47 protein-coding genes and 1 pseudogene are annotated in these 54,919 nt (G+C 72.0%); 20 read left to right on the top strand and 28 right to left on the bottom strand.

Annotated features, from left to right (window positions below; genetic code table 11):
• Window positions 1-43 precede the first annotated feature (43 nt).
• The 9 genes from ACFWVV_RS31165 to ACFWVV_RS31125 all read right to left on the bottom strand — a co-directional run bounded on the left by ACFWVV_RS31165 (window position 44) and on the right by ACFWVV_RS31125 (window position 11,752).
• The gene (locus ACFWVV_RS31165; protein ID WP_384356236.1) at window positions 44-2,359 is read right to left on the bottom strand and encodes a lantibiotic dehydratase; all 2,316 of its coding nucleotides are present in this window, start codon (window positions 2,357-2,359) and stop codon (window positions 44-46) included.
• 34 nt (window positions 2,360-2,393) lie between these two features.
• Complete coding sequence (locus ACFWVV_RS31160) at window positions 2,394-2,765, bottom strand: phosphopantetheine-binding protein (protein WP_384356238.1); 372 nt, start codon at window positions 2,763-2,765, stop codon at window positions 2,394-2,396.
• Complete coding sequence (locus tag ACFWVV_RS31155; RefSeq protein ID WP_384356240.1) at window positions 2,762-3,778, bottom strand: threonine/serine dehydratase; 1,017 nt, start codon at window positions 3,776-3,778, stop codon at window positions 2,762-2,764. Before ACFWVV_RS31155 ends, ACFWVV_RS31160 begins: the two co-directional genes overlap by 4 nt.
• Complete coding sequence (locus ACFWVV_RS31150) at window positions 3,775-5,418, bottom strand: amino acid adenylation domain-containing protein (protein ID WP_384356242.1); 1,644 nt, start codon at window positions 5,416-5,418, stop codon at window positions 3,775-3,777. The genes ACFWVV_RS31155 and ACFWVV_RS31150 overlap by 4 nt, the downstream gene beginning before the upstream one ends.
• A gap of 2 nt (window positions 5,419-5,420) precedes the next feature.
• Window positions 5,421-7,754, bottom strand: a complete 2,334-nt coding sequence (locus ACFWVV_RS31145; RefSeq protein ID WP_384356244.1) for a lantibiotic dehydratase — start codon at window positions 7,752-7,754, stop codon at window positions 5,421-5,423.
• Entirely contained in the window at window positions 7,747-8,700 is a 954-nt protein-coding gene (locus ACFWVV_RS31140; protein WP_384356246.1) for an ornithine carbamoyltransferase, read from the bottom strand. The genes ACFWVV_RS31145 and ACFWVV_RS31140 overlap by 8 nt, the downstream gene beginning before the upstream one ends.
• A gap of 120 nt (window positions 8,701-8,820) precedes the next feature.
• Window positions 8,821-10,125: a diaminobutyrate--2-oxoglutarate transaminase gene (gene ectB / locus ACFWVV_RS31135; RefSeq protein WP_384356248.1), complete on the bottom strand. Its 1,305-nt coding sequence runs from the start codon at window positions 10,123-10,125 to the stop codon at window positions 8,821-8,823.
• 269 nt (window positions 10,126-10,394) lie between these two features.
• Complete coding sequence (locus ACFWVV_RS31130) at window positions 10,395-11,120, bottom strand: response regulator transcription factor (protein WP_384356250.1); 726 nt, start codon at window positions 11,118-11,120, stop codon at window positions 10,395-10,397.
• Entirely contained in the window at window positions 11,117-11,752 is a 636-nt protein-coding gene (locus ACFWVV_RS31125) for a response regulator transcription factor (RefSeq protein WP_384356252.1), read from the bottom strand. Before ACFWVV_RS31125 ends, ACFWVV_RS31130 begins: the two co-directional genes overlap by 4 nt.
• 525 nt (window positions 11,753-12,277) lie before the next feature.
• Between ACFWVV_RS31125 and ACFWVV_RS31120 the strand changes: the two genes are divergently transcribed.
• Window positions 12,278-12,850 (top strand): DM13 domain-containing protein, encoded by a 573-nt coding sequence (locus tag ACFWVV_RS31120; protein ID WP_384356254.1) that lies wholly within the window; start codon window positions 12,278-12,280, stop codon window positions 12,848-12,850.
• Between the two features lie 47 nt (window positions 12,851-12,897).
• Here the strand turns inward: ACFWVV_RS31120 and ACFWVV_RS31115 are convergent, their stop codons facing one another.
• The 3 genes from ACFWVV_RS31115 to ACFWVV_RS31105 all read right to left on the bottom strand — a co-directional run bounded on the left by ACFWVV_RS31115 (window position 12,898) and on the right by ACFWVV_RS31105 (window position 16,268).
• On the bottom strand, window positions 12,898-13,644 hold the full coding sequence (locus ACFWVV_RS31115; protein WP_384356256.1) for a hypothetical protein: 747 nt from the start codon (window positions 13,642-13,644) through the stop codon (window positions 12,898-12,900).
• A gap of 362 nt (window positions 13,645-14,006) precedes the next feature.
• The gene (gene dhbC / locus ACFWVV_RS31110; RefSeq protein WP_384356333.1) at window positions 14,007-15,230 is read right to left on the bottom strand and encodes an isochorismate synthase DhbC; all 1,224 of its coding nucleotides are present in this window, start codon (window positions 15,228-15,230) and stop codon (window positions 14,007-14,009) included.
• A 207-nt stretch (window positions 15,231-15,437) separates the two neighbouring features.
• Window positions 15,438-16,268: a 2,3-dihydro-2,3-dihydroxybenzoate dehydrogenase gene (locus tag ACFWVV_RS31105; protein WP_384356258.1), complete on the bottom strand. Its 831-nt coding sequence runs from the start codon at window positions 16,266-16,268 to the stop codon at window positions 15,438-15,440.
• A 250-nt stretch (window positions 16,269-16,518) separates the two neighbouring features.
• On the opposite strand from ACFWVV_RS31105, the gene ACFWVV_RS31100 reads away from it, so the two are divergent.
• A complete protein-coding gene (locus tag ACFWVV_RS31100) occupies window positions 16,519-17,181 on the top strand; it encodes a phosphotransferase family protein (RefSeq protein WP_384356260.1) in 663 nt (220 codons plus the stop codon).
• 19 nt (window positions 17,182-17,200) lie between these two features.
• On the opposite strand, the gene ACFWVV_RS31095 is transcribed toward ACFWVV_RS31100, so the two are convergent.
• Genes ACFWVV_RS31095 through ACFWVV_RS31085 form a run of 3 tightly spaced genes read right to left on the bottom strand, consistent with a single transcriptional unit; the run spans window position 17,201 to window position 20,192 of the window.
• Window positions 17,201-18,196 (bottom strand): NAD-dependent epimerase/dehydratase family protein, encoded by a 996-nt coding sequence (locus tag ACFWVV_RS31095; protein ID WP_384356262.1) that lies wholly within the window; start codon window positions 18,194-18,196, stop codon window positions 17,201-17,203.
• Window positions 18,197-18,204: 8 nt separating this feature from the next.
• On the bottom strand, window positions 18,205-19,335 hold the full coding sequence (locus ACFWVV_RS31090) for a sensor histidine kinase (protein ID WP_384356336.1): 1,131 nt from the start codon (window positions 19,333-19,335) through the stop codon (window positions 18,205-18,207).
• A 44-nt stretch (window positions 19,336-19,379) separates the two neighbouring features.
• Window positions 19,380-20,192, bottom strand: coding sequence for a response regulator transcription factor (locus tag ACFWVV_RS31085; protein ID WP_384356264.1), 813 nt, complete (start codon window positions 20,190-20,192; stop codon window positions 19,380-19,382).
• 150 nt (window positions 20,193-20,342) lie between these two features.
• Between ACFWVV_RS31085 and ACFWVV_RS31080 the strand changes: the two genes are divergently transcribed.
• On the top strand, window positions 20,343-20,738 hold the full coding sequence (locus ACFWVV_RS31080) for a VOC family protein (RefSeq protein ID WP_384356266.1): 396 nt from the start codon (window positions 20,343-20,345) through the stop codon (window positions 20,736-20,738).
• On the opposite strand, the gene ACFWVV_RS31075 is transcribed toward ACFWVV_RS31080, so the two are convergent.
• Window positions 20,675-21,442: a helix-turn-helix domain-containing protein gene (locus ACFWVV_RS31075; protein WP_384356268.1), complete on the bottom strand. Its 768-nt coding sequence runs from the start codon at window positions 21,440-21,442 to the stop codon at window positions 20,675-20,677. The genes ACFWVV_RS31080 and ACFWVV_RS31075 overlap by 64 nt on opposite strands.
• A gap of 40 nt (window positions 21,443-21,482) precedes the next feature.
• The gene (locus ACFWVV_RS31070) at window positions 21,483-22,685 is read right to left on the bottom strand and encodes a YihY/virulence factor BrkB family protein (protein WP_384356270.1); all 1,203 of its coding nucleotides are present in this window, start codon (window positions 22,683-22,685) and stop codon (window positions 21,483-21,485) included.
• A gap of 17 nt (window positions 22,686-22,702) precedes the next feature.
• Here ACFWVV_RS31070 and ACFWVV_RS31065 point away from each other — a divergent pair, with 17 nt between their 5' ends.
• The 13 genes from ACFWVV_RS31065 to ACFWVV_RS31005 all read left to right on the top strand — a co-directional run bounded on the left by ACFWVV_RS31065 (window position 22,703) and on the right by ACFWVV_RS31005 (window position 34,777).
• Window positions 22,703-24,343 carry an acyl-CoA dehydrogenase family protein gene (locus ACFWVV_RS31065; RefSeq protein WP_384356272.1) on the top strand — a complete coding sequence of 547 codons (1,641 nt, stop codon included), beginning with the start codon at window positions 22,703-22,705 and terminating at the stop codon, window positions 24,341-24,343.
• Between the two features lie 164 nt (window positions 24,344-24,507).
• The gene (locus ACFWVV_RS31060) at window positions 24,508-25,086 is read left to right on the top strand and encodes a GNAT family N-acetyltransferase (protein ID WP_384356274.1); all 579 of its coding nucleotides are present in this window, start codon (window positions 24,508-24,510) and stop codon (window positions 25,084-25,086) included.
• Between the two features lie 143 nt (window positions 25,087-25,229).
• Window positions 25,230-25,313 (top strand): putative leader peptide, encoded by an 84-nt coding sequence (locus ACFWVV_RS31055; RefSeq protein ID WP_373312475.1) that lies wholly within the window; start codon window positions 25,230-25,232, stop codon window positions 25,311-25,313.
• Window positions 25,314-25,469: 156 nt separating this feature from the next.
• On the top strand, window positions 25,470-27,176 hold the full coding sequence (locus ACFWVV_RS31050; RefSeq protein ID WP_384356276.1) for a nitrite/sulfite reductase: 1,707 nt from the start codon (window positions 25,470-25,472) through the stop codon (window positions 27,174-27,176).
• Window positions 27,173-27,370 carry a hypothetical protein gene (locus ACFWVV_RS31045; RefSeq protein ID WP_384356278.1) on the top strand — a complete coding sequence of 66 codons (198 nt, stop codon included), beginning with the start codon at window positions 27,173-27,175 and terminating at the stop codon, window positions 27,368-27,370. Before ACFWVV_RS31050 ends, ACFWVV_RS31045 begins: the two co-directional genes overlap by 4 nt.
• On the top strand, window positions 27,367-28,059 hold the full coding sequence (locus ACFWVV_RS31040) for a phosphoadenylyl-sulfate reductase (protein ID WP_384356280.1): 693 nt from the start codon (window positions 27,367-27,369) through the stop codon (window positions 28,057-28,059). The genes ACFWVV_RS31045 and ACFWVV_RS31040 overlap by 4 nt, the downstream gene beginning before the upstream one ends.
• Window positions 28,060-28,094: 35 nt before the next feature.
• Window positions 28,095-28,628: an adenylyl-sulfate kinase gene (gene cysC / locus ACFWVV_RS31035; RefSeq protein WP_384356282.1), complete on the top strand. Its 534-nt coding sequence runs from the start codon at window positions 28,095-28,097 to the stop codon at window positions 28,626-28,628.
• Complete coding sequence (gene cysD, locus ACFWVV_RS31030) at window positions 28,625-29,560, top strand: sulfate adenylyltransferase subunit CysD (RefSeq protein ID WP_384356284.1); 936 nt, start codon at window positions 28,625-28,627, stop codon at window positions 29,558-29,560. Before cysC ends, cysD begins: the two co-directional genes overlap by 4 nt.
• Window positions 29,561-29,562: 2 nt before the next feature.
• On the top strand, window positions 29,563-30,897 hold the full coding sequence (locus ACFWVV_RS31025; RefSeq protein WP_384356287.1) for a sulfate adenylyltransferase subunit 1: 1,335 nt from the start codon (window positions 29,563-29,565) through the stop codon (window positions 30,895-30,897).
• A 185-nt stretch (window positions 30,898-31,082) separates the two neighbouring features.
• A complete protein-coding gene (locus ACFWVV_RS31020; protein WP_384356289.1) occupies window positions 31,083-32,195 on the top strand; it encodes an aliphatic sulfonate ABC transporter substrate-binding protein in 1,113 nt (370 codons plus the stop codon).
• 55 nt (window positions 32,196-32,250) lie between these two features.
• Window positions 32,251-33,078, top strand: coding sequence for an ABC transporter ATP-binding protein (locus tag ACFWVV_RS31015; RefSeq protein ID WP_384356292.1), 828 nt, complete (start codon window positions 32,251-32,253; stop codon window positions 33,076-33,078).
• Window positions 33,065-34,003: an ABC transporter permease gene (locus ACFWVV_RS31010; protein ID WP_384356294.1), complete on the top strand. Its 939-nt coding sequence runs from the start codon at window positions 33,065-33,067 to the stop codon at window positions 34,001-34,003. The genes ACFWVV_RS31015 and ACFWVV_RS31010 overlap by 14 nt, the downstream gene beginning before the upstream one ends.
• Window positions 34,004-34,009: 6 nt before the next feature.
• The gene (locus ACFWVV_RS31005; RefSeq protein WP_384356297.1) at window positions 34,010-34,777 is read left to right on the top strand and encodes a sirohydrochlorin chelatase; all 768 of its coding nucleotides are present in this window, start codon (window positions 34,010-34,012) and stop codon (window positions 34,775-34,777) included.
• Window positions 34,778-34,788: 11 nt separating this feature from the next.
• Here ACFWVV_RS31005 and ACFWVV_RS31000 read toward each other — a convergent pair whose 3' ends face one another.
• From ACFWVV_RS31000 to ACFWVV_RS30970, 7 genes and pseudogenes are all read right to left on the bottom strand, one after another.
• Window positions 34,789-35,814, bottom strand: coding sequence for a ketopantoate reductase family protein (locus ACFWVV_RS31000; protein WP_384356300.1), 1,026 nt, complete (start codon window positions 35,812-35,814; stop codon window positions 34,789-34,791).
• A 59-nt stretch (window positions 35,815-35,873) separates the two neighbouring features.
• Window positions 35,874-36,425 (bottom strand): DUF1697 domain-containing protein, encoded by a 552-nt coding sequence (locus ACFWVV_RS30995; protein WP_384356303.1) that lies wholly within the window; start codon window positions 36,423-36,425, stop codon window positions 35,874-35,876.
• 112 nt (window positions 36,426-36,537) lie between these two features.
• Window positions 36,538-37,722 (bottom strand): S8 family peptidase, encoded by a 1,185-nt coding sequence (locus ACFWVV_RS30990; protein WP_384356306.1) that lies wholly within the window; start codon window positions 37,720-37,722, stop codon window positions 36,538-36,540.
• Window positions 37,723-38,041: 319 nt separating this feature from the next.
• A pseudogene (mgt, locus tag ACFWVV_RS30985) lies at window positions 38,042-39,285 on the bottom strand (macrolide-inactivating glycosyltransferase).
• 77 nt (window positions 39,286-39,362) lie between these two features.
• Window positions 39,363-40,667: an ABC transporter substrate-binding protein gene (locus ACFWVV_RS30980; RefSeq protein WP_384356309.1), complete on the bottom strand. Its 1,305-nt coding sequence runs from the start codon at window positions 40,665-40,667 to the stop codon at window positions 39,363-39,365.
• On the bottom strand, window positions 40,667-41,500 hold the full coding sequence (locus tag ACFWVV_RS30975) for a carbohydrate ABC transporter permease (RefSeq protein WP_384356340.1): 834 nt from the start codon (window positions 41,498-41,500) through the stop codon (window positions 40,667-40,669). The genes ACFWVV_RS30980 and ACFWVV_RS30975 overlap by 1 nt, the downstream gene beginning before the upstream one ends.
• Window positions 41,501-41,502: 2 nt before the next feature.
• Complete coding sequence (locus tag ACFWVV_RS30970) at window positions 41,503-42,489, bottom strand: carbohydrate ABC transporter permease (protein ID WP_384356343.1); 987 nt, start codon at window positions 42,487-42,489, stop codon at window positions 41,503-41,505.
• A gap of 462 nt (window positions 42,490-42,951) precedes the next feature.
• Here ACFWVV_RS30970 and ACFWVV_RS30965 point away from each other — a divergent pair, with 462 nt between their 5' ends.
• Complete coding sequence (locus tag ACFWVV_RS30965) at window positions 42,952-43,818, top strand: phosphotransferase enzyme family protein (RefSeq protein WP_384356312.1); 867 nt, start codon at window positions 42,952-42,954, stop codon at window positions 43,816-43,818.
• Window positions 43,819-43,946: 128 nt separating this feature from the next.
• Here ACFWVV_RS30965 and ACFWVV_RS30960 read toward each other — a convergent pair whose 3' ends face one another.
• Together ACFWVV_RS30960 and ACFWVV_RS30955 are read right to left on the bottom strand one after the other, a co-directional pair.
• The gene (locus tag ACFWVV_RS30960; RefSeq protein WP_384356315.1) at window positions 43,947-44,681 is read right to left on the bottom strand and encodes a 3'-5' exonuclease; all 735 of its coding nucleotides are present in this window, start codon (window positions 44,679-44,681) and stop codon (window positions 43,947-43,949) included.
• Window positions 44,682-44,783: 102 nt separating this feature from the next.
• Complete coding sequence (locus ACFWVV_RS30955) at window positions 44,784-46,028, bottom strand: SAV2148 family HEPN domain-containing protein (protein WP_384356318.1); 1,245 nt, start codon at window positions 46,026-46,028, stop codon at window positions 44,784-44,786.
• 207 nt (window positions 46,029-46,235) lie between these two features.
• Here ACFWVV_RS30955 and glgX point away from each other — a divergent pair, with 207 nt between their 5' ends.
• A complete protein-coding gene (glgX, locus tag ACFWVV_RS30950; RefSeq protein WP_384356321.1) occupies window positions 46,236-48,362 on the top strand; it encodes a glycogen debranching protein GlgX in 2,127 nt (708 codons plus the stop codon).
• On the opposite strand, the gene ACFWVV_RS30945 is transcribed toward glgX, so the two are convergent.
• On the bottom strand, window positions 48,316-49,611 hold the full coding sequence (locus ACFWVV_RS30945; RefSeq protein WP_384356324.1) for an MFS transporter: 1,296 nt from the start codon (window positions 49,609-49,611) through the stop codon (window positions 48,316-48,318). The two genes, glgX and ACFWVV_RS30945, sit on opposite strands and share 47 nt — an antisense overlap.
• A 105-nt stretch (window positions 49,612-49,716) precedes the next feature.
• Between ACFWVV_RS30945 and treY the strand changes: the two genes are divergently transcribed.
• On the top strand, window positions 49,717-52,161 hold the full coding sequence (gene treY, locus ACFWVV_RS30940) for a malto-oligosyltrehalose synthase (RefSeq protein ID WP_384356327.1): 2,445 nt from the start codon (window positions 49,717-49,719) through the stop codon (window positions 52,159-52,161).
• A 48-nt stretch (window positions 52,162-52,209) separates the two neighbouring features.
• Here the strand turns inward: treY and ACFWVV_RS30935 are convergent, their stop codons facing one another.
• Window positions 52,210-53,190, bottom strand: a complete 981-nt coding sequence (locus ACFWVV_RS30935; protein WP_384356330.1) for a LysR substrate-binding domain-containing protein — start codon at window positions 53,188-53,190, stop codon at window positions 52,210-52,212.
• A 166-nt stretch (window positions 53,191-53,356) separates the two neighbouring features.
• Here ACFWVV_RS30935 and lpdA point away from each other — a divergent pair, with 166 nt between their 5' ends.
• On the top strand, window positions 53,357-54,766 hold the full coding sequence (lpdA, locus tag ACFWVV_RS30930) for a dihydrolipoyl dehydrogenase (RefSeq protein WP_384356346.1): 1,410 nt from the start codon (window positions 53,357-53,359) through the stop codon (window positions 54,764-54,766).
• The last annotated feature ends 153 nt before the right edge of the window (window positions 54,767-54,919 follow it).

Genomic DNA, 54,919 nt, shown 5'->3' with positions numbered 1-54,919 from the left:
CCCCTGTCCTGCAGGGGGCGGCCCGCCTTCTGTCGCAGGTCCGTCAGTCCCCGACCACCACGAAGCGCAGCTCCGAGGTGTAGCGCCGGCCCTGCTCGTCGGTGAGCCAGGACTGCTCGGGGGCCGGGAGCATCTCGGTCAGGGTCAGCCGGCCCTCCGGGTCCTTGGCGACCAGCCGACGGACGGCCTTGGCGAAGAGGTTCACGTACGCGGGGCTCTCGAAGTCCACGAAGAACGGCCGGGGTTCGGAAGGCGACACCACGAAGACGAACCTGGGCAGCTCCTCCCCCGCCCACCAGCGGCGGGCCCGGACGAAGCGGCGGGCCTCGCTCTTGTCCTTGGCGAACTCCAGGCCGGCGCCCGCGAAGCGCCAGGTCTCGCGGGCCAGCACCATCCGGTCCACCGTGACACGCGGCGAGTGGTCGGCGTCCGGGAGCAGTCGGCAGAGGTCCATCACCAGGGTGGTCAGCGCGTGGCTGAACACGTCCAGCACGTCGAAGACCGCGCCGTCGGGCAGCACCACCACCAGCCGGCCCTCCCGCCTCTCCACCGCGACGTCGGCGCTCAGTACCGTCCGCGGGCGGTGCGGGTCGGCGGTGTGGTCCAGCAGCGCGACGTAGTAGTCCTCGGGGCGCACCAGGAAGTGCCGGACGCGGGCGGAGAGCCGCGACTTGTGCTCCTTGGGCAGCAGCGGCATCAGCCGGGGTGCGGGGTGGTCCCGGCCGGTCTGCGCGAACAGCTCCTCCGGCGCGGGGTGCTGGTTGACGAAGAGCGAGTTGCCGAGGGTGTTGGTGGCGACGTGCAGCTCGCCGAGCACCAGCTCGAACTCACCGCGTTCCGCTGCCGCCTCGTCCTCCGCCGCGATCATCACGTCCGGGCTGAGGTAGCGCGCCGCCGTCCAGCTCGCGCCCCGCTCGCCGAAGGCCTCCCGGACGCGGTCGGCGATGTCCGCCGAGGCAAGACGGAGCCTTCCTCCGGCTGCGGGCAGACCCAGAATCCCTTCCCAGCGCCGCCAGAACTCGCGCTGGATCTCCGCCGCCCCGGTGACCGCGTCACCGTGCAGGATCGGCATGCAGGCGAACCAGAAGGCGGCCAGATCGACCCGGCCGCCCTCACCCGCCGCCCCGGCGAGCCGGTCGTAGACCTGTTCGGCCAGGCCCAGCACCTGATCCGCCAGCCGGGAGGTCAGCCACACCGCGCTGGTCATCAGCAGATCGAGCGGGGCCAGCGCCGCCAGTACCTCGGTGCCGATCCGGGCCGTCGCGGTGCGGACGCAGTCCGAGTAGACCAGGGCCCGGTTGGGTGCCGTGTGCTCGCTCTTCTCGCGCTGCGCTGCGGTGTCGGTCAGTTCGGCGAAGTCGCTCTCCAGCGCGGCGAGCGCCGCGCACAGCTCCTCGACGTCGTCCCCCACCGCCTGCACCCTGTCCCGGCCGCGCTCCAGCGCGCCGAGCAGATCGAGACCGCGCTGCCGGGGCACCGGATCGTCGATGCCCTCCAGCCAGGCCCGCAGGTACTGCTCGGGGTAGGTGGTGGCGGGGATCTCCAGGCGCCAGACGATCCACCGGCGCTCGACCAGCACCTCGAGTATGGCGGTGACTTGTGCCGGACCAAGGTCGTCGGCGAGCTCCTGCCGGATGGTCCGGGCGGTGCGGGTGCCGTCGCAGCGGACGAGTACCTGGTGCATGGGCGGGGTGATCGGCTGCGGGGGGCGGCCTGGCAGGGTGACGCTGTGGGCGCCGTCCTGTGCGTCGACACGGACGAACGGGACGCGGCGCGGGGCCGTCCAGTCGCGCAGCGCCGGGTCGTTGCCGATGGTCTTGGCGAGCGCGTCCATCGACCAGCTGGAGAAGTAGGTCCTGGAGCGCGCGATCAGCCGCTCGCCCGGGTCGACCAGGATGCCGCGCTCGGCGGTGTCGATCCGGCCCCAGCCGACCGGGCCGAAGAACCCGATGGTGTCGTTCTTCACGCAGAACCGCTGCCAGTAGTGCGCGATCAACTCCTCTCGCTGGCGCGGCCCGCTGGTGCGGCCCGCCGCGGTGGGCTCCCAGCGGACGAAGGGGGCGATCGCCCGGCCCAGCACGGCCCGGTTCTGCCAGGCCACCGCGGTCTGGAAGGCCGGCTGTGCCGCGATCTGCTGCAGCTCGCGGGCCGTGGCGACGGCGGCCTCGCCGAAGACCTCCTCGAAGGCCTTCCACCGTGGCCCCACGAGGGCCTCCCGGGTGCCGAACTTGTCCGCCGCCGCCGCCAGGCCCTCCGGCGCCAGCCGCAGCACCCCGGCCGCGGGGAAGCCCGCCCCTCGGAGCCCGAACTGCTCCCACACCTGCCACTTGTCACCGAACGGCACTGTTGTCCCGGTCATGGCCCGCTGCTCTCCCTGCCTCCGGACGGTGTCTTCAGAGCCGGTCGGCGTCTGCGGTGTCTTTGAGGTCAGCGGTGCCTTTGAGGTCTGTGTCGTCTGTGGTGTCTGCGGTGTCTGCGGTGTCTTTGGGGTCTGTGGTGTCTTCAAGGGCTTCGAGGTCCTCGGCGACGACCGTCGCGAGGTCTTCGGGCGACGGGTAGGTGAAGACCAGTGCCACCGCGACCTCGATGCCGATCGCCTCCTGCAGTCGGGCGGTGATCCGGAAGGCGCTGAGCGAGTCGCCGCCCGCCTCGAAGAAGTCGCTGCTGGTGTCGAGTCCCTCGTCGCCCAGTGTCTCGCGGTAGAAGGAGGCGATCAGCTCGGGGAGCGCCGCCGCGTCGACCTTGGTCGCGTTCATCGTGGTCATGGTGACTCCTGGTCAGTGTGGTGGTCGGCGTGCTTGTCGGCGTGGTGCTCGGAGTGGATCCGGGGACGGTTCGCCGGAAGGTTCCGGGCGGCCAGTGCGGCGGGCGTGTTGCCGCCGGAGACGATGACGGCGACCCGGCCGCCGCGCAGCGCCGGGCCGGCCGAGGCCAGCGCGCCCGCCAGCGCCACGCTGCCGGTCGGCTCGGCCTCGACGCCCGCGCGGTGCAGCAGCTCCCTCGCGTGCGTGATCGCCTCGTCGGTGACACCGATCATCTCGTCGACCCGCCGCTGGATGACCGGGTACGGGATCTCGCCCGGCCGCTGGCCGCGCAGCCCGTCGGCGACCGTCCGGCTCGGCGGCACCTCGACGGGGGCACCCGCTGCGAGAGAGAGGGCGTAGCGCCTGGCGTCCACCGGCTCGACGCCGATGATCCGCACCCGTCCGGTCAGGGCAGAGGCGGCCAGGCAGACGCCCGCGAGCAGGCCGCCGCCGCCGGTCGGTACGTAGATCGCGTCGAGGTCCGGCACGTCCTCGAAGACCTCCAGGCCCAAGGTGCCCTGCCCGGCCACCACCAGCTCGTGGTCGGAGGACGGTATGCAGAGGGCTCCGCGGCGGTCGGAGAGCTCCCGGGCGTGCCGGTCGCGCTCGGCCACGCCGCCGTCCACCCGGACGACGCGTGCGCCGAGCGCGCGGATCACCCGCTCCTTGGCCGCGCCGGCCCCGGCGGCCATCACGACGGTGACCCCGACGCCCAGCGCGCCGCCCAGCCGGGCGACCGCGATCCCGTGATTGCCGGACGAGCCGGTGACGACCTCCGTGGCGTCGTTCCCGACCATGGTGTTCGCGGCGCCCCGGAGCTTGAACGAGCCGCTGTGCTGCAGGTGTTCGGCCTTCAGCAGGAGGCCGGGCAGCGAACCTACCGTCAGCAGCGGGGTGCGGCGCACCTGGGCGGAGATCCGGTGGGCCGCCGTGAGCACGTCGTCGAGCCCGAGTCGCGTACCCAGGCTGCTCATCGGGCCCCGTCCTCAGCTGCCGTAGCCGTCACGCCCGTCACGCCCGTCACCGCTGTCACGTCTGTCACTTCTGCCACTTCTGTCACGGTGGTCTCGCCTGTCACGGCGGTCATGCCTGCCACGTCTGTCACGCCGGCCACGGCGCGCGGCCCGAGCGCAGCCCGGTCGGCCTTGCCGGTGCCGGTGGTCGGGACGCGCTCGATCCGGTCGAACCGACGCGGCATCATGTAGTACGGCAGGCTCTCGGCCAGGTGCGCGCGCAGCACGGTGTCGGCGACTTCGGCCAGCCTGCCCGCGACATGCGCGACCAGGAAGACCCGGCCCCTGCCGTCGGTGTCGGCGGTGACGACCGCGCCGGTGACGGCGGGGTGGGTGAGCAGGGCACCCTCGATCTCGGCCGGGTCCACCCGGTAGCCACGGATCTTGATCTGCCGGTCGCTCCGGCCCAGGTACTCCAGGGTGCCGTCCGGCCGCCGCCTGGCCAGGTCGCCGGTGCGGTACATCCGGGCTCCGGGCGGCCCGTCCGGGTCGGGCCGGAAGCGGTCGGCGGTGAGCCCGGGACGGCCGGCGTAGCCACGGGCCACGCCCACGCCACCGAGGTGGAGTTCACCGGTCTCCCCATCCGGCACCGGCCGCAGCCCCGTGTCGAGCAGCTGGGCGCTCACCCCGTCGATGGGCGTGCCGACCGGGTCGGCCGCCGTCTCGGGGATGTCCGGCACGTCGTACCGGGTCGAGGTCATGGTGCACTCGGTGGGGCCGTACTGGTTCACCAGCCTGCCGGTGAAAGCCCGTCGGCCGCCCGCCGTGAGAAAGGGCCGCAGCGACTCCCCGCTGGAGACCACCAGCTGCACGCCGCGCAGCTGATCGGCGCTGTCCTCGTGCTGGGTGAGGAAAGTGAGGAAGGACGGTGTCGCGCTCAGCACGGTGTTGACGCGGAAGGTCCGTATGGTGGCCAGGAACTCCTCGGCCCGCAGCAGCGCGGAGCGTTCCACCAGGACGAGGCGCCCGCCGGCCGCCAGCGGGGCGAAGGTGTCCCGGATCGAGGCGTCGTAGCCGAGCGGGGCCAGCTGCAGCGCGATGGTGTGCGGCCCCAACCCGTAGTCGCGGGCGACGAATCGCAGGTAAGAGGTGAGGCCCCGGTGCTCGATCAGGACGGCGTTCGGTGTGCCGGTCGACCCCGAGGTGTGGCTGACGTAGGCCAGTGTGCGCGGCCCGACGGTCGGCAGGGGCGTGTCCGGTTCGCCGGCTGCCTGGTCGAGGCGGTCGATCAGGACGGCCGGGCCCGCGACGGGGAGCGCGAGCCGCTCTTCGAGGGCGCTGTCGGTCACCAGGAACGTGGCCCCGGCGCTCTCGACCATGGCGGCCAGGCGCGGGCCCGGCAGGTCCACGTCGAGGGTGAGGAAGGCGCCGCCCGCGCGCGCCACGGCGGCCATCGCCACGACGGCCTGGGCGCCGCGCTCGACGGCGACGGCGCAGACCGCTTCCGGGCCCACCCCTCGCCGGGCCAGCGCCCTCGCCAACCGGTCGATCCGGTCCCACAGTTCAGCGTAGGAGACCACGCCCTCGGGGGTTACCAGGGCGGGGGCCAGCGGATGGCGTGCGGCGCGCACGCCGATGTCGTCGACGAATGTGCTGTCCACGGTCACACCCCGCCTTCCGGGGCCGCCGACCGGTCGACGGCCACGAAACGCAGTTCCGAGGTGTAGCGATTGCCCAAGTCGTCGGTGAGCCAGGCTTGTTCCGGAGTCGGCAGCATCTCCGAGACCGAGAGCCTGGCGTCCGGGTCCTTGGCGGCCAGCCGGCGGACGGCCTTGGCGAAGATGTTCACGTACACCGGGCTGTCGAAGTCCACGAAGAACGGGCGGGGTTCGGACGGCGACACCACGAAGACGTACCGGGGCAGCTCGTTCTCCTCGCGCCAGCGACGGGCCCGGACGAAGCGGCGGGACTCGCTCTTCTCCCTGGCGAACTCCAGAGCCGAGGAGGTGAATCGCCAGGTCTCCCGGGCCACCACCATCCGGTCCACGGTGACCCGCGGCGAGTGGTCGGCGTCGGCCCGCAGGGTGAAGCGGTCCATCACCCGGTTCGTCAGCGCGTGGCTGAACACGTCCAGCACGTCGAAGACCGCGCCGTCGGGCAGGACGGTGGCCAGTCGGCCGTCCCGCTCCTCCACCAGCACATCGGCCGAGCACAGCGTCCGGGGACGGAGCGGGTCGGCGGTGTGGTCGACCAGGGCGACGGAGTAGTCCTGGGGTCGCTCCAGGGCGGGCCGACTGCGTGGCGACCACTTGATCAGCGGGAGTTCCTTCGGCAGCATCGGCACCAGACGCGGGCCGGGGAAGTCCCTGCAGGTTTCCTCGATCAGCTCCTGGCGGTCCGGGTGCTGCATCACGAAGAGCGAGGCGCCGAGGGTGTTCATGGCGACGTGCAACTCACCGAGCACCAGCTCGAACTCGCCGCGCCCGACGGCCGCCAGGTCCTGGGCGACGACCATCACGTCGGGGCTGATGTAGCGCGCCAGCGACCAGCCCCTACCGGGCTCGTCGAAGGCCTCCCGGACCTGGTCCGCGATCTCGGCCGAGGAGCGCCGGACCTGCCGGGCGCCGGGCGGGGCGTCGATGATCCGCGACCAGCGGGCGCGCAACTCGGCCTGGATGCGGTCGATGTCGGCGATCGAGTCGCCGTGCGGCGCGGGCAGGCACGCGAACCAGAGCGAGCCGAGATCGACCACTTTCCGTTCGCTGCGCAGCCGGTGGAAGGCCTCGGTGATCCGGCCGCCGACGATCTCGGCGAAGCGGTTGGTCATCCACCGGGCGCTGGTCAGACACAGCTCCAGCGGGGTGAGTTCGCCCAGCACGGCAGCGCCGACCCGGGCCGTCGCGGAGCGGCGGCAGTCGGCGTAGACCAGGGCCCGGTTGGGCGCGGTGCGGGTGCTCTTCTCGCGCTGCGCTGCGGTGTCGGTCAGTTCGGCGAAGTCGCTCTCCAGCGCGGCGAGCGCCGCGCACAGTTCGTCGGCGTCGCGGCCCGCCGCGTGCACGCGGTCGCGGCCGCGTTCCAGCACCAGCAGCTTGGCCAGGGCCGGCTCGCGCACGGCGGGGTCGCCGACGCGCTCCAGCGCCGAGCGCAGGTACTGCTCGGGGTAGGTGGTGGCGGGGATCTCCAGGCGCCAGACGATCCACCGGCGCCTGACCAGCTCCGTCAGTATTTCGGTGACTTGTTCTGGTCCCAGGTGGTCGGCGAGCTCTTGCCGGATGGTCCGGGCGGTGCGGGTGCCGTCGCAGCGGGTGAGTACCTGGTGCATGGGCGGGGTGATCGGCTGCGGGGGGCGGCCGGGCAAGGTAACGCTGTGGGCGCCGTCCTGTGCGTCGACACGGACGAACGGGACGCGGCGCGGGGCCGTCCAGTCGCGCAGCGCCGGGTCGGCGCCGATGGTCTTCGCGAGCGCGTCCACCGACCAGCTGGAGAAGTACACCTCGGACTGTGCGACCAGGCCCTCGCCGGGGTCGACCAGGATGCCGTGCTCGGCGGTGTCGATCCGGCCCCAGCCGACCGGGCCGAAGAACCCGATGGTGTCGTTCTTCACGCAGAACCGCTGCCAGTAGTGGGCCACCAGCTCCTCACGCTGGCGCGGCATGCTGGTGCGGCCCGACGCACTGGGCGCCCAGGCCAGGAAGGGAGCGATGCCGGTGCGCAGCACGGTCCGGTTCTGCCAGGCCACCGCGGCGCGGAAGGCCGGCTGTGCCGCGATCTGCTGCAGCTCGCGGGCCGTCCCGACGGCGGCCTCGGCGAACGCCTCCTCGAATCCCTCCCACTGCGGTCCCGCGAGGGCCTCTTCGGCTCCGAACTTGTCCGCCGCCACCGCCAGGCCCTCCGGTGCCAGCCGCAGCACCCCGGCCGCCGGGAAGCCGGGCCCGCGGAGCGCGAAGTGGCTCCAGAGCCGCCACCCGCCACCGGGCAGAAGTACGGTCTCAGACATCGGCGGACCCCCGGCGTGAGCCGCCCGCGCACCACTCCAGGACGGCCCGCGCGCTGTGGTACTTGTTCTCGGCCTGCTCGTACGCGATGCTCGTGGGCCCGTCCAGCACCTCGGCGGTCACCTCGTCGCCGCGGTGCGCGGGCAGGTCGTGCATGAACACGGCGTCGGGGCTGCCCGCCATCACCGCCTCGTCCACCTGGAACGGTGCGAAGACGCCGCGCCAGCCGGGGTCGGCCTTGGCCGTTCCCGTGGTCTGCCATCGGGTGGTGTAGACCACATCGACGGCTGGCAGGCCGGTCATGTCGTGCCGCTGGTCGACCGTCGCCCCACTGCTCTTGGCGTTCACCGCCGCGCGGTCCAGGAAGCGCTGCTCCACGCCGTAGCCGGGCGGTGTCCGCAGGTGCAGCGTGGTGTTGCGGTACCGGGAGAGCGCGAGGGTGAGGGCGGACGCGGTGTTGTTGCCCTCGCCGACGTACAGCACCCGCAGGCCCTCGATCCGCCCGAACCGGCCCTGGAGCGTGGTGAGGTCGGCGAGCGCCTGGGTCGGGTGCTCCGCGGCGCTCATCGCGTTGACCACGGCCATCCGCTGCTGGGCGGCGAAGGCGCGCAGCTCGGCCTCGCTGCCGGCCGTCCTGGCCACCAGGACGTCGAGCATCCGGGAGAGCACCTCGGCGGTGTCCTCGACGGTCTCACCGGTGTTCTCCTGGAGGTCCCCCGGGCCGTAGCTGATCAGCTGTCCGCCGAGGCGCAGCGCGCCGGCCGAGAACGCCGTCCGGGTGCGGGTGGAGGTCTTGCGGAAGAGAACGCCGACGACGGTGTCCCGCAGCGGGCGGGCGTCCTCACACCGGCCGGAGGCGTAATCGACGCCCCGCTGCACGATCCCGTGCATGTCCTCGTAGCTGAGGTCGTCGATGGAGATCAGGTGGCGGCGTGGCGGGTGGGGCATCGGATCCTCCTCGGTTCTGTGACTCAAGTCCCTGGCCGCAGTACCCGACTGCAGGACCTGCCCGCAGTACCTGACTGCAGGACCCTGACTGCGGTGCGGCTGTCGGCGCCGTGCAGGCCCTCAGGGCGCCAGCAGCGCCTGCCGGAGCACATCGAGGCCGCGGTCGAACCGGGCGGTGTCGATGGTCAGCGGTGGCAGCAGCTTGATGACCTCGTCGTCGCGGCCGCAGAGCTCGACGATCAGTCCGTGCTCGAAGGCGTACCGCTGGACCCGGCCGGCGCGCTCCGCCCCGCCGGCTGCGGCGGTGTCGATCCCCAGCGCCATGCCCCTGCCACGCACCTTCAAAGACGGTTCGAGGGCGGCGAGTTCGGCACGGAACAGGTCGAGGCGGGCCGAGGCGGCGGCCAGACCGGAATGGAAGGCGCCCTGGCGCCACAACTCGCAGGCCGCGGTGGCGGCCACGAAGGCCAGCTGGTTGCCACGGAAGGTACCGGTGTGCTCACCGGGCTCCCAGACGTCCAACTCCCTGCGGAACAACGTGAGGGAGAGCGGCAGCCCGTACCCGCCGATGGACTTCGAGAGGGTCACGATGTCCGGGGTGATACCGGATTCCTCGAAGCAGAAGAAGGTGCCGGTGCGCCCGCAGCCCGACTGGATCTCGTCGAGGATCAACAGGATCCCGTGACGTTCCGTCAGATCACGTAGCCCGCGCAGCCATTCGGCCGACGCCGGGTAGACGCCGCCCTCCATCTGCATCGGCTCGACGATCACCGCGGCGGGCACCTCCACCCCCGAGGACGGGTCGGCGAGCAACCGCTCGATGTACCCGAGCGAGTCGAACCCGCCCTGCGGGCCGTCCTCGTACGGTACGAAGGTGACGTCCTGCCCGCTCACCCCGCCGGCCCGGCGGGCCCGCCGGCTGCCGGTCACCGCGAGCGAGCCGCGCGACATGCCGTGGTACGCGCCGGTGAACGCGATCACGCCGGAGCGGCCGGTCGCCTTGCGGGCGAGCTTGAGCGCGGCCTCCACGGAGTCGGTGCCGGTCGGGCCGACGAACTGCACCTTGTAGTCCAGCCCACGCGGTCGCAGGACCACTTCGGCGAAGGCGGCGAGGAACTGGCGCTTGGCCACGGTGTACATGTCAAGGCCGTGGGTGATGCCGTCGGCGGCCAGGTACTCGGCGAGCCTGCCCTTGATGAAGTCGTTGTTGTGTCCGTAGTTGAGGGTGCCTGCGCCGCAGAAGAAGTCCAGGAAGGTCCGTCCGTCCTCCGTGTACAGCTCGGCGCCCTTCGCCCGCTCGAAGACCACGGGGAACGTGCGGCAGTACATCCGCACCTCCGACTCCAGCTCTTCGAAGACCTTGAAGTCGGCGTTCTCGTCCGGCTCGTGAAGGGGGACCGTCGGTCCGTCCGCGGCGATGGTCATCCGGTGTCCTCTCGGCTTACGGTGATCCCGCGGCCGGCCGTTGCGCACCGGTTCGTCTCCACGGATCGAGAAGCGCCGCGCGGCCTGACGGACGCGGGCAGAAGTCAGGGTGCCGACCGGGAAGTGGCCGGCACCAGGGAAGGAGCGGCAGGCGTCGATCGCCTGGCCTGCTGCGCGTTTGTCTCTGCCCTCCACCCGGCCCGGCCGGGCAGGCTGGGGCCGTGCGGGGCAGCGCCGTGCGGGGCAGCGGGGCGGTGGGGTCGCGGAGTTCAGATCAGACCGGCCCGGACGGCGTGGGCCACCGCGTGGGCCCGGTTGCGGACCTGCAGCCGGGCCATCAGCTCGTAGATGACGTTCTTCACGGTGTGTTCCGAGCAGGCGAGGGAGCGGGCGATCGCCGCGTTGCCGTGCCCCTCGGCCATCAGCGTGAGCACCTCGGTCTGCCGGGAGGTCAACCGCGAGGTGGTCGGCCCCGGCCCCGGCTCCGCACCCGGGTGGGGCGGCCCGGTCACGGCCGAGCTGGTGAGCTCCGAGCGGCTGAGCTCCGAGCGGTTGCGCACCGGGTTGTTGAGCGCCAGGCCATCGACGGCCAAGCCGTTGAGCAGTCGCGCCAGCACGCTGTGCGGCAGCCGGCCTTCGTCCTGGTGGGCGGAGTGCACGGCGGCCGCCAGGCGCGCAGGTGTCGCCCCGGCGGAGTGCAGCATCGCCCGGGCACCGGCCTGCACCGCCCGCAGCACGCCGCGGTGCGACAGCACGTCGGCCACCACCAACAGCCGGCGGCCGTCGGACCACAGGCCCGGCAGGCAGGCGTCGATCGCTTCGTCCACCGTGCCCCCGGCAGCCACCAGCACCGCGCCGTGCGCCCGGCCGGGCTCGCCCACCGGTGCGATCCCGGCGTGCCGCAGCTTCGCCACCACGGCGTCCCGGACAATCGGGTCACTCGCGTTGACGTGCACCCGCAGCCGCTCCGCCATCAACGTCCCGGTGCCCGTCACAGCAGGCCCGCCCGGAGTGCGTACGCCACCGCGTGGGCCCGGTTGCGGAGCCGGAAGCGCTGGGTGATGTCGTGCACCACGGTCGTCACGGTGCGGGGTGAGTAGGACAGTTCGCGGGCGATCTCGCCTGTCTCCCGGCCCTCGGCGACCAGCCGCAGCACCGCACGCTCACGGTCGCTCAGGCCCGAGCCCGCCCAGCGGGCGGGGGCGGCGTCCGCGGGGGTGGCGCGGACGCCACGTCCGACACCCTGTTCGAGCAGGCCGTCCAGCAGGCCGGGTGGCACGGTGCAGTCGCCCCCAGCGGCGGCGAGCACCGTCCGCGCCAGCCGGTCGGGGCTGGCCTCGCTGCGGCGGAGCAGACCACGGGCGCCCGCCGCGATGGCATGCATCGCCTCGGCGGGGGTCAGATCGGTGGCCACCAGGACGATCTCGGGCCGGTGCGCCGCACTCCGCGTCGCCAGGACGATGTCGAGTACCTGGTCCGTCACCCGGTCGACGATCACCACGGCGACCTCGGCCTGTTCGCCCGGCAGGATCACCGTGACATCGCCGTTGCTGAGCAAGGTGCTCCTCGTGCCGGCTTCGAGCACCGGATCCAGAGCGGCGATGCTGACTCGCACGGGCTCACCCATCGGGATACCTCCTGGGACTGGGGTACGACGAACCTCTCGCCCCCGCAGCATGGCCGGGCTGCCGGCCCACCCACATCGGGTACCGGCCCCCACATTCCCGCCACACCGCCTCCGAAGGACCGTCACACGCAGGCGGGCGCCCCCCACCCGTCCCGCCCGGGACCCACCCGCCGGACCCCGGCCCCACGCCCCGGCCCGGCCACCCGGCTGCCGGCATGCCCCCTGTTCCCCCTGGTCACCCGGGCCGTGCCGCCGTCCTGGCCGCACCCTCAAGCCCGGCTGGAGCCGGACTCGACAGAGTCCGACCGAAAATATGGGGGCAACCTCCCCATACAGCACAGGCTCACCACCCGGCCCCGCCGGTGAGCCCGTGAACCCTGGTACGGGTGTCGCCTGGAGCGACGCTGGAGCTGACCTTGATGCTCGCGCGGGAGACGTTGCCGGCGGGAACATTGCCGCAGTCGTCAGAGTTTCGTCATCTGTTGATCACGGCCGCGGGGCCCCGCCGCGCAGTTCAATGGGGCCATGGAAAAGCGCGGATTTCTCAGCAGGCCCCTCGTTCTCGGGGTGCTCGTCGTCGCGGTGCTCGCGGCCGGATTCGGGGCGTACTGGTTCCAGCCCTGGAAGCTCGTCACGGACACCACGGTGCGGGACGAGATCCCGATGGCGGCCACGGCTCCCACACCGAGCAGCACGGACGGCGCGGACGGCGCGAAGGACAAGCCGAAGCCGGACACCCGCACCACCACCACCGTCTCCGGCGGCACCTTGATCAGCCACGAGCACGCGACCAGCGGCAGCGTCAAGGTGCTGCGGCTCCCCGACGGCAGCCGGACGCTGCGCGTGGAGAACCTCGACACCAGTGACGGGCCCGACCTGCGGGTGGTCCTGAGCGACGCCAAGGTGATGCCGGGCAAGGCCGGCTGGCACGTCTTCGACGACGGCAAGCACACCACCCTGGCGAAGCTCAAGGGCAACAAGGGCGACCAGAACTACCCGCTGCCCGCCGGCCTGGACCTGGACAAGTACCGCAGTGTCAGCATCTGGTGCGACCGCTTCGACGTGTCGTTCGGGGCGGCCGAACTGAAGGCGGCGTAGGGCGGCCCGGAAGGGGCCGTCCGACCGATGCGGCGGGACCGACGGTTCTACAGGTGCCGGGTCAGGACCTGGGCCACGGTGTCCAGGGCCGTGTGCAGCTCCAGATGGTCGTGGGCCTCCAGGGCGGTGTCGAGGAGCGGGCTGTCGGAGCTGAGGGTGGTCAGCCCGGTGCCTTCCTCGGTGCCCAGCTGGACGGTCAGCGTCTCGCCGGTGTGCAGGGTGAGGGTGACCGACGCCGCGGTGGGCAGGGGCTGGAGTACGGAGATCTCGGCGTCGGTCCGGGCCGTCTGCGCGCCGAGCCGGCGGGGGGTGCTGCGCGAGGCCCGGTAGATGTGCGAGTGGTGCAGGGCGATCTGGAGCCGGTCGGAGAGCTCCTCGGCTGTCTCCTCGCGTTCGGCGTCCGGGAGTTCGTCGAGGAGGAGGGCGGCGATCGACCGGTAGGCGATGGCCAGTTGCCAGGTCGCGGTGGTGAGCGGGCCCGGGTCGTGGGTGTCGTGGACGAGTGGCCCGAAGGCCTCCTCCGCCTGCCGCGCCACCGGCTGCACCACTTCGGCGCTGACCCGCTCCGGACGCGGCGCGGGAGCCGCGTCCGGGTCCCGCCAGTCGATGCCGAGGGCGGTGAGACCCGCGAAGACCGCGTCCCGGTCCGTACCGGCGGTCGAGGCGAGCTCGTTGGCGTTGCGGGAACCGGTGCGCCACGCGGCACCGAGGAGCTCGGTCCGGTTGTCGTCGGTGCTCCGGCTGAGCGCGGCGAGGGCGTTCAGCCGGGCTGAATCCATATCGGATGCGTTCATAACGGTCACCGTAGGACGGATCCCCGAAGCCCCCCTGCAAGAACGTCCCCACCGCGCCGGATCGCCCCCGTGTGGCGGGATGCACCCCAGCTGCCCCAGGAACGCGACCACCCCGCCAGGGCCACGAGGAACCAACCCACAGCCACCCCCTCCGGGGGCGCGAGGAACCGCGCGAGCAACCAACACCGCATCCGCACGCTCCCCCACGCACAGCCACCACCCCAGGGGCGCGGGGAACTGCGCGAGCAACCCCACCTCACCCGCACAGACCCCAGGGCACCCCCCTGGCAGCACCCCCACCCCCATGGAAGTACAGGCCCCCTACAGGCCCCCACGGGGGCAGACACACACCCCCCGGGCGCCTACTGCTCGGCGCCCACCGCGTGCAAGAACGTCCTGAACTTGGCCGCCGTCTCCGCCGTCTCCGCCTCCGGCTCGGACGCGGCGACCACTCCCGCCCCGGCGTACAGCCGCAGCGTGCGGTCCTCGGCCTCGGCGCAGCGGATCGTCACGACCCACTCGCCGTCCCCGTCGGCGTTCCCCCACCCGACCATGCCCGTGAAGAAGCCGCGGTCGAACGGCTCGGTCTCGGCGATCACCTGACGTGCCGTCAGGGTCGGGGTGCCGCACACCGCCGGTGTCGGGTGCAGCGCGGAGGCGAGTTCGAGCGCGGAGGCGGCGCTCTGCTCGGGCAGGGTGCCGGTGACGGTGGTGGAGAGGTGCCACATGGTGGCGGTGCGGATCAGCGTCGGGGTGGCCGGCACGTCGAGCGTGGTGCAGAACGGTGCGAGCGCCCCGTGCACGGCGTCGACCACGACCGCGTGCTCGTGCAGGTCCTTGGCCGAGGCGAGCAGGGCCGCCGCCCGCCGGACGTCCTCCGCCAGGTCATCGCTGCGCGGCGTGGAGCCCGCGAGCGGGTTGGCGACGACCTTGTTGCCTCGCCGGGAGAGCAGCAGCTCGGGGCTGGCGCCGATGAGGGTGCGGCCGGGCCCGGTGGGCAGGGCGAAGGTGTAGCCGGACGGGTCCCGCCGGGCCAGTCGCTGAAGCATCACCGGCAGGTCCAGCGGTGCGTCCGCGGTGAGTTCGAGGGTGCGCGCGAGGACGACCTTGCTGAACTCGCCCTGCCACATCCGGTCCACGACCGCCGCCACTCCGGCCCCGTACCGCTCGGGCGTCGGGACGGGACGCACCTGCCACTGCGTCGCGGCCGGCAGGTCGGCGGGCAGTGCGATCAGCGGGTCGGTGGCGAGCGGCGGTGCATCCTGCACGAACTCCGGTACGGCGAGGGCGGCGGGCGCCCCCTGGTCGAACCGCACCGCGCCGATGACCACCGGCTGCGCCTGCCCCTCACGGCGGGCGGTGGCGAGGGTCTCGGCGACACGCTGCGCCAACGGGGCGTCTCCGTGCGGCACTTCACGCGCGGGACCGTCGGCGAGCAGGGTGCGGGTCGGGGTGGCGAGGAAGCGGGCGCCGGAGGTGTAGGCGTCCAGCAGACCGGTGGCGGCACCTACGGCGGGGTGTGCGGCCACGCCCGCGGGGGCGGGGTCGCGGTGCGTGGTGGTGGCGACTACGGGGGCCGTCGACACGGTGTCCACGGGTTCTCCAATGCTCGTGAGGGTGTGGGGGCGGAGCGCGAGAGGTACGTGCGGGCTGGGAGAGGTGTGTGCGGGCGGGGCGCGAGAGGTGCGTACGGGCTGGTCAGCGGGCGGGCGCGAGAGGCGTGTGCGGGCGGGGCGCGCGAGGTGCGTGCGGGCCGGTCGGCGGAGGGGGCGCGAGACGTGCGTACGGGCCGGTCAGCGGAGGGTTGCGCCGCCGTCGACGTAGATGTCCTGCATCGTGATGTGCCGCGCACGGTCGGAGGCGAGGAAGAGGACGGCGTCGGCGATGTCGGAGGGCTGGGCGATCCGGCCGAGCGGTATGCCGGTGCGGTAGGAGGCCAGGTCGCCCTCGATGACGCCCTGTTCCGCGTCGGGCCTGCCCTCCCACATGCCGCGCTGCATCGGGGTGTCGGTGGATCCGGGGGCCACGACGTTGCAGCGGACGCCACTGCGGGCGACCTCCAGGCCGAGGCATTTGGTGAACATGGCGGCGGCGGCCTTGGAGGCGGCGTACGCGGCCATTCCGGTGCGCGGGATGCCCGCCGCGTTGGACGCCACGGTGACGATGCACCCCTTGCGGCGCCCGGTCATCCGGGCGGCGGCGGCCCGGGAGGTGTGGAAGACGCCGGTGGTGTTGACCGCGAAGGTGTCGGCCCAGTCCTGGTCGGTGAGCGCGGTGGCCGGGGCGGTTCGGAGGATTCCGGCGACGTTCACCAGGAGGTCCAGCGGTCCGAGTTCGGACTCGACGCGGGCCACGGTCTCGTTCACCGCTCCGCTGTCCGTGACGTCGAGGGGGTACGCGACGACCTTGCCGGGCACGTCCTCCTTTGTCAGGTTTTCGACGAGCGAGCCGAGGCCTTCGGGGGCCCGGTCGGTGGCCGCGACGGTTGCCCCCCGGGCCACCAGCGCACGCACGACCGCCTCTCCGATGCCCTGACCGGCGCCGGTGACGAGCGCGACCCGGCCGGCGAATTCGCCTGCCGCGGACGGCTGATGCGGCAGCTGTGCCGGTATGTGCTCGGGCATGAAAGGTCCTCCCTCGACTTGCTTAGGTGAGCCTAACCTAACGCACGCCGAAGATCGAGAGGACCCCCGCCCTGTTCGAGCCATCCACCCTGTTCGAGTCATCGGGCCCGCCGTCCTCGCCCGACCCCCCTCACGGGGCACGCGCGGTCCCACCTGTCTACGGTGACCGCACAGGTGTTCCCCCCTGGCCACCCCTGGGGCGTCAACCTCCCGTGAACCCCGCCAACGACGGCCCCACAGGAGGCCGTTCATGGGCAAAGCTGGACCCATGGAACCGTTGCCGCACGGATACACCAACCACACCACCCAGCACGCGGGGGTGGTCACCAAGACATACAAGGGCCGGGACGCGCAACGCAGGATGGAGCGGGAGGCCGCCGCCCTGGGCGGACTCGCGACACTGGGGCCCGTACTGCCCGTACCGCAGCTGATCGGCTGCACCGGCGAGAGTCTGAGCATGACGTTCCTGCCGGGGGTGCACGGCCAGGACCTGATCGAGGCGGGGCGCGCCGAGGACGTCCTGCACACCTGCGGCATCGCGCTGCGGGCCGTGCACTCGGTCGACGCCTCCTACGTCTTCCACCGGGCGAGACCCGGAAGCGTGCTGGTGCACGGGGACTTCGGCCCGAACAACGTCCTGCTCACCGGGGACGGCACCCAGCTGACCGCGTTGCTCGACTGGGAATGGGCGCACGCGGGCGACCCCGTGGAGGACCTGGCGTGGTGCGAGTGGATCGTCCGCACCCACCACCCCGAGGCCGTCGGAGCCCTGGACGAGTTCTTCCACGCCTACGGTCACCGGCCCGCCTGGGAGGTGCGGCACCGGACGATGATCGCCCGGTGCCGCGAACTGGTCGACTTCCAGCCGCACCGGATCGGTCTGCTGATCGCCACCGAGGGCTGGCTGGAGTGAGCGGCCTGCCCCTTGCGCCTCAACCGACCAGCGCAGCAAGCACCTTGGCCTCGGTCCGCGGGTCGAGCCCCACCACCGGACGGTCCGCCCGCTGCGGGGCCACCCCGCCGAGCGTGCGCAGCCACGCCCAGGTGTCCGCGACCGTCTCGTCGGCCGGCCGGCAACCGAGGCCCGCGGCCAGGGCTTTGTCCACCCCCGCACGGTGGACGGTGTCGTGGTCCGCGCCCGGCGGGATCCACACCGGCAGCTGCAGCCAGGGCTGGATACCGTACGAGACGATCAACTCGGGCTCCGCCCAGATCAGTTCGGCGGTGCGGGAGCCGGTCGCCCGTACGCAGGAGTCCAGCAGTGCGCCCATGGTGGTGTGCCCCGGCGGGGAGACCAGGTTGTACGGGCCCGCAAGACCGCTCTCCGCCGCGTCCAGCATCCAGCGGGCCAGGTCACGGGCGTCGATGTACTGCAGGGGCAGGTCGCGCGGACCCGGGGCGAGGACGGGGCCGCCGCGCGCGATGCGGTTCAGCCACCACGGGAGACGTCCGATGTTCTCGCCCGGGCCCAGGATCAGACCCGCCCTGGCGAGCACCGTGCGGTCCTCGCCGAACACCTCGGTGGCCGCGAGTTCGCCGCCCCGTTTCATGTGCGCGTAACCCTCGTCGCCCGGCTCGACCAAGGCGCAGTCCTCGTCGTGTCCGGCGGGCAGGGGGCCGGTGTAGACCGAGGCGGACGACACGTAGACGTACCGTCCGGCGTACGGCGCCAGCAGTGCGGCGCTCCGCAGCACGGCGGTGGGCGCGCCCGACCAGGTGTCGAGTACGGCGTCCCACCGCGCCCCGCCCGCCGTGGCACCCGCCAGCGCGGCCAGGTCGCCGTGGCGGTCGCCGTGCAGGGCGTGCACGCCGGGCGGCGGGGCGTGGTTGCCCCGGTGGAAGACGGTGACGTCCCAGCCGCGGGCCAGGGCGTCCTCGGTCACCGCCCGGCCGACGAACTCGGTTCCCCCGAGTATCAGTAGCTTCATGAGCGCCATCATGCCCGGGCGGACGGCGGAGCGAGCGGCAGAGTGACCTCGAACCGGCAGCCGCCGGGGACGTTGCGGACGGCCGCCCGCCCCTCGTGCGCCTCGACGATGCCCCGGACGATGGCCAGCCCGAGTCCCGCGCCACCCGGCGGGGTCCGGGCCTCGCTGCCGCGCCAGCCGGTGTCGAAGACTCTGGGCAGGTCGGCCTCGGGGATGCCGCCGCAGCCGTCGGTGACGGAGAGGACGACGGTGCCCGGGTCCGTGCCGGGTTCCGCAGCGAGGGCCACGGTGCCGTCGGCGGGGGTCCGGCGGATGGCGTTGACCAGGAGGTTGGCCAGCACCCGCGACATCTCGCGGCCGTCCACCTCCACGGGGAGGGGCTCCACCCGGGCGGGCACGAGCTGGACGCCGTACTCGCGGGCGAGTGGACCTGCCCCCGCAAGGGCGTCGCCCACCAGGTCATACAGGGAGAGCCGGGTGGGGGCGAGGGTGAGCGAACCGGCGTGGATCCGGGAGAGTTCGAAGAGGTCACCGACCATGGTGTTGAGCCGGTCGACCTCGGTACGGATCTGCCGGTGGTAACGGGCCGGGTCCTCGGCGACCCCGTCCTCCAGCGCTTCGGCCATGGCACGGAGCCCGGCGAGCGGGGTGCGCAGGTCGTGCGAGATCCAGGCGACGAGCTCCCGCCGTGAGGCCTCCAGGGCGCGTTCCCGTTCGCGCGAGGCGGAGAGCTTCGCACTGGTGGCCGCCAACTCTGCTGCCAGCTCGGTCAGTTCTGCCGTGGCGGACCCGCCGGGTACGGCGAAGTCGCCGCCGTCACCGAAGGAGCGGGCCGCCCGGGTGAGGGCTCTGCTGCGGGCGACGACCCACCGCCCGAGGAGCAGCGCGGTGACCAGCGAGACGACGGCGGCCATGGCGATGACGGTGGTGACCACCGCGAGGTCGTGCGCGTTGATGAGCATCGCCCAGCACACCGAGAGCGTGCCGGCGAGCATGGCCGCCACGGACACGGCCACCACGACGGTCAGCGAGACGGCCACCGAACGCCGCCGCAGCAACCGCAGCACGAGCGCACCGGCAAGCCCGGCGACCGCGGCGCCGAGGGCGGCGAACAGCGCGATGAGGGCGAGGTCGCCCATCCCGCCCATGTCGTCGACCATGCCGTCCATGGCGAGCACGGGGGTCACGGCGCGCACGGGGCCCCCTCGTCCGCGGCCGGGTCGAAGCGGTAGCCCGCACCCCAGACCGTCTGGATCAGGGCGGGGCGCGCCGGGTCCGTCTCGATCTTGCCGCGCAGGCGGCGGACATGGACGGTGACCGTCGACATGTCGCCGAAGTCCCAGCCCCACACGTCCTTGAGGAGCTGCTCCCTGGAGAACACCCGCCCGGGGTGGGCCAGGAAGTGCGCCAGGAGGTCGAACTCCCGCAAGGTGAGCGCGAGTTCCCGCCCTGCACGGGTGGCCCGGCGGGCAGCCGGGTCCAGTACGAGCCCGGCCGCCCGCAGCAGGGGGCCCGCGGTGTGGCGGGCCGCCGCCGCCCGCCGCAGCACGGACTCGACGCGCAGCACGAGTTCGCGCGGGCTGAAGGGCTTGGTCACGTAGTCGTCGGCGCCGACCTCGAGGCCGAGGATCCGGTCCTCCTCGTCCCCGCGTGCGGTGAGCATGATGACCGGCACGGCGCCGTGCTCGGCCCGCAGCCGGGCACACACCTCCAGACCGTCCATGCCGGGCAGCATCAGATCGAGCACCACGAGGTCCGGCCGCTCCGCCCCCGCCCGGCGCAGCGCCCCCGGACCGTCCCCGGCGCACCCCACGGCGAATCCGGCCTTGCGGAGGTAGGTGGTGACCACCTCCGAGACGGTGGGGTCGTCGTCCACGACGAGGACGCGGCGCGGGGCGGCAGGGCTCTGCGCGCCGCCGGGACGCGCCGGTCCGGTGTCCCGCGGTCCCGCCGCTGCTGCTGCCGGCCCGTGCACGCCGTCGCTCTCGTACTCCATGAGGGACAGTCTCACCCGCTCCGGGCGGCCGCGCGCAGCGCGGGGTGCTTACCGTTCCGTGACGCCTCCTCCGTGTCGTACCTTGCCCTCCGCCGGAACACGTCCGATTTCTTCAAGATCCGTACCGGCGCGCGCCCCTACTCTCGACCCATGACTCCCCGACTCGACGCCCTCGGCATCGTCACCTCCGACATGGCCGCCTCCCTCGACTTCTACCGCCGGCTGGGCATCCCGCTCGCCGCCGACGCCGCGTCCCAGCCGCATGTGGAGGCCGTGCTGCCCAGTGGCGTGCGGGTGCTGTGGGACACCGAGGAGGTGATGCGGTCCTTCGACCCGAAGTGGCAGAAGCCCGAGGGCGGGGACCGGGTCGGGCTCGCCTTCGCCTGCGACAGCCCCGCCGAGGTGGACGCGGTGTACGCGGACCTCACCGGCGCGGGGTACCGCGGGCACCTGGAGCCGTGGGACGCGGTGTGGGGCCAGCGCTACGCCGTCGTGCTCGACCCGGACGGCTGCGGCGTGTCCCTCTTCGCGACGAGCGAGGCGTAGGAACTCAGCGTCATCCCGGCCAACTCCCTTGTATCGCGCGCCAGATGCGCTTGGTCCGCGTACCCGGAGGCGTGGGCGGCGGCCGTGTAGGGCGTCCCTTCGCGTACGAGTGCGAGGGCGCGCTGGAGGCGCAGTACGCGGGCCAGCGTCTTGGGTCCGTACCCGAAGGCGTCGAGGGAGCGGCGGTGCAGCTGCCGGACGCCGAGGCCCGCCACCCCCGCGACGTCCGCGACGGTGTGTCCCGCCCCGAGGCCCGCCGCGACGGCCCGCATCAGCGGATCGGGGGGCCCGCACCCGGCGGCCCTGCGCAGGACCAGCCGCTCCAGGGCGGCCGCCGGGTCGGGAGCCTCGGACACCCGCTCCGCCAGCTCCCGGGCGCCGGGCCACAGCTCGGTGAGCGGCACCCGCAGGTCCCGCAGTTCGTGCGCGGGTACGCCGAGGAGTACGGGTCCCGTACCGGGTGCGAACCGGACTCCGGCGAAGGTGGCTCCGGGGCGCCCGGCCGCGACGTGGGCCCGGGTGTCGGGGCCGGCGACGATCAGCCGCCCGTCCGCCCACAGCAGGTCCATGCAGCCGTCGGGCAGCACGGGGTACGGCACACCGCCGGATCCGGCGGCCGGGGCGGGCGCCGCCGTGCGCTGCCAGAGGACGGCACCGTCGAGCCGGGAGGGCCGCTCGCGGTACCCGCCGTCGTCGCTCGCCATGCGGCCAGGCTAGTGCGCGTGAGCCCGTGGCCAGGCCCGGTCACGGGCCCCGAGGGGGTTCCGGGGGCTTCTCGCGGGGGGTGTGGAGGCGGGCCCTGACGTCTTCCGGCGGCAGGAACCGTGACCACCGTTCGGGGAACTCCGACGGCATGTCGGGGTTGGTCCCGGTCCACTCGCCGTCCCCGTCGTCCTCGTCCTCCTCCGCTCCCCCGTCGCCGAGCGCGGCCTCCAGCTCGGCCGCCCTGGCCCGCGCCAGCACCTCGGCTGCCTGCGCCGTGCGCAGCCGGTCGTTCTCGGCGCGGGCGGCGGCCGTCGCGACCGAGGGCCAGACCCGGTCGATGGCCGCGTTGACGGCGGCGCCGACCAGCACGGCGAAGGCGGAGACACCTATCCACAGCAGTACGGCGATGGGGGCGGACAGCGATCCGTAGATCGTGCCGCCCTCGACGGTGCTGGTGACGTAGATACGGAGCAGGAAGCTGCCCAGTACCCACATGCCCAGCGCGATCAGCGCCCCCGGAACGTCCTCCACCCACGGCGAGCGCACCGGCACCGACACGTGGTAGAGCGTCGTCAGGAAGACCACCGAGAGCACTGTCACCACCGGCCAGTACAGGATGCTGACGACCTCCGTGGTGAACGGCACCAGCGCCACCACCCGGTCGGGGCCGACCACCATCAGCGGCAGCACCACCGCCCCGATCAGCAGCGCCACGACGTACAGGAGGAAGGCGAGCAGCCGGGTCTTGACGATGCCCCGGTGGCCGTCGAGCCCGTACATCACGGTGATGGTGTCGATGAAGACGTTCACCGCGCGCGAGCCCGACCACAGGGCGATGGCGAAGCCGATGGAGATGACGTCGGGTCGGCCCTCCCGGGTGACGTCCTCCAGGAGCGGTTTCGCGAACTCGTTGACGCCGCGGTCGGAGAGGACGGCCTGGGAGGCGCTGAGGATGTTCTCCTCGATGGACTTGACCGTTTCGGTCGCCGTCCAGTTGTCGATGTAGCCGAGCAGTCCCAGCAGGCCGAGCAGCAGGGGAGGCAGCGACAGCAGGGTGAAGAAGGCGGCCTCGGCGGCGAGGCCGAGGATGCGGTACTCGATGCACGAGTTGACGGTGTCCTTGAGCAGCAGCCAGGCCAGTTTGCGCTTCGATACGTTCCGGTAGAGCACGCGAGCCCGGTGGAGCCGATTCTCCCGCCGGTGTTTCCGGGGCCGTTCAGGTGTTTCCTTTGCTGCCTGCACATCCTTACCGTAGCCGCATGGCAGCCACCACCCACACAGTGACCAATCAGCCCCCGCCCCTGGTGGGGTACGACGTCTTCGGCGCGGACCGGGCCCTTCACGAGGCCGTCGAACGGCACACCGACGCCGCGGTCCTGGACGAGGTGTGCGGCGAACTGTCGACGCTCGGGAAGGCCGCCGGGTCCGCGCAGGCGCAGGAGTGGGGGGCGCAGGCGAACGAGAACCCGCCGAAGCTGCACACCCACGACCGGTACGGCAACCGCATCGACGAGGTCGAGTTCCACCCGTCCTGGCACCGGCTGCTGGGGCACGCGGTGTCGGCCGGGCTGACGAACGCCTGGGGGCGGCCTGCCGGACACGTGCGGCGGGCGGCCGGATTCCTGGTGTGGACGCAGGCGGAGGGCGGGCACGGCTGCCCGGTGTCGATGACGCACGCCGCCGTGCCCGCGCTGCGGGCCGACCCGTCGCTGGCCGCCTTCTGGGAGCCGCGGCTGACCTCGTCGGTGTACGGGCAGGAGCTGCTGCCCGCGGTGGCGAAGCCGGGCGCCCTGTTCGGCATGGGCATGACGGAGAAGCAGGGCGGCAGCGACGTACGGGCGAATACGACCGAGGCGCTGCCGATCGACGGCGGGGCCGCCGGGGAGTACGTCCTGACCGGGCACAAGTGGTTCTGTTCGGCGCCGATGAGCGACGGGTTCCTGGTGCTGGCGCAGGCGCCCGGCGGGCTGAGCTGCTTCCTGGTGCCGCGCGTACTGGAGGACGGCACCCGCAACACCTTCCGCATCCAGCGCCTCAAGGACAAGCTCGGCAACAGGTCGAACGCCTCCAGCGAGGTCGAGTTCGAGGAGACGTGGGGACGGCTGGTCGGGGAGGAGGGGCGCGGGGTGCGCACCATCATCGGGATGGTGGCGGCGACCCGCCTGGACTGTGTGCTCGGCTCGGCGGCCCTGATGCGGCAGGCGGTCGCCCAGGCCACCCACCACGCGGCGCACCGCAGGGCCTTCGGCGGTGAGCTCATCGACAAGCCGCTGATGCGCAACGTGCTGGCCGACCTCGCCCTGGAGTCGGAGGCGGCCACCGCCCTCGCGCTCCGGCTGGCGGCGGCGTACGACAGCGACAGCGAGCAGGACCGGGCACTGCTGCGCCTGGCGGTCCCGGCGGCGAAGTACTGGGTGACCAAGCGGTGCACCCCGGTGGCGGCCGAAGCCCTGGAATGCCTGGGCGGCAACGGTTACGTCGAGGAGTCCGGCATGCCGCGGCTGCTGCGCGAGGCCCCGCTGAACTCGATCTGGGAGGGGTCCGGCAATGTGCAGGCGCTGGACGTCCTGCGCGCCCTCCAGCGCGAACCGATGGCCCTGAACGCCTTCCTGACCGAGGTCGGACAGGCCCGGGGCGCCGATCACCGCCTGGACGGTGCGATCAAGGGCCTGCTGACGGAGCTGGCGGACCTGGACGGCATCGAGGGCCGGGCCCGACGTCTGGTGGAGCGGATGGCACTGGTGTTGCAGGGGTCACTGCTGGTGCGGTGGGCACCTCCGGAGGTGGCGGACGCCTTCTGTGCTTCCCGGCTGGGCGGCGACTGGGGCGCGGCCTTCGGCACTCTCCCGGCGAGCCTGGACCTGGGGGCGGTGGTGGAGCGGGCGCGGGTGGAGATCTGACCCGGGGCGAGCCGTCGGTACGAGGGCGGTGTCCGGCCGCCCCGTACGAGGGGCGTCCGGGCCGGCCGTGCCCCGGAAGGGATGTCCGGGCGGCCGTGTCGTACGAGGGCTCCGCGCGCCCCTGCCCGTACGACGGCGTCGGGTGCCGTGGTTCCCTGGGCGCCATGAACAGCCGCGACATCACCGTGACCACCTGGTCGCTGGAGCAGACCGCCCCCACCGACCACTCCCCCGTCCCGCCGCCGCCCGGTGACGACCTGCGGATCGTCCGCGCCGAGGTGCCCTCCCCCGAGTTCAGCCGGTTCCTGTACACCGCCGTCGGCGGCGACATCCGCTGGACCGACCGGCTGCCCTGGCCGTACGGGCAGTGGCAGGAGGTGGTGGACCGGCCGGGCGCCGAGACGTGGGTGGCGTACGACCGGGGCACCCCGGCCGGGTACGTCGAGCTGGAGGCCCAGGACGGGGGTGCGGTCGAGATCGTCTACTTCGGGCTGATTCCGGCCTTCCGGGGCCGGCGCATCGGCGGGTACCTCCTTTCCTACGGGATCGAGCGCGCCTGGGACCTGGCCGCGCGCCACCCGGACCGCACCCCGACCGAGCGGGTCTGGCTGCACACCTGCTCCAAGGACGGTCCGCACGCCATGGACAACTACCTCAAGCGCGGCTTCCGGCTCTACGACACGAAGGTGGAGAGCGAACCCGACGTCGCCTCCCCGGGCCCCTGGCCGGGCGCCCACGGCTGACCCACCCTTTTCTCCCGCTTTACCCCTTGAAGTCGCATTGCCCAGACGTGACCGGGGACACACTGTCTCACACTGCGGGACAGTGTCGTCCACATCGTGGACAATGGTGGACTGGCCCGAGATGCCCGTGCCACGCTTCCGTCATGTCTTCAGCTGGAGTTGCCTTGGTGAGTCGACGTCACGTCGACCTCGGCCGCATGTCCAGCGCCATCTGTCCGGCCTGCTGACAGCCCAGCACTGCCGCACTTTCCCCGGTTTCCACCAGCTCCGCCCCGTCTTGAGCATCTGCGCACCGCCGCGCCCGTTTTGCGCGAGTGTGCAGGTCAGAGCCGCCTGCCCGCGAGTTCCGTTCAGATCGCTCGCACCCCCGAAGGACGTATGCCATGCCTGCCACCCCAGAGAAGCCCGCCGCGGGTGCTGCTGCCACCGCCCGCCGCAAGGCCGGACGCCACCGCGGTGAAGGCCAGTGGGCCGTAGGGCACCACACGCCCCTCAACGGCAACGAGCAGTTCAAGAAGGACGACGACGGTCTCAACGTGCGGACACGCATTGAGACGATCTACTCGAAGCGAGGATTCGACTCCATCGACCCCAATGACCTGCGCGGACGCATGCGCTGGTGGGGGCTGTACACCCAGCGCAAGCCCGGCATCGACGGCGGCAAGACCGCGGTCCTGGAGCCGGAGGAGCTGGACGACGAGTACTTCATGCTGCGGGTACGGATCGACGGCGGCAGGCTGACCACCGAACAGCTGCGGGTCATCGGCGAGATCTCGCAGGAGTTCGCGCGCGGCACCGCCGACCTCACCGACCGGCAGAACGTGCAGTACCACTGGATCCGCATCGAGGACGTGCCGGAGATCTGGCGGCGGCTGGAGGCCGTCGGGCTGTCCACGACCGAGGCCTGCGGCGACACCCCGCGCGTCATCCTCGGCTCGCCCGTCGCGGGGATCGCGGTGGACGAGATCATCGACGGCACCCCCGCCATCGAGGAGATCTACCGCCGGTTCATCGGCAACCCGGAGTTCTCCAACCTGCCGCGCAAGTTCAAGTCCGCGGTCTCCGGCTCCCCGCAGCTGGACGTCGCGCACGAGATCAACGACATCGCCTTCGTCGGCGTCGAGCACCCCGAGCACGGACCCGGCTTCGACCTGTGGGTCGGCGGCGGCCTCTCCACCAACCCCAAGCTGGGCGTGCGGCTGGGGGCCTGGGTGGCGCTGGAGGACGTGCCGGACGTGTACGGCGGTGTCATCGGCATCTTCCGCGACTACGGCTACCGGCGGCTGCGCAACCGCGCCCGGCTGAAGTTCCTGGTCGCCGACTGGGGCCCGGAGAAGTTCCGGCAGGTGCTCCAGGACGAGTACCTGAAGCGCGAGCTGGCCGACGGTCCCGCCCTGCGGCAGCCCGCCGGGACCTGGCGCGACCACCTCGGGGTGCACCGGCAGCAGGACGGCCGCTTCTACGTCGGCTTCGCCCCGCGGGTCGGCCGCGTCGACGGATCGACCCTGACCAAGATCGCGGAGCTCGCCGACGCACACGGCTCGGGCCGGCTGCGCACCACCGCCGAGCAGAAGATGATCGTGCTCGACGTGGCCGAGGAGCAGGTCGAGTCGCTGGTCTCCGGCCTGGAGTCGCTGGATCTGCGCGTCACCCCCTCGCCCTTCCGGCGCGGCACGATGGCCTGCACCGGCATCGAGTTCTGCAAGCTGGCGATCGTCGAGACGAAGGCGCGGGGCGCCTCCCTGATCGACGAACTGGAGCGCCGCATCCCGCAGTTCGACGAGCCGATCACCATCAACATCAACGGCTGCCCGAACGCCTGCGCCCGCATCCAGGTGGCGGACATCGGCCTCAAGGGCCAGCTGATGCTGGACGCCGAGGGCAACCAGGTGGAGGGCTTCCAGGTGCACCTGGGCGGCGCGCTCGGCCTGGAGGCCGGCTTCGGCCGCAAGGTCCGCGGCCTGAAGGTCACTTCGGCCGAGCTGCCCGACTACGTGGAGCGGGTCCTGACCCGCTTCCAGGAGCAGCGTGAGGACGGCGAGCGCTTCGCGACCTGGGTGACGCGCGCGGCGGACGGGGACCTGTCGTGAGCGAGCGAGCGGCCCCGTTCCACTGCCCGTACTGCGGCGACGAGGACCTCAGGCCGCACGAGGCCGGGCACGGCGCCTGGGAGTGCCGCGCCTGCAACCGGGCGTTCCAGCTGAAGTACCTGGGACTGCTGTCCAGGGGTGTTGCGAGGACCGGCACGACGGAGAACACCAGCACGGAAGGGAAAGGGATATGACGGCCGTTCAGGAAGACCTGCGCGCTCTCGCCGAGCAGGCGGGGCGCGACCTCGAGGACGCGTCCCCGCTCGACATCCTGAAGTGGGCGGCCGACACCTTCGGCAGCCGGTTCTGCGTGACCTCCTCCATGGAGGACGCGGTCGTCGCGCACCTGGCCTCCCGCGCCTTCCCCGGCGTCGACGTGGTGTTCCTCGACACCGGCTACCACTTCGAGGAGACCATCGGCACCCGTGACGCCGTGCACGCGGTGATGGACGTCAACGTCATCACCCTCACCCCCCGGCAGACCGTCGCCGAGCAGGACGCCGAGTACGGCCCCGGGCTGCACGACCGCGACCCCGACCTGTGCTGCGCGCTGCGCAAGGTCAAACCCCTCGAGGACGGGCTGCGCGCGTACGACGCGTGGGCGACTGGACTGCGCAGGGACGAGTCGCCGACCCGGGCGAACACCCCGGTCGTCGGCTGGGACGACAGGCGCCGCAAGGTCAAGGTCTCGCCGATCGCCCGCTGGACGCAGGACGACGTCGAGGCGTACGTGGCCGAGCACGGCGTCCTCACCAATCCCCTCCTGATGGACGGCTATCCGTCCGTCGGCTGCGCCCCGTGCACCCGCCGGGTCCTGGAGGGCGAGGACGCGCGCGCCGGGCGCTGGGCCGGGCGCAACAAGACCGAGTGCGGACTGCACTGATGACGGGCAGTCAGAGAAGTTTGGGGACACCAGAGATGACCGGAGCCACCGTCTGGCTCACCGGCCTGCCCAGCGCGGGCAAGACCACGATCGCCTACGCCCTCGCCGAGAAGCTTCGTGCCGAAGGACGCCGGGTGGAGGTGCTGGACGGCGACGAGATCCGCGAGTTCCTCTCCGCCGGGCTCGGTTTCACCCGCGAGGACCGGCACACCAACGTCCAGCGCATCGGTTACGTGGCCGAACTCCTGGCCCGTAACGGGGTGCTGGCGCTCGCGCCGGTCATCGCCCCGTACGCCGACAGCCGCGAGGCGGTCCGCAAGCGGCACCAGTCACAGGGCACCGCGTACCTGGAGGTGCACGTCGCGACGCCGGTCGAGGTGTGCTCCGTACGGGATGTGAAGGGCCTGTACGCCAAGCAGGCGGCCGGCGAGATCTCGGGGCTGACCGGGGTGGACGACCCCTACGAGGCGCCCGCCGATCCGGACCTGCGCATCGAGTCGCACACCCAGTCCGTGCAGGAGTCCGCCGCGGCCCTGTACGCGCTGCTCACCGAAAGGGGTCTGGCATGACGGCCAAGACCGGCACTGCCGAGGGGCTCGGCAGCCCTTTCGCGCTCAGCCACCTGGACTCGCTGGAGTCCGAGGCGGTGCACATCTTCCGCGAGGTGGCGGGTGAGTTCGAACGGCCGGTGATCCTCTTCTCCGGCGGCAAGGACTCGATCGTCATGCTGCACCTGGCGCTGAAGGCGTTCGCGCCCGCCGCGGTGCCCTTCTCGCTGCTGCACGTCGACACCGGGCACAACTTCCCCGAGGTCCTGGAGTACCGGGACCGGGCCGTCGCACGGCACGGGCTGCGGCTGCACGTCGCCTCCGTGCAGGACTACATCGACCGGGGAGTGCTGCGCGAGCGGCCCGACGGGACGCGCAACCCGCTGCAGACGCTGCCGTTGACGGAGAAGATCCAGGCGGAGCGGTTCGACGCGGTCTTCGGCGGCGGACGCCGCGACGAGGAGAAGGCCCGTGCCAAGGAACGGGTGTTCAGCCTGCGGGACGAGTTCTCGCAGTGGGATCCGCGCCGCCAGCGCCCCGAGCTGTGGCAGCTCTACAACGGCCGCCACGCCCCCGGCGAGCACGTACGGGTGTTCCCGCTGTCGAACTGGACCGAGCTGGACGTCTGGCAGTACATTGCCCGCGAGAAGATCGAACTCCCGGACATCTACTACGCGCACGAGCGCGAGGTGTTCGCCCGCAACGGAATGTGGCTCACCGCGGGCGAGTGGGGCGGCCCCAAGGAGTCGGAGATGGTCCAGACCCGGCTGATCCGCTACCGCACCGTCGGCGACATGTCCTGCACCGGAGCCGTCGACTCCGACGCCACCACGCTGGACGCCGTCATCGCCGAGATCGCCGCGTCCCGCCTCACCGAGCGGGGTGCGACGCGGGCCGACGACAAGATGTCCGAAGCCGCGATGGAAGACCGCAAGCGCGAGGGGTACTTCTAGCCATGACCACTGTTTCCGAGCAGTTGAGTACCACCACCCTGCTGCGTTTCGCGACCGCCGGGTCCGTCGACGACGGCAAGTCCACCCTGGTCGGGCGGCTGCTGCACGACTCCAAGTCGGTGCTGACCGACCAGCTGGAGGCCGTCGCGCACGCCTCGCGCAACCGCGGGCAGGACACCCCCGACCTGGCACTGCTCACCGACGGCCTGCGGGCCGAACGCGAGCAGGGCATCACCATCGACGTCGCCTACCGCTACTTCGCGACCGCCCGCCGCCGGTTCATCCTCGCCGACACCCCCGGGCACGTGCAGTACACCCGGAACATGGTGACGGGCGCGTCGACGGCGGAGCTGGCCGTCGTCCTGGTCGACGCCCGCAACGGAGTGGTCGAGCAGACCCGCCGGCACGCCGCCGTCGCCGCCCTGCTGCGCGTCCCGCACGTGGTGCTGGCCGTGAACAAGATGGACCTGGTCGACTACGCGGAACCGGTGTTCGCCGCCATCGCGAAGGAATTCACCGCCTACGCCAGCGAGTTGGGCGTACCCGAGATCACCGCGATCCCGATCTCGGCGCTCGCCGGGGACAACGTCGTCGACCCGTCCGCGCACATGGACTGGTACGGCGGGCCGACCGTCCTGGAGCACCTGGAGACGGTCCCGGTCGCCCACGACCTGACCGCCTGCCACGCACGCTTTCCCGTCCAGTACGTGATCCGGCCGCAGTCCGCCGAGCACCCCGACTACCGGGGCTACGCGGGCCAGATCGCGGCCGGCGCGTTCCGGGTCGGCGAGCAGGTGACCGTGCTGCCCTCGGGCCGTACCAGCACCATCGAGGGCATCGACGCGCTCGGTGAGGCGGTCGACATCGCCTGGGCGCCGCAGTCGGTGACCCTGCGCCTCGCCGACGACATCGACGTCTCGCGCGGCGACCTGATCGCGCCGGCCCAGGACGCCCCCGCGCCGACCAAGGACGTGACGGCGACCGTCTGCCACGTCGCCGACCAGCCGCTGTCGGTGGGTCAGCGCGTGCTGCTCAAGCACACCACCCGCACCGTCAAGGCGATCGTCAAGGAGATCCCGTCCCGGCTGACTCTGGACGACCTCTCCCAGCACCCGGCGCCCGGGCAGCTCGTGGCCAATGACATCGGGCGGGTCGTGGTGCGCACCGCGGAGCCGCTCGCGCTGGACGCGTACAAGGACTCGCGGCGCACCGGCTCCTTCCTCCTGATCGACCCGGCCGACGGCACGACGCTCGCCGCCGGCATGGCGGGCGAGTCCTTCGCGGCCGCCGCCGTCGCGCCCGCCCCGGCCGCGGACGACGAGGGCTGGGACTTCTGACATGACGTTCCTCGATGTGTACGCGTCCTTCGCGAAGGAGGGCGGCCGGATCGGCAGCGGCACCCTCGGCAGCGGGCAGGGCGGCGTCGGGCGATGTGTGCGTTGACGTACGCCCTCAGCGCCCGCTCCACCTGTTTCCGCACCTCCTTCCGCGTTTCCGGACGAAGACCCGAGGAATTCCCACCATGTCTGCCCTCCGCCCCACCCTGTTCCGGCCCCTGGCCGCCGCCGTCGCACTGCCCCTGCTGATCGGCGTGCTCGGCGCCTGCGGTTACGGCTCCCAGGCCAAGTCCGAGGACAAGGCCGCTCCTGTCGCCAAGGGCGAGAAGATCGGCGGCCTCGACGAGGTGCGCATCGGCTACTTCGCCAACGTCACCCACGCCACCGCTCTGGTCGGCCTCCAGGAGGGCTTCTTCCAGAAGGAGCTGGGCGGCACGAAGATCAAGTCGCAGGTCTTCAACGCCGGCCCCTCCGAGATCGAGGCGCTGAACGCCAAGGCCATCGACGTCGGCTGGATCGGCCCCTCCCCCTCCATCAACGGCTACACCAAGTCCAAGGGCCAGAACCTGCGGATCATCTCGGGCTCCGCCTCCGGCGGCGTCTCCCTCGTCGTCAACGGGGACCGGATCAAGACCCTGGACGACCTCAAGGGCAAGCGCCTGGCCACCCCGCAGCTCGGCAACACCCAGGACGTCGCGCTCCTGCACTACCTGGCCGGGCGGAAGCTCACGGTGGACGCCACCACCGGCAAGGGTGACGTGACGGTGCTGCGCCAGGACAACAAGGAGATCCCGAACTCCTTCAAGTCCGGTGCCGTCGACGGCGCCTGGGTGCCCGAGCCGACCGCCTCCAAGCTCGTCGCGGACGGCGCGAAGGTACTGCTGGACGAGCGGTCGCTGTGGAAGGGCGGCAAGTTCGTCATCACCAACGTGATCGCCTCGCAGAACTTCCTCGGCCAGCACCCGGACGTCGCCGAGGCCCTGCTGCGCGCCTCGGTGAAGACCAACGCGTGGATCAAGGCGAACCCCGAGAAGGCGAAGGCCAGCATCAACGCCCGGCTGAAGAAGGACTCCGGCAAGGAGCTGCCCGCGAAGGTCCTGGACCCCGCCTTCAAGAACGTCGAGGTCATCGACGACCCGCTGGCCGTGAGTCTGCGGGACTCGGCCGAGCACGCGGTAGGCACCGGGCTGCTCAAGGACCCGCTGCTGGAGGGCATCTACGACCTGCGGCCGTTGAACAAGGTCCTCAAGGCGGCGGGCGGACAGACCGTCGCGGACGCCGGCCTCGGCGTCAAGTAGCCGCTCCCGCGCCGCTGTCAAGCCCATCTGATACGCCCCCTTGGAGGTGAGACCCATGGCCACCGCACTCGTCAAGCAGAACACCGCCGACGGCGCCGCTCCGGTCGCGGACGGGACGGCCGCGCGCCCGGCGTCGTACGCCGCGCGCATCGACCATGTCTCGAAGTCGTTCGGCCGGCCGGGCCCGGGTCAGCAGCTCGTCCTGGACGACATCAGCATCGATGTCGCGCCCGGCGAGTTCGTGACCCTCCTGGGGGCGTCCGGCTGCGGCAAGTCCACGCTGCTCAACCTGGTCGCCGGGCTCGACCGGCCGTCCAAGGGAGCCATCGACGTGCCCGGCGGCCGGCCGGCGCTGATGTTCCAGGAGCACGCCCTGTTCCCGTGGCTGACCGCGGGCAAGAACATCGAACTCGCGCTGAAGCTGCGGGGCGTCGCCAAGACGGAGCGCCGCCCCGAGGCCGAACGGCTGCTGGAACTCGTACGGCTCAAGGGCGCGTACGGCAAGCGGGTGCACGAGCTGTCGGGCGGCATGCGGCAGCGTGTGGCGCTCGCCCGCGCTCTCGCCCAGGACAGTCAGCTGCTGCTGATGGACGAGCCGTTCGCCGCGCTGGACGCCATCACCCGGGACGTGCTGCACGAGGAGCTGACCCGGATCTGGGCCGAGACCTCGGTGTCCGTCCTCTTCGTCACCCACAACGTGCGCGAGGCGGTGCGGCTGGCGGAGCGGGTCGTGCTGCTGTCCTCGCGGCCGGGGCGGATCGCCCGCGAGTGGCGGGTCGGCATTCCGCAGCCGCGCCGGATCGAGGATTCCGCGGTGGCCGATCTGTCCGTCGAGATCACCGAACAACTCCGTGGGGAGATCCGCCGACATGGCCAGCACTGACACCGACGCCTCGCCGGGGGCGCACGCGGCGGCCGACCCGGCCGGCCCGGCGGGGAGCACCGCCAAGGGCTCCGACCTGGCGGGACTCGAAGCGGGCCTGGACGCCCTCGAGACCCGTACCAGCGAGCGCGCGCCGCTCGGCCGGATCCTCCTCGCCAAGGTGGTCCCGCCGCTGGTCGCGGTGACGATCGTCCTCACCCTCTGGCAGCTCGCGGCGGCCTTCGACCTCAAGCCCGACTACGTCCTGCCGGGCCCGCTGGACGTGTGGAAGTCCGTCGAGGCGATGTGGCTCGACGGCACCCTCCTCGGCTACATCTGGACCAGCATCTCGCGCGGCGCGCTGGGCTTCGCCGTCTCCGTCGCCATCGGCACCCCGCTGGGGCTGCTGGTGGCCAGGGTGAAGCCGGTCAGGGCGGCAATCGGCCCGATCCTGTCAGGGCTCCAGTCCCTGCCCTCCGTCGCCTGGGTGCCGGCCGCGATCATCTGGTTCGGTCTCACCAACACGACGATCTACGCCGTTGTCCTGCTGGGCGCCGTGCCGTCGATCGCCAACGGCCTGGTGGCGGGCGTGGACCAGATCCCGCCGCTGTACCTGCGGGCGGGGCGCACCCTGGGCGCGAGCGGCCTCAATGCCGTCCGCCACGTCCTCCTCCCGGCCGCGCTGCCCGGTTACCTGGCGGGTCTCAAGCAGGGCTGGGCCTTCTCCTGGCGCTCCCTCATGGCGGCCGAACTGATCGCCAGCTCGCCGGACCTCGGCACCGGCCTGGGCCAGCTGATGGAGAACTTCCGCACCTACAGCGACATGTCCGGCGTCCTCGCCACGATCATCCTCATCCTGATCGTCGGCATCGGCATCGACCTGCTGTTCTTCTCCCCCCTGGAGCGTCGCGTGCTGCGCAGCCGCGGCCTCCTCGTCAGGAGCTGACCGCCCGTGTACCGCACCCTGCCCCTGGGCCCCACCCCGCCGGCGCTGCTGCTGATCGCCCACGGCAGCCGCGACCCGCGTCACGCGGCGACGGTACGGGCGCTGGCGGCGCGGGTGCGGGTGGCGCGGCCGGGGACGCGGGTGGAGGTGTCGTTCCTGGACTTCGACACGGAGTCCGTGCCCGCTGTCCTGGACCGGCTCGTGGCCCAGGGCGTGCGCGAGGTGGTCGCCCTCCCGCTCCTGCTCACCCGTGCCTTCCACGCCAAGGCCGACATCCCCGCCGTGCTGCGCGAGGTGTCGGTCCGCCACCCCCGCCTGCGCGTCGTGCGCGCGGGTGTCCTGGGCCCGTCCGGCCTGCTGCTGTCCGCCGTGGAGCGGCGGCTGTACGAGGCCGGGCTGCGGCCCGCCGACAAGAGCGCGACCGGGGTCGTCCTGGCCTCGGCGGGCTCCACCGACCCGGAGGCGATCGCAGTGATCGCTGAAATCGCGCGGGAGCTGCGGCACACCGGTTGGTGCGCCGTGCGGCCTGCGTTCGCCTCCGCGGCACTGCCCCGTACCGAGGACGTCGTACGGGAACTGCGGGCGAGTGGGGTACGGCGGGTGGCCGTCGCCCCGTACGTCCTGGCCCCCGGCCGACTGCCGGACCGGATCGCCCGGGGCGCGGTGGCGGCCGACGTCCTCGCGGACGTGCTGGGCGACTGCGAGGAGCTCGCCGAGCTGGTCGCGTTGCGGTACGAGGAGTCGCAGGCCCGGACAGCGGTGGTTGCCGCGTAGGGCGCGCGCCTCTACTCCGCGTCCCGGCGGGCGACTTCCGCCGCCACGTGGGCGGCCACTTCCCCGACGGGCATCGAGCCCGCGGCCCGTCGCTCCCGCGCGAACTCGTTCGCCAGCCGCCGCAGTACGTCGTTGACCGGGGTGGGCACCCCGTGCAGTCCGCCGAGCAGCACGATCTCGCCGTTCAAGTGGTCGGTCTCGATGCTGCCTGTGCCACGCGCCAGGCTCTGCCAGGACGAGCCCGCGCCCGCTCCCCCGGTCGCCGGATCGGCCATGGTGACCTTGCCGTCCCTGACCGCGCTCTGCTCGGCGGCACCGGCCACCGCGATGCCCGCCGCCGCGAGGACCGCCCGGCCCTCCGCCACCATACGGGCGGCCAGGTCCCGGCCCGTGGGCGCGCCGAGTGCCTCGGCGCCGCACAGTGCGCCCAGCGCATTGGCGGTGTTGCTCAGCAGCTTGGCGTACTTCCAGCGCATCGCGTCCGGCACCACCGGGGCCAGGAAGCCGGACTTCTCCAGGTCGGCGGCCATCGCCGCGGCCGTGTCGTCGACACCTCCGGGAAAGCGCCCCAGGTGCAGGATGCCGGTCAGCGGGGCGCCTGCCGCCGACACCGCCCCGGCTTCGAGGAAGGTGGCCGGGAGGTAGACGCACATCGCGTACACCCGGCGGAAGCGGCGCAGGGCGAGGCGCTCGTTCTCCACGCCGTTCTGTGCGCAGACCACGGGCAGCAGGGCGTCCGCGGTGCCGCCGCCGGCGACGGGCCGGCCGCTCCACGCGTCGAGGGCGGCGATGCTGTCCTGGGTCTTGACCGCCAGCACGAGTACGTCGCCGGGGCGCAGGTCCACATCCTTGGGGCCGGCCGCACAGGGGATGCGGAGGGTGCGCGTGCCCTCGGCGGTGGTGAGCCGCAGCCCGGTGTCGCGCAGCGCCGCGAGATGCGTGCCCCGTGCCACGAGCACCACGTCGTGCCCGCTCTCGGCGAGCCGTCCGCCGATCACGCCGCCGACCGCTCCCGCGCCGATGATGATGTACCGCATGCGGCCCCCTCGCTCGTGGTGCGTCGTGCGACGATCATGCCCGAATCCCCGTGGACCGGTCAGGGTGCGGTGAGTTGGACCATCTTCGCCACGGTGTTCCAGTTGCGGGTGGTGGCGGTCAGGCCCTTGGTGAGGGCGGGTCCGGTGAGGGCTTCGCCGAGCTTGGAGCGGCCGAGGCCGTCGGGGGCGTAGAGGTAGAGGGCCTTGTCGCCCAGCCGGAACTCCTCGGGAAGGTATGTCTCCTTCTCCAGTCCGTCGAACCGGTCCGGGTCCGGATCGGTGGAGTAGAAGGTGACGTGGAGCTGTTTGCCTTCGAGTTCGGCGGCCGGAAAGGGGCAGGTCTCGGCGACGGCACGCAGATAGGTGTGGTCGCGGACCAGGCAGGGGACCGTGAAGCCGAAGTGCTTCTCGATGGCCGATTCCAGTGCGCGGGCGAGGTCGTCGACGGGTGCGTCCGCGGCCGCCTCGAAGACGGCGTTTCCGCTGTTGAGATAGGTCGCGACGGAATCGTGCCCCAACTCCGTGAGTACGGTGCGCAGTTCGGCCATCGGCACTCTGACGCCACCCACGTTGATGCCGCGCAGGAGCGCGGCGTACTTCTTCGTCGTCATGGTCCGACGATAGGGGCTGCCACTGACAATCGGCCGCCGCGCCCCGTGGGGGAAGGGCGCGGCGGCCGAGGGTCAGCGGCACCGGGAGATGCCGGCGGTGCTGCGGGGGCCTTTACTCGACGACCTTCAGCAGCTTGTTCGGGGTGCCCGTGGACGGGTTGGTGATCTTGTCCGCGGTGGCGCCGCCGGCCAGGGCCGCCGCGACCTGGGCCGGGGTGGCGCCCTGGTTTCCGGCCAGGTAGAGGGCGGCCGCGCCGGCCACGTGCGGCGTCGCCATCGAGGTGCCGGAGATCGTCTTCGTACCGTTGTCGCTGTCGTTCCACGCCGAGGTGATGTCCGAGCCGGGGGCGTAGAGGTCGACCAGGGAACCGAAGTTGGAGAAGTCGGACTGGGCGTCGTCCTTCGTGGAGGAGGCCACCGTGAGGGCTTCCGGGACGCGCGCCGGGGAGTGGTCCTTGGCGTCACTGGCGTCGTTTCCGGCGGCGACCGCGAAGGTGACACCGGAGGCGATGGCCTTCGCCACCGCCGCGTCGAGGGCCGGGTCGGCACCGCCGCCGAGGCTCATATTGGCGACGGAGGGCCCCTTGTGGTTCTTGGTGACCCAGTCGATGCCCGCCACGACCTGCTCGGTGGTGCCCGAGCCGGAGTCGTCGAGCACCCGCACCGCGACGATCCTGGCCTTCTTGGCCACCCCGTGTGCGGCGCCCGCGATGGTGCCGGCGACGTGGGTGCCGTGGCCGTTGCCGTCGTCCGCGTTGTCGTCGTTGTCGATGGCGTCGAAGCCGGAGACGGCGCGTCCGCCGAAGTCCTTGTGGGTGACGCGGACCCCGGTGTCGACGACGTACGCGGTGACTCCCTCGCCCGCGCTGTCCGGGTAGCTGTACTTCTTGTCCCCGGAAGTGTCGGCCTGGTCGACGCGGTCGATGCCCCAGGAGGGCGGGTTCTCCTGGGTCGCGTCCGCGGTGAACTTCTTGTTCTGCACGACCTTGGCGACGGCCGGGTCGGCGGCCAGTCGCTTGGCCTCCGTCTCGGTGAGGCCGGCGGCGGAGAATCCGTTGATGGCGGAGTTGTAGGTGCGCTTCAGCTCGCCGCCGTAGTTCTTGGCGAGTGCCTTCTTGTCCGCCTTCTGGTCGAGCATCACGATGTAGCTGCCCGCTACCGCACCTTCGGCGTTCGCACCGTACACGGTGCCCTCTGCCGGGGCCGCACCCGCCGTGGGGGCGGTAAGCGCGGTCATGCCTGCCACGGCGGCAACAGTGGTTATCGCCGCGATCAGCCTGGTCCTGTATATGGCCATGAAGAGGGGTCTCCTCGCCATTCTTTTGTGGGGGGAATGTGTGGGGGTACCCCCAAGAACCGGAAGTTCTCCGGGGGTTGGCACGAAACACTGGCGGATTGACGGCGGTAGATCAAGTCCTCGCTGTGGTCGTCATCCATTAAACAAAAACCCTTAATAAATAATCGGGACAGGGCACCCCGAGTCGGGCATTCCCTCAACCGTGCTTACTTCCAGGTCAGTTCATGCCTGCACAGAAAACCCGGCCCTTGCGCATATCGCAGGGACCGGGCTCCTTCACTTCTTCTCGTCTTCTCCTCTTCTCCTCACATGCGACCGGTCAAGGCAGACGCAATTCGGCTTCGATGAGGTCCGCTGCCCGCGTGGTCCCGCCCTCCGCCGCCATGCCGCGGCCGATCTCCCGCAGCCGGGCCGCCACTTCCGGGTCGGAGACAAGGGTGAGGGCGGTGCTGCGCAGGAGGTCGGCGGTGGCGTCCTCGGTGTCGATGCGCCGGGCGACCCCCAGCGCCTGGAGCATGTCCGCGTTGCCGAACTGGTCGACGGCCTGCGGCACCGCGATCATCGGCGTCGCGGTCGCCAGGCCCTCCTGGCTGCCGCCCGCGCCGGCGTGGGTGAGGAACAGATCGGCCTGCCGGAGAATGGACAACTGCGGTACCCAGCTGGCGACTTCCACGTTCGCCGGAATGTCGCCCAGTTCGGAAGGCTCGACGTTGCGGCCGATCTGGAGCACCAGGTGCCACCCCGGAAGGTCCCCGAATGCCTTGATGCACTCGCGGTAGAAACCGGGCTGCTTGGTGAAGGACGAACCGAGCGAGACCAGGGCGACCTTCTCGACGCCGTCCGGCCTGCGCCACTCCCCCTGATCGGCCCTGTCCCCCTGGCATGCGCCGACGAAATGGTAGACCGACTCGTCGACCCGGTCGGCATGCGGCTGGAGCGCCTTGGGGATGAGGACAATCGACTTGCGGGGCATGGCGAACCGCTCGGGGTCGATGTCCGGCATCCCGTTCTCCTCCAGCCAGCCGCGGAACCTGGCGAAGTACGCCCGGCCCCGCTCGGTCTCCCGGAGCCCGGCGTACATCGGTCCGCCGACCTCCTCCTCGTACCCCTGCCAGGCGACCATGTTCGGCGAGAGCGAGATCGAGGAAACGCCCCAGCGGTGGGCGAGGACGGGGGCCGGGTAGGCGGTGATGTCGTGGAGGACGAGGTCCGGTTCGTCGCCCTCGAAGGACTTCGCCAGCTGCGGCAGGACCTGGATGGCGTCGTGCAGGAACGGTTCGAGGTTGTCGATGAGTTCGGTGCCCCAGGCGTCGGGGTCGTCGTCCTCGGTGGGCAGGGTCGAGGTGTAGACCACCGGGCGGGCACCGGTCGCCGCCACCTTGTCGGCATAGGAGGCAGGAATTCCGTAACTCACCCTGTGTCCCCGGGCGACGAGTTCGCGTACGACCTCCAGGCTCGGATTGACGTGGCCGGGAAAGGCGATGGAGAACATGGCGATGTGCGCGGCGGTGCGAGGCTCGGTGTTCATACCGGTACCGTACCGAGACGAGACGTCTCGTGCAAGCTGTTTTTGACGGCGGTCCCCTTCCGTGGGGGCGGGACCGGTGCCCGAGCGGCTCTGCCGAGGGGGCGTCGGCGGGTCAGCGCTGGTAGCGGGCGAGCACCAGGTTTCCGTCCTTCTCCAGGCGCCGCCGCAGAGCCGCCTCGTCGATCGCCCCGCTGTAGTACTCCTGGTAGGCGGGCGTGGCGACCTTGTCCTTCCATTCGGGGTACCCGCGCACCCCTTGCGCGGGTGCCGCCCGCAGCCGGCCGGCGAGGGCGGTGCCGGTGGACCAGCCGTCCTTTTGGCTGTGCAGTGCCGGGTGCTTGAGTGCCTCGGTGCCCGTCGGCAGCATCCAGTCGCCCTCGGCGAGGCGCACCATGTTCGCCGGCCGCAGGAAGAAGTCGATGAACTCGACGGCCTCCTTCTTGTACGGGCTGTCCTCGGCCACCGACAGCGTCTGCGGACTGACGCCCTGGGCGAGACCGTCCTGGCCGGCCGGGGCCGGCAGCACGGTCCACTCGAAGCCTTCCGGTGCCTGTTCGCTGATCTGCTGGCGGTAGGAGAAGCCCAGCGGGACCATGGCGTACTTGCCGCCGAAGAACCCGGGCAGGGTGTCGGAGCCACCCATGCCGAGGGTGGCGGCGGAGGCTGAGCGGTCGGTGTTGACCTGGTCGTGGACGGTGATGGGCACCACCGCGTCGGCGTCGGTGAAGCGGACCCGGAACTTCCCGTCCTCGCCGCGGTGGAACAGTTCGCCGCCCGCCGTGAGGCCGAGGTTGAGAGTGGCGGAGACCGGTTCCTTGAGGGGCCAGGCGACGGCGTACCGCCCCGGGCCCATGTCGGCGGTGAGCTTCCCGGCCACCTGCCGGAACTCGGCCCAGGTCCACGGGCTGTGCGGGGTGGGCACCCGGACGCCCGAGGTCCTGAGCAGCTTCGCGTTCGCGATCAGGACGCGCGGCTCCTGGAGGAAGGGGACGCCGTACACCTTCTTGTCGAAGGTGGTGGTGTCCCAGCTCTGCTGCGGGATGTCCTTCTTCAGCCGGCCCATCGGGCCCTTGAGGTACGGGGTGAGGTCGGCGAGGTCGCCGCCGTGGGCGAAGTCGGCGAGGTCGTCGGAGGCGTCGTGGATGATGTCGGGCGCCTCGCCGCCCTCGAAGGAGGTGAGCAACTGGTCGTGGACGTTGTCCCAGCTGCCCTGGACGTATTCGATACGGACCTTGGGGTGGGCCGCGTTCCACTCCTTCACCAGCTGCTTGTTGATGTCGACGGACTCCTTCTGCCAGGCCAGCGACTGGAAGCGGAGCGTGATCACACCGTTTTTGTCGGGGCCGCGTTCGGTGGCCGCGCAGCCGGAGAGGAGCAGTGCGCCGCAGAGGGCGGCCGGAAGCCATCGGGTGCGCATCAGCTCTTCACCGCCCCGGCCAGCATGCCTCCGGTGAGCCGCTTCTGGATGACCGCGAAGATCACCAGCGAGGGCAGGGTGGCGAGGAAGGCGGCCGCGGCCAGCGGGCCGAGGTCGGCGACGCCCTCGGAGCCGATGAAGTGCGTCAGGATGACCGGCAAGGTCTGCTTCTCCGGGGACTTGAGCAGGACGAGCGCGAAGAAGAACTCGTTCCATGCGGTGATGAAAGCGAACAGCGCGGTGGCGACGAGTCCGGGCGCGAGCAGCGGCGCGGTGACCGAGACGAGGGTACGGAGCCTGCTCGCGCCGTCCACGGCGGCCGCCTCCTCCAGCTCGCGCGGGACCGCGCGCACGTACCCGACGAGCATCCACAGGGCGAAGGGCAGCGACCAGACGACGTACACCATGATCAGGCCGGGCAGCGAGTTGATCAGGTGCAGGTTCTTCAGGATCAGGAACAGCGGAATGATCACCAGCACGAAGGGGAACGCCTGGCTGACCACGACCCAGCCGGTCGCGGCGGTGGTCAGCCGGGAGCGGTGGCGGGCGAGCACGAAGGCCATCGGGGTGGCGATGACGACGGCGATCAGGGCGGCGGCGAGAGCGGCGGTCAGGCTGTTGAGAGCGGCTTCGAGCAGCGGCTGCTCGTCGAAGGCCTGCCGGTAGTTGGCGAGAGCGGGATCCTTGGGAATCCAGGTGGGGTGCAGGTCGCCCAGCTCGCGCGGGGATTTGAAGGACGTGGAGATCAGCCACAGGAACGGGAACGCGAGGAAGACCAGATACGCGAGCAGCGCGAGGTACTGGCCGACGCGTGCGGATCTGCTGGTACGCAGACTCATGTGTCCTCGCCTCCCTTGAGCCGGCCCACCAGGAACAGGGCAAGCAGCACGGAAATGACCGCGACCATGACGCACCCCATGGCTGCGGCGTATCCGAACTGGCCGTAACGGAACGCCTCTTCGTAGGCGAAGAGCATCGGCAGCCTGGTCCGGCCCCCGGGCCCGCCGCTGGTCAGGACGTACACCAGGGCGAAGGAATTGAAATTCCAAATGAAGTTGAGCGCGGTGACGGCCAGCGCGATGGGCTTGAGGGCGGGCCAGGTGACGGTACGGAACCGGCGCCAGGCACCGGCGCCGTCCAGGGCGGCGGCCTCGTGCAGCTCGTGCGGGGTGTTCTGCAGTCCGGCGAGCAGGGCGACGGTGGTCTGCGGCATGCCGGCCCAGATGCCGACGAGGATCACGGCGGGCAGGGCGGTGGCGAGGCCGGTGAGCCAGTCGCGGCCTTCGCCGAGGCCGAGCGTGCGGAGCGTCTCGTTGAGGATGCCCGCGTCGGGGTGGTAGACGAGGCGCCACATGATGCCGACGACGACCTCCGGCATGGCCCAGGGCACGATCGCCAGGGCGCGCGCCAGCCAGCGGAAGCGGAGGTTCTGGTTGAGCAGCAGGGCCAGGCCCATGGCCAGCAGGAACTGGGGGACGGTGACGCCGACCGCCCACAGCAGGCCGATCCGGAAGGAGTCCCAGAAGAGGGTGTCGTGGAGCAGGTCCTCGAAGTTGAGGGCGCCGATCCACTGGGTGGGGGCGGTGCGGCCGGACTGGGAGTCGGTGAAGGCGAGGGCGATGCCGTAGAGCAGGGGGCCGACGCTGAGGATGAGGATCGGGATCAGCGCGGGCAGGACCAGGAACCAGGTGCCGAAGTCAGCCGGCCGGCCGCCGCCTCCGTGGGGTGCGGGGCGGCCTGGCTTGGCAGGTCTGCCGGATCCACCGCGCCTGCCGGGGCCACCCGGTCCGCCGGGTCTGCCCGGTCCGCTGGGGCCACCCAGTCCGCCGGGGTCACCCGGTCCGCCGGGACTGCCGAGGCTGCCGACTCCTCCCGCTCCGCCAGGTCTGCCGGGCCCGCCCGGACTGCCCGGTCCACCGGGGTCACCCGGTCCGCCGGGACTGCCGAGGCTGCCGACTCCTCCCGCTCCGCCAGGTCTGCCGGGGCCGCCCGGCTCGCCGGGACTGCCGGGCTCGCCGGGACTGCCGGTGCGTGGTCGGCCGGGTTCTTCCGGCTGCCCGTTGTCCGTGGCTAATGACACGAATGCGGCTCCTTAGGGGAGTTTGGGCATCTTGTACCGGTCTGGCCACCCCGGCGGCACTCGTCATCGTGCTGACGCCCTGTCGGTTCGTCAAGCCAACCTGCACGCCCTGCCTGCACGGATGCGAGACTTTGACGGATTCACCCCCGGTTCCCCGGGTCCCGGGAACCATGCGGAGAACTACGCGTAACGGAGAGCACCACAATGGACGAGACCCGCGCACGCGAGGTGCTGGAGGCGACCGGGTTCGCCGCCGGGGCGAAGCTGCTGTCCCTGGGCGAGAACGCGGTGTTCGCCGTGGAGGGCGCGGACGGTCCCTTCGTGGCGAAGGTGGGCCGGGGCTCGCCCGACCTGGCGGCGCGTGCCGCGCGCGAACTGGCCGTCGGGCAGTGGCTCGCGACGGCCGGCGTGCCCGCCGTGCGGCCTGCGGCGGCCGAACCCTGGCTGGTGGACGGGCACCCGGTGACGCTCTGGCACAAGCTGCCCGATGCGGTCCGGCCGTCCGAGCCGCGCGATGTGGCCGAGCTGCTGAACCTGGTGCACGCGCTGCCCGCCCCGCCGTTCGCGCTGCCGCCGCGCGATCTGCTGGACGGGGTGGAGCGGTGGCTGCGGTTGGCGGGCGACGCGATCGACGCCGAGGACGCGGTGTATCTGCGGGGGCGCCGGGACGGATTCGCCGCCGCGGCGGCGGCGCTGAACCCGCGGCTGGCGCCGGGACCGATCCACGGGGACGCGCTGCCCCGCAACGTGCTGGTGGGCCCGGACGGCCCGGTGCTGGTGGACCTGGAGACCTTTTCGTCGGACTTCCGTGAGCACGACCTGGTGGTCATGGCGCTGTCCCTGGACCGGTACGGGCTGCCCGGTGAGGCGTACGACGCGTTCGTCGGTACGTACGGGTGGGACGTGCGGGAGTGGGACGGGTGCACGGTGCTGCGGGGGGCGCGGGAAACGGCCAGCTGCGCGTGGGTGGCTCAGCATGCGCCGACCAATGCGAAGGCGCGGGAGGAGTTCCGGCGGCGGGTGGGGTCGCTTCGGGAGGGGGACGGGCAAGTGCGGTGGTACCCGTTCTGACGGGTGGTGTGTGGGGCGGGGTCCCACGCACCGGGGCCCACAGACCGGGGTCCCACGGACCGGGGCCCCACCCCCACCGACCGGGGCTCCACCGGCCCCCGGCGCACAAGGGGGCTGGGCAGGGGGTGTCAGTGAGCGACTGGGGTGGGGGCGCGGAGGGGCCAGGTGGGGTCGATGACGGCGTCCTTGGTGCCCTTTTCGCGGAGGAACTCCTGGAAACCGGTGGCCCAGTCCGCGTACCACTTCACCTGCTCCTGGTGCAGCTCGGAGAGGGTGAGGGCGGCGATGGAGGGGTGCCGCTCCGCTATCGCGAGGGCGACGTGGACCGCGGCGAGCGCGTCCGCGGATGCCTCGTGCGCACCGTCGAGCACCACCGCGTACTCCACGCAGACCGCTTCGAGGGTGCGCTTGCCGCGCCGGTAGCGGTCCACCGCGCGGTCGATGGTGAGCGGGTCGACGACGGGGCCGATCCCCACGTCCCCGGTCAGGGCGGCCAGCCGGTCGCCGAGCGCGGGCAGACCGTACCTGGCCAGTTCGGCCGAGAGCAGCGTCAGGTCGAAGGCCGCGTTGTACGCGACCACCGGGACACCCCGCGCCCAGTTCTCCACCAGCAACTGGGCGACCTCGTCGGCGACCTCGCGCGCCGGGCGCCCCTCGGCGCTCGCCCGCTCACTGCTGATCCCGTGTATCGCCGAGGCCTGGGAAGGAATCCGCACCCCCGGATCGGCGAGCCACAACCGCTGACCGGTCACCACCCCGCCCCGCACCTCGACGACCGCCGCGGTGACGATGCGCGACTCCAGCGGATCCGTACCCGTGGTCTCCAGGTCGAAGCCGATCAGCGATTCCCCGTGCCATCCCATGTCCTGGGCCTCCTTCGGTGTGCTCCCCCAACGGAGAACCACCCTCGCACGCACCACTGACAATCCGGCCACGAAGATCGTCCGGAGGCCGGTAGGGGCCGGTCAGGAGACCGGTCTGGAGTCCGTCCACACCGCTTCGAATTCCTCCCGGTACGTCTCGAAGAGGCCGTGCTCGGTCTCCTGCCCGTGTCGCACCACGCCGTCGCGTCCGCCCCGGCCGCCGCCGCGCAGCACCAGCACCGGCGCCTCCATGCCGCGTGCCCTGCGCAGGTACGACTGGACCACGGCGAGCCCGCCGGGGCCGTCACCGTCGACGAGGTAGGCGGTGAAGCGCGGTGTCTCGTCGAAGACCTGGATCTGGAAGGCGCCCGGGTCGCGGAGACTGGCCCGCACCCGCCGCATATGGAGGATGTTCATCTCGACCGAACGGCTCAACTCGCCTTTTTTCAAGCCGAGTTCTCGTTCGCGGCGCTTCACCGAGCTGCTCGCGGGATTGAGGAAGAGCAGCCGCACCCGGCAGCCTGCCTCGGCGAGTCTGACCAGTCGGCGACCGGAGAAGTTCTGCACCAGCAGATTGAGGCCTATGCCGATCGCGTCGACCCTGCGCGCACCGCCGAAGAGGTCCTCTGCGGGCAGCTGCCGCTGGAGCCGCACCCGGTCCGGGTGGACCGACACCACGTCCGCGTAGCGGTCGCCGACCAGGTCCTCGACGGCGTCCACCGGCAGCCGGTCGGCGGCGGGCGCGCCGGAGCCCGCGCCGAGGATTTCCAGGAGGCGGGCGGAAGCCCGTTCCGCCTGGGCCAGGACGGTGACCGACAGGGCCCGGTTGCGGGAGACGACGTTGCGGGTCACCTCCAGTTCGTCCAGGGCGAGTTCGACGTCGCGGCGGTCCTCGTAGTACGGCTCGAAGCACGGCCAGTGCTGCACCATCAGCTCGCGCAGCTGCGGCAGTGTGAGGAAGCTGAGGATGTTGTCGTCGGCGGGGTCCAGCAGATAGCCCTTGCGCCGGCTCACCTCGCGGACGGCAACGGCGCGCTGCACCCACTCCTGTCCGGCGGGGCCGGCGGCGGCCACCACCCACTCCTCGCCGTGCACCGGTTCGTACACCGGGCGCAGGACGGCGGCGACCACGGCCCGCATCCGCTGTTCGACCAGATTGAGCCAGATGTAGGCGCGGCCCGCCCGCTGGGCGCGGGTCCGCACCTCGCTCCAGTCGTCCGCGCCCCAGTCCAGTTCCGCGCCGATCTCCATCGGCCGCGCGAGCGAGACCGTACCGGGCGGGATGTCGCCCGAGCCCCCCTCGTGACCCGTGTCACCTGGGGGTAGCTCCAGCCCTCCCGAGCTCACCCACGCACCGCCTTCTGAATGCTTTTCCGACCATCGCCAACGATCAAGGAAGAGTACTCCGCATGGGGTGGCGGGTGCAGCCGTTCCCCGAGACGGCGGGAAGAATGCGGCAGAAGGCCGGAACACCTGAGCGAGCGGACCGCATTGCGGGAGGATTCGGGGGAAGATCTGACGCTACGTCGTCCGCTGAACGGAAGAGTCGATGCGATGAAGATCTGGCCGGGGCAGGCCTATCCCCTGGGTGCCACGTACGACGGTGCCGGTACCAACTTCGCCGTCTTCTCGGAGGCCGCTGACCGCATCGAGCTGTGCCTGCTGGGGGACGACGGCTCGGAGACGGCGGTGGAGCTGCGCGAGACCGACGCGTTCGTCCGCCACGCCTATCTGCCGGGCGTCATGCCCGGTCAGCGCTACGGTTACCGCGTGCACGGCCGGTACGAGCCCTCCCTGGGGCTGCGGGCGAACTCCGCGAAGCTGCTGCTCGACCCGTACGCGAAGGCGATCAGCGGCGAGATCGAGTGGGGCGAGTCGGTGTACGGCTACCACTTCGGCAAGCCGGACTCCCGCAACGACCAGGACTCCGCGCCGCACACCATGACCTCGGTGGTGGTCAATCCGTACTTCGACTGGGGCGACGACCGGCCGCCGCGCACCGAGTACCACCGCACGATCCTGTACGAGGCGCATGTCAAGGGCCTCACGATGCTGCATCCCGGCCTCCCCGACGAGCTGCGCGGTTCCTACGCGGCCCTGGCCCACCCGGCGATCATCGACCATCTGGTGGAACTGGGCGTCACGGCGGTGGAGTTGATGCCCGTGCACCAGTTCGTCAACGACCACCGGCTGGCCGACGCGGGGCTGAGCAACTACTGGGGCTACAACACCATCGGCTTCTTCGCCCCGCACAACGCCTACGCCTCCTGGGGCGACCGGGGCGAGCAGGTCCTGGAGTTCAAGACGGCGGTCAAGGCGCTGCACGAGGCGGGCATCGAGGTGATCCTCGACGTGGTCTACAACCACACGGCGGAGGGCAACCACCTGGGGCCGACGCTGTCGTTCCGGGGCCTCGACAACCAGTCGTACTACCGGCTCACCGGCAATCCGAAGTACTACATGGACACCACGGGCACCGGCAATTCCCTGCTGATGCGCTCCCCGCACGTGCTCCAGCTGATCATGGATTCGCTGCGGTACTGGGTGACCGAGATGCGGGTGGACGGGTTCCGCTTCGATCTCGCGGCGACGCTGGCCCGCCAGTTCCACGAGGTCGACCGGCTGTCCTCGTTCTTCGACCTGGTGCAGCAGGATCCGATCGTCAGCCAGGTGAAGCTGATCGCTGAGCCGTGGGACCTCGGCGAGGGCGGCTACCAGGTGGGCAACTTCCCGCCGCTGTGGACCGAGTGGAACGGCAAGTACCGGGACACCGTGCGCGACATGTGGCGGGGTGAGCCGCAGACGATCGCGGAGTTCGCCGGACGGCTGACCGGCTCCTCCGACCTCTATCAGGACGACGGGCGCCGGCCGCTCGCCTCGATCAATTTCACCACCTGCCACGACGGTTTCACCCTGCACGACCTGGTCGCCTACAACGACAAGCACAACGATGCCAACGGCGAGGGGAACCGGGACGGCGAGAGCCACAACCGCTCGTGGAACTGCGGCGCCGAGGGCCCCACCGAGGACCCGGCGGTGCTGGCGCTGCGGCAGCGGCAGATGCGCAACTTCATGGCGACGCTGATGCTGTCGCAGGGTGTGCCGATGCTCAGCCACGGCGACGAGTTCGCGCGCAGCCAGAACGGCAACAACAACGCCTACTGCCAGGACAACGAGCTGGCCTGGGTGCCATGGCCCGATACGGACGACGGCGACGCCACGGGCGGCACGCTGCTGGCCTTCACGCGCGCGATGGTGGCACTGCGCCGCGAGCACCCGGTCTTCCGGCGCCGCCGCTTCTTCCACGGCCGGCCGGTGCGGGGCACGCAGGACGAGCTCACGGACATCGCGTGGTTCACCCCGGAGGGCGACGAGATGGCCCAGGAGGACTGGGAGGCGGCGCACGCGAAGGCGTTGACGGTGTTCCTGAACGGGGAGGCGATCTCGGAGCCGGGACCGCGCGGCGAGCGGATCGCCGACGACTCGTTCCTGCTGATGTTCAACGCGGGCGCCGAGACGCTGGACTTCACGGTTCCGGCGGACCACGGGCAGCAGTGGCAGGTGGTCGTGGACACCGCGTGCGAGGACGGCGTACCGCCCGGGACGGGTGCCAAGCACGACGGCGGTGACCGCCTCACGTTGATCGGGCGGAGTCTGACGGTTCTGCAGCGTCCTGCGTGAGCGCGGTGCCTGTGACGGTGCGCCCCCGGACGGCCCGGGGGCGCACCGCCCAGGACAGCCCCGCGCAGAGGACCGCCGCGCCGGTCGCGACGGCGAACGCGGCGGGCGGCCCGCTGCTCTCGGCAAGCCGCCCGGAGACAGCGAGGGCCAGCGCCTGCCCGCCGACGATCCCGCTCATCAGGAAGGCCATCGATTCGGCCAGTCGGCCCATGGGCACCACTCGTTCGGTGAGTCCGAAAATCGTGATCATGTGCGGGGCGTACGCGACACCGAGCACGACCACGACGGCGTACAGCGCCCACAGGCTTCCCACGAAGACCAGCGGCACGGACAGCACCACCAGTGCGGCGGTGGCGGCCCGCCAGCGGGCCGACAGGCCGATCCGGGCGGGCACCGCCGCCATCGAGAAGCCCGCGACCGCGCTCATGACGCCCATCGCCGCGTAGACGAGTCCGGCCTGTTCCGGCATTCCCAGGTCGTCGGTGAGGGCGGTGATGCCCGCCTGGGAGGCGCCGAACATGGCGCCCTGGAGGGCCATCGCGGTGCGCAGCGCGTAGACGGAAGCGGGCAGCCTCGTGCGATCGGCGGAGGCGGTGCGCGCGGCAGGGCGTAGCAGGGAGGCCGTCGGATGCAGGGCGAACCAGGTACCGCAAACGGCGAGGAGTCCCGCGGCGGCCAGCAGGGCCGCGGCCGGGTGCGCGACGGCCACCGCGAGGCCGACCAGGGCGGGCCCGAGGACGAAGGTGACCTCGTCCAGGGTGCCTTCGAAGGACAGCACGGTGCCGATGAGCCGCTCGTCGGCGTTCTCGCGGCGGGCCAGGGCCAGGGTGCGGCTGCGCGCCATGGGGCCGATCTGCGGTACGGAGGCACCGGCGACGACGGCGATCAGGGCGAGCGGCAGGGTGTCGGTGCGGGCGAGGGCGGCGAGGACCAGGGCGGTGACGGCGACGGCGTTCAGCAGGGTCGCCAGGAGCACCACGACGCGCTGCCCGCGCCGGTCGGCGGCCCGGCCGAGCAGCGGCCCGCCGACGGTCTGTCCGGCGGCCAGGGCGCCGCCCACGAGTCCGGCGGTGGTCAGGCTGCCGCTGGTCTCGGCGACCAGGAGCAGCGTGCCGAGCTGGCACATGGCGAGCGGGAGGCGGCCGAGGAAGGAGACGACGGGCAGGACGGGACCGGTGAGCGCGATGGCTTCCCGGTAGCTCTGCCGGTAGGTACGCCATGCTCTCGAAGCGGCTCTGTTCTTCCTCACGGCACTCTTTCCAGCTCCAGCCATGCGGTGAAATTAGCGCCGCGCCCACAGAGGGGTGCATGGGCTGATGACACAGAAGCCCCGAATGCGGGTACGTACGTTCGCATGACGCCGACCTCCACCTATCGCCTCCAGCTGCAGCCCTCCTTCCCGTTCGATGCCGCCGCGGCGACGGTGCCGTACCTGGCCGCCCTCGGCATCTCCCATCTGCACCTGTCCCCCGTCCTGGAAGCCGTGCCCGGCTCGACGCACGGTTACGACGTGGTGGACCACACGCGCGTACGCGAGGAGCTGGGCGGTGAGGAGGGCCTGCGGGCGCTCGCGCGCACGGCGCGGGCGCACGGTCTCGGACTGGTCCTGGACATCGTCCCCAACCACATGGCCGTCCCCGCCCCGGAGCACCTCAACGGGCCGCTGTGGGAGGTGCTGCGGGACGGTCCCGCCTCGCGGTACGCCCGCTGGTTCGACGTGGACTGGGAGGGGGGCGGGGGCAAGGTGCTGCTGCCGGTGCTCGGCGGGCGGCTCGGCGACGAGCTGGAGCACCTGCACGTCGAGGACGGGGTGCTGCGCTACTTCGACCACGCCTTCCCCCTGCGCGAGGGCACCGAGAAGCTGCCGCTGCCCGAGCTGCTCGACGCCCAGTGGTACCGGCCCGCCTGGTGGCGGCTGGCCCGCACGGAGCTCAACTACCGCCGCTTCTTCACCATTTCGGACCTGATCGGGGTGCGGGTGGAGGATCCGGAGGTGTTCGCCGCCACTCACGCGAAGATCCTGGAGCTGGTGCGGGACGGGGTGGTGGAGGGCCTGCGGATCGACCACCCGGACGGCCTCGCCGCCCCCGGTGACTACCTGCGGCGGCTGGCGGAAGGGGCGACGGAGGCCGCGGACGGGCCGGGGCGCACCGTGTGGACCGTGGTGGAGAAGATCCTCACCGGGCAGGAGCGGCTGCCCGCCGACTGGCCGGTTGCCGGGACCACGGGCTACGACGCCCTCCACCGCGTCGACGGACTGTTCGTGGACCCCGCGGGCGCCGAGGAACTGGCCGGGTTCTACCGCGCGTTTGCCGACCCCGCGGGCGACCGGGGAGGATATTGGGCGGCGACCGTACGCCGGGCCGCCCACCGCGTACTGACCCACGAGCTGGCCGCCGAGACGGACTTCCTGGTGCGGACCGCGGAACGCATCTGCGCGGCCGACCCCGCGCTGCGCGACCACGCCCCGTGGGCCCTGCGTACCGCCCTGCGCGAGTTGCTCGTCCGGATGCCCGTGTACCGCCCGTACGTGGCGGCGGGCGGGCCCACGCCCGAGGAGGCGGAGGCGACGCTGCCGCCCGAGGCCGTGCGGGAGGCGAAGGCGGTGTTCTCCGTCGCCGAGGAGGCCGGCGCCGTGGACGTCGTGCGTGAGCTGGCGCTGGGCCGGCTGGGGGCGGGGGAAGCGCACCGGGCCTTCTGCGTGCGGTTCGCGCAGACCTCGTCCGCGCTGCGGGCCAAGTCGGTGGAGGACACCGCCTTCTACCGGTACACCCCGCTGCTGTCCGCGGGCGAGGTGGGCGGGGATCCGGGGCGGCCCGGGGTGCCGCCCGAGGAGTTCCACGCGTTCTGCGCCCGGCTCGCCCGCGACTGGCCGGCCACCGGGACCGTACTGTCCACCCACGACACCAAGCGCAGTGCGGACGTACGGGCGCGGCTCGCGGTTCTGTCCGAGTGCCCGCAGCGGTGGGCGGGGCTGCTGGACCGGGTGGCCGGGACGGCGGCGGCACCCGACCCGCACCTGGCGTGGGTGGGCTGGCAGACCGCCGCCGCCTTCCCCGGCGCGGGGGCGGAGCGCCTGGTTCCGGCACTGCTGAAGGCCGCGCGGGAGGCGGGGCTGCACACCAGCTGGACGGAACAGGACACGGCGTACGAACAGGCGCTGGAGGGCTTCGTACGGTCCGGGCCCGCCGGCCCCGCCTCCTACGAACTCGCCCTTTTCCAAAGGGAGTTGGCTCCCCATGTGCGGGCCAATGTGCTGGGCGCCGCGCTGGTGCAGCTGACGATGCCGGGGGTGCCCGAGCTGTACCAGGGGACGGAACGGGAGTATCTGGCGCTGGTCGATCCGGACAACCGGCGGCCGGTGGTGTTCGACGGGGAGGAGCTGGAACGGGCGCGGGCCGGGTCGGCCCCCGGGCATCCCGGCGCGCAGGGTGCCGGTGGCCTGTCGGACGAGAAGCTGGCGCTGACCGCGGCCGCCTTGTGGCTGCGGCGCGAGCGGCCCGAGGTGTTCGGCGAGACGGCCACGTACGTGCCGCTGGCCGCCCGCGGCCCGGCTGCCCGGCACTGCGTGGCGTTCGCGCGGGCCGGGGAGGCGGTCACGGTGGTGACCCGGCTGTCGCTCCGGCTGGCGGAGGCGGGCGGCTGGCAGGACACGGTGGTGGAGCTGCCGGAGGGACGGTGGAGGGAGTGCACGGGGACCGGGACGGGGCGGGAGTACGAGGGGACGGTGGCGCTGGCGGATCTGCTGCGGGAGCGGCCGGTGGCACTGCTGGTAAGGGCGGCGGGTGAGGCGGGCTGAGGGGTGCTGCGGACCGAGCGGCCCCGGGGCCGGGCACACGGAGTCCGGCTACGCGGGGCCGGGCACGCGGAGTCCGGCTACGCGGGGCCCGGGCCCGCAGGGGGCGCTTCCGGGGGGCGTGGGCGCGCAGGCGTCCGCGGCTGACTCTCCGTACGGTGAGGAGCGGCGCAGGAGCTCCGTGAAGCGGGTCGCCGCGCCGGTCAGCTCGACCCGGGAGTACACCGTGAGGGCACGGCGCCAGGGCGGGTCCACGGAGAGCACCACGCAGTCCTCGCCCACCGCGCCCCGGACGACGTGGGACGGCGCGGTGGCCACTCCCACCCCGGCGGCGGCCATCCGCACCGCGGTGGAGGTGTGTTCGGTACGGACCGCGGTGCGCGGCGAGAAGCCCGCCCGCCCGCAGGCCCAGTCGAGAAAGGCGCGCCCTTCGACGACGGCCTCCATCGCGCACCGGACCCAGGAGTGCCCGGACAGCTCTTCGAGCCGGACCGTCGTACGCCCCGCCAGGGGGTCGTCGAAGGGCACAACCAGCACGATCTCCTCCTGCCCCACCCGCACCACGGGCCCCGGCCAGTGTGCGGGTTCGGGGCCCACGGCGAGATCGGCGACGCCGCGTTCGACGTGGTCCTCCAGGGCCTCGGTGGTGGCGTACTCGTGCAGGTGGAGGGTGACGCCCGGGTGCGCCCTGCGCCAGCGGGCGAAGACGTCGGGGAGGATGCCGACGGCCACCGAGTGCAGGGCGGCGACATGCAGTTCACCGCCCTGCGCTCCGGCTGCCGCGCGGGCGGCGCGGCGGGCCTGGACGGCGCTGCGGACGGCGCGTTCGGCGTGCGGGAGGTAGGCGCGGCCCATCACGGTGAGGCCCACGCCGCGCGGTCTGCGCTCCAGGAGCGGGCCGCCGACGGACTTCTCCAAGGCCTTGATCTGGTGCGAGAGAGCGGGCTGGGTGACGTGCAGCAGCTCGGCGGCGCGGGTGAAGGACTCCTCCTGGACGACGGTCAGGAAGTACTCCATCTGACGCAGGCTCATATCTCGTTCGCTCCTTCCCCCGGTGGGCCGCCCGGCCCCGTCCGGGAACGCCCCTCCCGGGGCACCCGCCCCATGCACCACGTGCATCGCAGCCACACAATTATTGCCTTGGACGCATCACCGCTGGTCGGCGGAGGGTGAGGCCATGGACAACATCGACACGCGGATGACCGCGGACGCAGACGTGGACGTACTGGTGATCGGCGGCGGCACCGGCGGGTACAGCACCGCGCTGCGGGCCGCCGCCCTCGGCCTGAGGGTGGTGCTCGCCGAGCGCGACAAGGTGGGCGGCACCTGTCTGCACCGCGGCTGCATCCCCTCCAAGGCGATGCTGCACGCCGCCGAACTGGTCGACGGCATCGCGGAGGCCCGGGAGCGCTGGGGGGTGAAGGCCACGCTGGACTCGGTGGACTGGCCGGCGCTGGTGGCGACCCGGGACGACATCGTCTCCCGCAACCACACCGGCGTGGAGGGGCACCTGGCCCACGCGGGGGTGCGAGTGGTGCGCGGGAGCGCGGAACTGACCGGCCCGCGGGCGGTACGCGTCGAGGGACACGGGGAGTTCACCTCGCGCCGGGGCATCGTCCTGGCCACCGGCTCCCGGCCCCGGACGCTGCCCGGCCTGACCCCGGACGGGCGGCGGGTCGTCACCAGTGACGACGCGCTCTTCGCACCCGGGCAGCCCGCCTCGGTGCTGGTGCTGGGCGGTGGGGCGATCGGTGTCGAATACGCCTCGTTCCACCGCTCGATGGGCGCCGAGGTGACGCTGGTGGAGGCGGCGGAACGGCTCGTCCCGCTCGAAGACGCCGATGTCGGCCGCCATCTGACACGCGGGCTGAAGAAGCGCGGCATCGACGTGCGGACCGGGGCGCGGATGCTGGACGCCCAGGTGCTGGAGAACGGGGTACGGGCGACGGTGAGGACCGCGCGCGGCGAGAACCGCACCGTGGAGGCGGAGCGACTGCTGGTCGCGGTCGGACGCGTCCCCGTGACCAACGGGCTGGGCCTGGCGGCCGCCGGTCTCACCACCGACGAGCGGGGGTTCGTGGCCCCGGCCGACTGGTCCCGGCTGGAGACGGCGGTGCCCGGCATCCATGTGGTGGGCGATCTGCTGCCGCCGCCCTCGCTCGGTCTGGCGCACGCCTCGTTCGCCGAGGGGCTGCTGGTGGCGGAGACGCTCGCCGGGGTCGCCTCGCCGCCCGTGGACTACGCGACGGTGCCACGGGTGACGTACTCCTCGCCGCAGACCGCCGCCGTCGGCCTGAGCGAGGCCGAGGCCCGCGGTCTCGACCTGGACGTCGTGGTGAACTCCATGCCGCTGACCGCCGTCGCCAAGGGCATGGTGCACGGCCGGGGCGGGGTGGTGAAGGTGGTCGCCGAACGCGGCGGCCGAGTTCTCGGCGTGCATCTGGTCGGCCCCCATGTCTCGGAGATGATCGCCGAAAGCCAGCTCGTCGTCGGCTGGGACGCCGAACCCTCCGACGTCGCCCACCACATCCACGCCCACCCGACCCTCTCGGAAGCGGTCGGCGAAACCTTCCTGACCCTCGCGGGCCGGGGCCTGCACCAGCAGTAACCGCAGCCGGGACGCACCGGAGGCGGTGGAGCCGGGGGTGGCGCGGAATCGGTGTCGGCAGCTGCGGACCAGGGGCGGCGGGGCCGGAGTGGACTCGGCGTCGGTAGCCGACGGCCGGAGGCGGCGGGGCCGGGGGAGAGTCCACCCCGGCCC

This window comes from Streptomyces sp. NPDC058663 (assembly GCF_042716745.1).
Lineage (GTDB): Bacteria > Actinomycetota > Actinomycetes > Streptomycetales > Streptomycetaceae > Streptomyces.
The sequence above is the reverse complement of the archived record's forward strand: the minus strand, read 5'-3'. Positions and strand labels throughout refer to the sequence as shown.

What these genes read in the sequence shown, in the direction of transcription:
- ACFWVV_RS31165 (WP_384356236.1), bottom strand. Translation starts at nt 2,359, where the DNA reads ATGACCGGGACAACAGTGCCGTTCGGTGACAAGTGGCAGGTGTGGGAG.
- ACFWVV_RS31160 (WP_384356238.1), bottom strand. Translation starts at nt 2,765, where the DNA reads ATGACCACGATGAACGCGACCAAGGTCGACGCGGCGGCGCTCCCCGAG.
- ACFWVV_RS31155 (WP_384356240.1), bottom strand. Translation starts at nt 3,778, where the DNA reads ATGAGCAGCCTGGGTACGCGACTCGGGCTCGACGACGTGCTCACGGCG.
- ACFWVV_RS31145 (WP_384356244.1), bottom strand. Translation starts at nt 7,754, where the DNA reads ATGTCTGAGACCGTACTTCTGCCCGGTGGCGGGTGGCGGCTCTGGAGC.
- ACFWVV_RS31140 (WP_384356246.1), bottom strand. Translation starts at nt 8,700, where the DNA reads ATGCCCCACCCGCCACGCCGCCACCTGATCTCCATCGACGACCTCAGC.
- ectB (WP_384356248.1), bottom strand. Translation starts at nt 10,125, where the DNA reads ATGACCATCGCCGCGGACGGACCGACGGTCCCCCTTCACGAGCCGGAC.
- ACFWVV_RS31125 (WP_384356252.1), bottom strand. Translation starts at nt 11,752, where the DNA reads ATGGGTGAGCCCGTGCGAGTCAGCATCGCCGCTCTGGATCCGGTGCTC.
- ACFWVV_RS31120 (WP_384356254.1), top strand. Translation starts at nt 12,278, where the DNA reads ATGGAAAAGCGCGGATTTCTCAGCAGGCCCCTCGTTCTCGGGGTGCTC.
- ACFWVV_RS31115 (WP_384356256.1), bottom strand. Translation starts at nt 13,644, where the DNA reads ATGAACGCATCCGATATGGATTCAGCCCGGCTGAACGCCCTCGCCGCG.
- ACFWVV_RS31105 (WP_384356258.1), bottom strand. Translation starts at nt 16,268, where the DNA reads ATGCCCGAGCACATACCGGCACAGCTGCCGCATCAGCCGTCCGCGGCA.
- ACFWVV_RS31100 (WP_384356260.1), top strand. Translation starts at nt 16,519, where the DNA reads ATGGGCAAAGCTGGACCCATGGAACCGTTGCCGCACGGATACACCAAC.
- ACFWVV_RS31095 (WP_384356262.1), bottom strand. Translation starts at nt 18,196, where the DNA reads ATGAAGCTACTGATACTCGGGGGAACCGAGTTCGTCGGCCGGGCGGTG.
- ACFWVV_RS31090 (WP_384356336.1), bottom strand. Translation starts at nt 19,335, where the DNA reads ATGGGCGACCTCGCCCTCATCGCGCTGTTCGCCGCCCTCGGCGCCGCG.
- ACFWVV_RS31085 (WP_384356264.1), bottom strand. Translation starts at nt 20,192, where the DNA reads ATGGAGTACGAGAGCGACGGCGTGCACGGGCCGGCAGCAGCAGCGGCG.
- ACFWVV_RS31080 (WP_384356266.1), top strand. Translation starts at nt 20,343, where the DNA reads ATGACTCCCCGACTCGACGCCCTCGGCATCGTCACCTCCGACATGGCC.
- ACFWVV_RS31075 (WP_384356268.1), bottom strand. Translation starts at nt 21,442, where the DNA reads ATGGCGAGCGACGACGGCGGGTACCGCGAGCGGCCCTCCCGGCTCGAC.
- ACFWVV_RS31065 (WP_384356272.1), top strand. Translation starts at nt 22,703, where the DNA reads ATGGCAGCCACCACCCACACAGTGACCAATCAGCCCCCGCCCCTGGTG.
- ACFWVV_RS31060 (WP_384356274.1), top strand. Translation starts at nt 24,508, where the DNA reads ATGAACAGCCGCGACATCACCGTGACCACCTGGTCGCTGGAGCAGACC.
- ACFWVV_RS31055 (WP_373312475.1), top strand. Translation starts at nt 25,230, where the DNA reads ATGTCTTCAGCTGGAGTTGCCTTGGTGAGTCGACGTCACGTCGACCTC.
- ACFWVV_RS31050 (WP_384356276.1), top strand. Translation starts at nt 25,470, where the DNA reads ATGCCTGCCACCCCAGAGAAGCCCGCCGCGGGTGCTGCTGCCACCGCC.
- ACFWVV_RS31040 (WP_384356280.1), top strand. Translation starts at nt 27,367, where the DNA reads ATGACGGCCGTTCAGGAAGACCTGCGCGCTCTCGCCGAGCAGGCGGGG.
- cysC (WP_384356282.1), top strand. Translation starts at nt 28,095, where the DNA reads ATGACCGGAGCCACCGTCTGGCTCACCGGCCTGCCCAGCGCGGGCAAG.
- cysD (WP_384356284.1), top strand. Translation starts at nt 28,625, where the DNA reads ATGACGGCCAAGACCGGCACTGCCGAGGGGCTCGGCAGCCCTTTCGCG.
- ACFWVV_RS31025 (WP_384356287.1), top strand. Translation starts at nt 29,563, where the DNA reads ATGACCACTGTTTCCGAGCAGTTGAGTACCACCACCCTGCTGCGTTTC.
- ACFWVV_RS31020 (WP_384356289.1), top strand. Translation starts at nt 31,083, where the DNA reads ATGTCTGCCCTCCGCCCCACCCTGTTCCGGCCCCTGGCCGCCGCCGTC.
- ACFWVV_RS31015 (WP_384356292.1), top strand. Translation starts at nt 32,251, where the DNA reads ATGGCCACCGCACTCGTCAAGCAGAACACCGCCGACGGCGCCGCTCCG.
- ACFWVV_RS31010 (WP_384356294.1), top strand. Translation starts at nt 33,065, where the DNA reads ATGGCCAGCACTGACACCGACGCCTCGCCGGGGGCGCACGCGGCGGCC.
- ACFWVV_RS31000 (WP_384356300.1), bottom strand. Translation starts at nt 35,814, where the DNA reads ATGCGGTACATCATCATCGGCGCGGGAGCGGTCGGCGGCGTGATCGGC.
- ACFWVV_RS30995 (WP_384356303.1), bottom strand. Translation starts at nt 36,425, where the DNA reads ATGACGACGAAGAAGTACGCCGCGCTCCTGCGCGGCATCAACGTGGGT.
- ACFWVV_RS30990 (WP_384356306.1), bottom strand. Translation starts at nt 37,722, where the DNA reads ATGGCCATATACAGGACCAGGCTGATCGCGGCGATAACCACTGTTGCC.
- ACFWVV_RS30980 (WP_384356309.1), bottom strand. Translation starts at nt 40,667, where the DNA reads ATGCGCACCCGATGGCTTCCGGCCGCCCTCTGCGGCGCACTGCTCCTC.
- ACFWVV_RS30965 (WP_384356312.1), top strand. Translation starts at nt 42,952, where the DNA reads ATGGACGAGACCCGCGCACGCGAGGTGCTGGAGGCGACCGGGTTCGCC.
- ACFWVV_RS30960 (WP_384356315.1), bottom strand. Translation starts at nt 44,681, where the DNA reads ATGGGATGGCACGGGGAATCGCTGATCGGCTTCGACCTGGAGACCACG.
- glgX (WP_384356321.1), top strand. Translation starts at nt 46,236, where the DNA reads ATGAAGATCTGGCCGGGGCAGGCCTATCCCCTGGGTGCCACGTACGAC.
- treY (WP_384356327.1), top strand. Translation starts at nt 49,717, where the DNA reads ATGACGCCGACCTCCACCTATCGCCTCCAGCTGCAGCCCTCCTTCCCG.
- ACFWVV_RS30935 (WP_384356330.1), bottom strand. Translation starts at nt 53,190, where the DNA reads ATGAGCCTGCGTCAGATGGAGTACTTCCTGACCGTCGTCCAGGAGGAG.
- lpdA (WP_384356346.1), top strand. Translation starts at nt 53,357, where the DNA reads ATGACCGCGGACGCAGACGTGGACGTACTGGTGATCGGCGGCGGCACC.